General features: G+C 72.1%; 59 protein-coding genes and 1 tRNA gene (1 of these 60 running past the window's edge). 33 read left to right on the top strand and 27 right to left on the bottom strand.

Translation table 11 applies throughout. The annotated features are described in order from the left end of the window. The 4 genes in view from mreC to rodA are tightly spaced (at most 5 nt apart) and all read left to right on the top strand, a layout consistent with a single transcriptional unit that may run on beyond the window. A protein-coding gene (gene mreC / locus N542_RS0102080; protein WP_028642515.1) for a rod shape-determining protein MreC crosses the window boundary here: on the top strand, positions 1-441 show its 3' end. The gene continues 471 nt to the left of window position 1, outside the view; only the last 441 of its 912 coding nucleotides appear in the window; the start codon falls outside the window, past its left edge; it ends in the stop codon at positions 439-441. A 5-nt stretch (positions 442-446) separates the two neighbouring features. Further along, entirely contained in the window at positions 447-950 is a 504-nt protein-coding gene (mreD, locus tag N542_RS0102075; protein WP_231482379.1) for a rod shape-determining protein MreD, read from the top strand. Then, positions 950-3,082, top strand: coding sequence for a penicillin-binding protein 2 (gene mrdA / locus N542_RS0102070; protein ID WP_028642513.1), 2,133 nt, complete (start codon positions 950-952; stop codon positions 3,080-3,082). Before mreD ends, mrdA begins: the two co-directional genes overlap by 1 nt. A 1-nt stretch (position 3,083) precedes the next feature. Continuing rightward, the gene (rodA, locus tag N542_RS0102065) at positions 3,084-4,316 is read left to right on the top strand and encodes a rod shape-determining protein RodA (RefSeq protein ID WP_028642512.1); all 1,233 of its coding nucleotides are present in this window, start codon (positions 3,084-3,086) and stop codon (positions 4,314-4,316) included. On the opposite strand, the gene N542_RS0102060 is transcribed toward rodA, so the two are convergent. Next, positions 4,306-5,451, bottom strand: a complete 1,146-nt coding sequence (locus N542_RS0102060) for a calcium:proton antiporter (RefSeq protein WP_028642511.1) — start codon at positions 5,449-5,451, stop codon at positions 4,306-4,308. The genes rodA and N542_RS0102060 overlap by 11 nt on opposite strands. Positions 5,452-5,522: 71 nt before the next feature. Between N542_RS0102060 and N542_RS0102055 the strand changes: the two genes are divergently transcribed. After that, positions 5,523-6,971 carry an LLM class flavin-dependent oxidoreductase gene (locus N542_RS0102055; RefSeq protein WP_028642510.1) on the top strand — a complete coding sequence of 483 codons (1,449 nt, stop codon included), beginning with the start codon at positions 5,523-5,525 and terminating at the stop codon, positions 6,969-6,971. Here the strand turns inward: N542_RS0102055 and N542_RS0102050 are convergent. After that, entirely contained in the window at positions 6,948-7,751 is an 804-nt protein-coding gene (locus N542_RS0102050; protein WP_036505963.1) for a ceramidase domain-containing protein, read from the bottom strand. The genes N542_RS0102055 and N542_RS0102050 overlap by 24 nt on opposite strands. Positions 7,752-8,547: 796 nt before the next feature. Here N542_RS0102050 and N542_RS26280 point away from each other — a divergent pair. From N542_RS26280 to pdxR, 3 genes are read left to right on the top strand one after another with little or no spacing between them, the layout of a single operon-like run. Continuing rightward, complete coding sequence (locus N542_RS26280; RefSeq protein ID WP_231482376.1) at positions 8,548-9,699, top strand: HNH endonuclease signature motif containing protein; 1,152 nt, start codon at positions 8,548-8,550, stop codon at positions 9,697-9,699. A gap of 9 nt (positions 9,700-9,708) precedes the next feature. Then, positions 9,709-10,122 carry an ASCH domain-containing protein gene (locus N542_RS0102040; RefSeq protein ID WP_028642507.1) on the top strand — a complete coding sequence of 138 codons (414 nt, stop codon included), beginning with the start codon at positions 9,709-9,711 and terminating at the stop codon, positions 10,120-10,122. Between the two features lie 47 nt (positions 10,123-10,169). Then, on the top strand, positions 10,170-11,600 hold the full coding sequence (pdxR, locus tag N542_RS0102035; protein WP_028642506.1) for a MocR-like pyridoxine biosynthesis transcription factor PdxR: 1,431 nt from the start codon (positions 10,170-10,172) through the stop codon (positions 11,598-11,600). Here pdxR and N542_RS0102030 read toward each other — a convergent pair. Both N542_RS0102030 and N542_RS0102025 read right to left on the bottom strand, forming a co-directional pair. Next, the gene (locus N542_RS0102030) at positions 11,542-12,849 is read right to left on the bottom strand and encodes an APC family permease (protein ID WP_155992819.1); all 1,308 of its coding nucleotides are present in this window, start codon (positions 12,847-12,849) and stop codon (positions 11,542-11,544) included. The two genes, pdxR and N542_RS0102030, sit on opposite strands and share 59 nt — an antisense overlap. A 71-nt stretch (positions 12,850-12,920) precedes the next feature. After that, the gene (locus N542_RS0102025) at positions 12,921-13,319 is read right to left on the bottom strand and encodes an adenylyltransferase/cytidyltransferase family protein (protein WP_028642504.1); all 399 of its coding nucleotides are present in this window, start codon (positions 13,317-13,319) and stop codon (positions 12,921-12,923) included. Between the two features lie 45 nt (positions 13,320-13,364). Here N542_RS0102025 and N542_RS0102020 point away from each other — a divergent pair, with 45 nt between their 5' ends. Continuing rightward, positions 13,365-14,630 carry a DUF445 domain-containing protein gene (locus N542_RS0102020; protein WP_028642503.1) on the top strand — a complete coding sequence of 422 codons (1,266 nt, stop codon included), beginning with the start codon at positions 13,365-13,367 and terminating at the stop codon, positions 14,628-14,630. 60 nt (positions 14,631-14,690) lie between these two features. After that, entirely contained in the window at positions 14,691-14,936 is a 246-nt protein-coding gene (locus tag N542_RS0102015; RefSeq protein ID WP_036506100.1) for an RNA-binding S4 domain-containing protein, read from the top strand. 27 nt (positions 14,937-14,963) lie between these two features. On the opposite strand, the gene N542_RS0102010 is transcribed toward N542_RS0102015, so the two are convergent. Next, positions 14,964-15,332, bottom strand: coding sequence for an FKBP-type peptidyl-prolyl cis-trans isomerase (locus tag N542_RS0102010; RefSeq protein WP_028642501.1), 369 nt, complete (start codon positions 15,330-15,332; stop codon positions 14,964-14,966). A gap of 104 nt (positions 15,333-15,436) precedes the next feature. Here N542_RS0102010 and N542_RS0102005 point away from each other — a divergent pair, with 104 nt between their 5' ends. Then, positions 15,437-16,474 (top strand): PP2C family protein-serine/threonine phosphatase, encoded by a 1,038-nt coding sequence (locus N542_RS0102005; protein ID WP_155992818.1) that lies wholly within the window; start codon positions 15,437-15,439, stop codon positions 16,472-16,474. Between the two features lie 7 nt (positions 16,475-16,481). On the opposite strand, the gene N542_RS0102000 is transcribed toward N542_RS0102005, so the two are convergent. Both N542_RS0102000 and hisN read right to left on the bottom strand, forming a co-directional pair. Next, on the bottom strand, positions 16,482-16,913 hold the full coding sequence (locus N542_RS0102000; RefSeq protein ID WP_028642499.1) for a CBS domain-containing protein: 432 nt from the start codon (positions 16,911-16,913) through the stop codon (positions 16,482-16,484). Between the two features lie 40 nt (positions 16,914-16,953). Then, positions 16,954-17,829, bottom strand: coding sequence for a histidinol-phosphatase (hisN, locus tag N542_RS0101995; RefSeq protein ID WP_028642498.1), 876 nt, complete (start codon positions 17,827-17,829; stop codon positions 16,954-16,956). Between the two features lie 41 nt (positions 17,830-17,870). Between hisN and N542_RS0101990 the strand changes: the two genes are divergently transcribed. After that, positions 17,871-18,302 (top strand): DUF2231 domain-containing protein, encoded by a 432-nt coding sequence (locus N542_RS0101990; RefSeq protein ID WP_036505961.1) that lies wholly within the window; start codon positions 17,871-17,873, stop codon positions 18,300-18,302. Here N542_RS0101990 and rsgA read toward each other — a convergent pair. From rsgA to N542_RS22955, 4 genes are read right to left on the bottom strand one after another with little or no spacing between them, the layout of a single operon-like run. Next, positions 18,299-19,288, bottom strand: coding sequence for a ribosome small subunit-dependent GTPase A (gene rsgA / locus N542_RS0101985; RefSeq protein ID WP_036505959.1), 990 nt, complete (start codon positions 19,286-19,288; stop codon positions 18,299-18,301). The two genes, N542_RS0101990 and rsgA, sit on opposite strands and share 4 nt — an antisense overlap. Next, entirely contained in the window at positions 19,285-20,553 is a 1,269-nt protein-coding gene (aroA, locus tag N542_RS0101980) for a 3-phosphoshikimate 1-carboxyvinyltransferase (protein ID WP_036505957.1), read from the bottom strand. The genes rsgA and aroA overlap by 4 nt, the downstream gene beginning before the upstream one ends. A gap of 26 nt (positions 20,554-20,579) precedes the next feature. Continuing rightward, a complete protein-coding gene (locus tag N542_RS0101975; RefSeq protein WP_028642495.1) occupies positions 20,580-21,104 on the bottom strand; it encodes a DoxX family protein in 525 nt (174 codons plus the stop codon). Positions 21,105-21,113: 9 nt separating this feature from the next. Then, positions 21,114-22,502, bottom strand: coding sequence for a sigma-70 family RNA polymerase sigma factor (locus tag N542_RS22955; protein ID WP_051551290.1), 1,389 nt, complete (start codon positions 22,500-22,502; stop codon positions 21,114-21,116). A gap of 102 nt (positions 22,503-22,604) precedes the next feature. Between N542_RS22955 and N542_RS27335 the strand changes: the two genes are divergently transcribed. The 5 genes from N542_RS27335 (at position 22,605) to rsrA (ending at position 25,732) form a co-directional block, all read left to right on the top strand. Further along, positions 22,605-23,318, top strand: a complete 714-nt coding sequence (locus tag N542_RS27335) for a hypothetical protein (protein ID WP_231482374.1) — start codon at positions 22,605-22,607, stop codon at positions 23,316-23,318. 10 nt (positions 23,319-23,328) lie between these two features. Further along, positions 23,329-24,075, top strand: a complete 747-nt coding sequence (locus tag N542_RS0101960; protein ID WP_028642493.1) for an SOS response-associated peptidase — start codon at positions 23,329-23,331, stop codon at positions 24,073-24,075. Next, on the top strand, positions 24,072-24,725 hold the full coding sequence (locus tag N542_RS0101955) for an alpha/beta hydrolase family protein (protein WP_028642492.1): 654 nt from the start codon (positions 24,072-24,074) through the stop codon (positions 24,723-24,725). The genes N542_RS0101960 and N542_RS0101955 overlap by 4 nt, the downstream gene beginning before the upstream one ends. 72 nt (positions 24,726-24,797) lie before the next feature. Then, positions 24,798-25,445, top strand: coding sequence for a sigma-70 family RNA polymerase sigma factor (locus N542_RS0101950; RefSeq protein ID WP_028642491.1), 648 nt, complete (start codon positions 24,798-24,800; stop codon positions 25,443-25,445). Then, positions 25,442-25,732 carry a mycothiol system anti-sigma-R factor gene (gene rsrA, locus N542_RS0101945; RefSeq protein WP_028642490.1) on the top strand — a complete coding sequence of 97 codons (291 nt, stop codon included), beginning with the start codon at positions 25,442-25,444 and terminating at the stop codon, positions 25,730-25,732. The genes N542_RS0101950 and rsrA overlap by 4 nt, the downstream gene beginning before the upstream one ends. 71 nt (positions 25,733-25,803) lie before the next feature. Here rsrA and N542_RS28395 read toward each other — a convergent pair whose 3' ends face one another. From N542_RS28395 to N542_RS0101920, 5 genes are all read right to left on the bottom strand, one after another. Then, positions 25,804-25,878 carry a 50S ribosomal protein bL37 gene (locus tag N542_RS28395; RefSeq protein WP_371863162.1) on the bottom strand — a complete coding sequence of 25 codons (75 nt, stop codon included), beginning with the start codon at positions 25,876-25,878 and terminating at the stop codon, positions 25,804-25,806. 176 nt (positions 25,879-26,054) lie between these two features. Further along, positions 26,055-26,414: a thioesterase family protein gene (locus tag N542_RS0101935; protein WP_028642489.1), complete on the bottom strand. Its 360-nt coding sequence runs from the start codon at positions 26,412-26,414 to the stop codon at positions 26,055-26,057. After that, complete coding sequence (locus N542_RS0101930) at positions 26,414-26,902, bottom strand: GNAT family N-acetyltransferase (protein WP_028642488.1); 489 nt, start codon at positions 26,900-26,902, stop codon at positions 26,414-26,416. The genes N542_RS0101935 and N542_RS0101930 overlap by 1 nt, the downstream gene beginning before the upstream one ends. Then, positions 26,895-28,574 (bottom strand): acetolactate synthase, encoded by a 1,680-nt coding sequence (locus tag N542_RS0101925; RefSeq protein ID WP_028642487.1) that lies wholly within the window; start codon positions 28,572-28,574, stop codon positions 26,895-26,897. The genes N542_RS0101930 and N542_RS0101925 overlap by 8 nt, the downstream gene beginning before the upstream one ends. Before the next feature lie 9 nt (positions 28,575-28,583). Continuing rightward, positions 28,584-29,435 (bottom strand): DUF2785 domain-containing protein, encoded by an 852-nt coding sequence (locus tag N542_RS0101920; RefSeq protein WP_036505954.1) that lies wholly within the window; start codon positions 29,433-29,435, stop codon positions 28,584-28,586. Between the two features lie 68 nt (positions 29,436-29,503). On the opposite strand from N542_RS0101920, the gene N542_RS0101915 reads away from it, so the two are divergent. After that, on the top strand, positions 29,504-30,979 hold the full coding sequence (locus N542_RS0101915; protein ID WP_028642485.1) for a sensor histidine kinase: 1,476 nt from the start codon (positions 29,504-29,506) through the stop codon (positions 30,977-30,979). A 1-nt stretch (position 30,980) separates the two neighbouring features. Here the strand turns inward: N542_RS0101915 and N542_RS0101910 are convergent, their stop codons facing one another. After that, positions 30,981-31,232, bottom strand: a complete 252-nt coding sequence (locus N542_RS0101910; RefSeq protein ID WP_027863177.1) for a WhiB family transcriptional regulator — start codon at positions 31,230-31,232, stop codon at positions 30,981-30,983. A gap of 220 nt (positions 31,233-31,452) precedes the next feature. On the opposite strand from N542_RS0101910, the gene N542_RS22950 reads away from it, so the two are divergent. Continuing rightward, positions 31,453-31,842, top strand: coding sequence for a hypothetical protein (locus N542_RS22950; protein ID WP_051551289.1), 390 nt, complete (start codon positions 31,453-31,455; stop codon positions 31,840-31,842). Here the strand turns inward: N542_RS22950 and N542_RS0101900 are convergent. From N542_RS0101900 to sodN, 3 genes are all read right to left on the bottom strand, one after another. Further along, positions 31,839-32,645: an RNA polymerase sigma factor SigF gene (locus tag N542_RS0101900; protein ID WP_081794959.1), complete on the bottom strand. Its 807-nt coding sequence runs from the start codon at positions 32,643-32,645 to the stop codon at positions 31,839-31,841. The two genes, N542_RS22950 and N542_RS0101900, sit on opposite strands and share 4 nt — an antisense overlap. A gap of 1 nt (position 32,646) precedes the next feature. Then, positions 32,647-33,087, bottom strand: a complete 441-nt coding sequence (locus tag N542_RS0101895; protein ID WP_028642483.1) for an anti-sigma factor — start codon at positions 33,085-33,087, stop codon at positions 32,647-32,649. Between the two features lie 148 nt (positions 33,088-33,235). Further along, a complete protein-coding gene (gene sodN, locus N542_RS0101890; RefSeq protein ID WP_028642482.1) occupies positions 33,236-33,637 on the bottom strand; it encodes a superoxide dismutase, Ni in 402 nt (133 codons plus the stop codon). A 53-nt stretch (positions 33,638-33,690) separates the two neighbouring features. On the opposite strand from sodN, the gene N542_RS0101885 reads away from it, so the two are divergent. The 4 genes from N542_RS0101885 to N542_RS0101870 all read left to right on the top strand — a co-directional run bounded on the left by N542_RS0101885 (position 33,691) and on the right by N542_RS0101870 (position 37,037). Then, complete coding sequence (locus tag N542_RS0101885; RefSeq protein ID WP_331279568.1) at positions 33,691-34,047, top strand: S24/S26 family peptidase; 357 nt, start codon at positions 33,691-33,693, stop codon at positions 34,045-34,047. A gap of 138 nt (positions 34,048-34,185) precedes the next feature. After that, complete coding sequence (locus N542_RS0101880) at positions 34,186-35,361, top strand: NAD(P)-dependent malic enzyme (RefSeq protein WP_028642480.1); 1,176 nt, start codon at positions 34,186-34,188, stop codon at positions 35,359-35,361. A gap of 24 nt (positions 35,362-35,385) precedes the next feature. Next, complete coding sequence (locus N542_RS0101875) at positions 35,386-36,354, top strand: zinc-binding dehydrogenase (RefSeq protein ID WP_028642479.1); 969 nt, start codon at positions 35,386-35,388, stop codon at positions 36,352-36,354. Next, positions 36,351-37,037: an SDR family oxidoreductase gene (locus N542_RS0101870; RefSeq protein ID WP_231482372.1), complete on the top strand. Its 687-nt coding sequence runs from the start codon at positions 36,351-36,353 to the stop codon at positions 37,035-37,037. Before N542_RS0101875 ends, N542_RS0101870 begins: the two co-directional genes overlap by 4 nt. On the opposite strand, the gene N542_RS0101865 is transcribed toward N542_RS0101870, so the two are convergent. From N542_RS0101865 to N542_RS26275, 3 genes are read right to left on the bottom strand one after another with little or no spacing between them, the layout of a single operon-like run. Then, a complete protein-coding gene (locus tag N542_RS0101865) occupies positions 37,034-37,666 on the bottom strand; it encodes a TetR family transcriptional regulator (RefSeq protein ID WP_036505952.1) in 633 nt (210 codons plus the stop codon). The two genes, N542_RS0101870 and N542_RS0101865, sit on opposite strands and share 4 nt — an antisense overlap. Before the next feature lie 5 nt (positions 37,667-37,671). Then, positions 37,672-38,091 carry an MmcQ/YjbR family DNA-binding protein gene (locus N542_RS0101860; RefSeq protein ID WP_028642576.1) on the bottom strand — a complete coding sequence of 140 codons (420 nt, stop codon included), beginning with the start codon at positions 38,089-38,091 and terminating at the stop codon, positions 37,672-37,674. A 19-nt stretch (positions 38,092-38,110) separates the two neighbouring features. Next, positions 38,111-38,758, bottom strand: coding sequence for an acetoacetate decarboxylase family protein (locus N542_RS26275; protein WP_051551288.1), 648 nt, complete (start codon positions 38,756-38,758; stop codon positions 38,111-38,113). An 84-nt stretch (positions 38,759-38,842) separates the two neighbouring features. On the opposite strand from N542_RS26275, the gene N542_RS0101850 reads away from it, so the two are divergent. Beyond that, a complete protein-coding gene (locus N542_RS0101850; RefSeq protein WP_028642476.1) occupies positions 38,843-41,116 on the top strand; it encodes an arylsulfatase in 2,274 nt (757 codons plus the stop codon). After that, entirely contained in the window at positions 41,109-41,657 is a 549-nt protein-coding gene (locus N542_RS22940; protein ID WP_051551286.1) for a TetR family transcriptional regulator, read from the top strand. The genes N542_RS0101850 and N542_RS22940 overlap by 8 nt, the downstream gene beginning before the upstream one ends. An 11-nt stretch (positions 41,658-41,668) precedes the next feature. Here N542_RS22940 and N542_RS27735 read toward each other — a convergent pair whose 3' ends face one another. Then, a complete protein-coding gene (locus N542_RS27735; RefSeq protein ID WP_197025827.1) occupies positions 41,669-41,845 on the bottom strand; it encodes a DUF6104 family protein in 177 nt (58 codons plus the stop codon). Positions 41,846-41,858: 13 nt separating this feature from the next. Beyond that, the gene (locus N542_RS0101835) at positions 41,859-45,629 is read right to left on the bottom strand and encodes a multifunctional oxoglutarate decarboxylase/oxoglutarate dehydrogenase thiamine pyrophosphate-binding subunit/dihydrolipoyllysine-residue succinyltransferase subunit (protein WP_028642475.1); all 3,771 of its coding nucleotides are present in this window, start codon (positions 45,627-45,629) and stop codon (positions 41,859-41,861) included. A 209-nt stretch (positions 45,630-45,838) separates the two neighbouring features. On the opposite strand from N542_RS0101835, the gene N542_RS0101830 reads away from it, so the two are divergent. Further along, a complete protein-coding gene (locus N542_RS0101830; RefSeq protein ID WP_028642474.1) occupies positions 45,839-46,399 on the top strand; it encodes a hypothetical protein in 561 nt (186 codons plus the stop codon). After that, complete coding sequence (locus N542_RS0101825) at positions 46,396-47,364, top strand: LCP family protein (RefSeq protein ID WP_231482369.1); 969 nt, start codon at positions 46,396-46,398, stop codon at positions 47,362-47,364. Before N542_RS0101830 ends, N542_RS0101825 begins: the two co-directional genes overlap by 4 nt. Here N542_RS0101825 and N542_RS0101820 read toward each other — a convergent pair whose 3' ends face one another. Further along, a complete protein-coding gene (locus N542_RS0101820; protein WP_155992817.1) occupies positions 47,365-47,949 on the bottom strand; it encodes a hypothetical protein in 585 nt (194 codons plus the stop codon). A gap of 48 nt (positions 47,950-47,997) precedes the next feature. Continuing rightward, positions 47,998-48,070: transfer RNA gene (locus tag N542_RS0101815), tRNA-Arg, on the bottom strand. A 146-nt stretch (positions 48,071-48,216) separates the two neighbouring features. Here N542_RS0101815 and argS point away from each other — a divergent pair. The 6 genes from argS to N542_RS28390 form a co-directional block, all read left to right on the top strand. Continuing rightward, positions 48,217-49,893 (top strand): arginine--tRNA ligase, encoded by a 1,677-nt coding sequence (argS, locus tag N542_RS0101810; RefSeq protein WP_028642471.1) that lies wholly within the window; start codon positions 48,217-48,219, stop codon positions 49,891-49,893. A gap of 43 nt (positions 49,894-49,936) precedes the next feature. Continuing rightward, the gene (lysA, locus tag N542_RS0101805; protein ID WP_051551285.1) at positions 49,937-51,292 is read left to right on the top strand and encodes a diaminopimelate decarboxylase; all 1,356 of its coding nucleotides are present in this window, start codon (positions 49,937-49,939) and stop codon (positions 51,290-51,292) included. Next, complete coding sequence (locus N542_RS0101800; protein ID WP_028642469.1) at positions 51,292-52,620, top strand: homoserine dehydrogenase; 1,329 nt, start codon at positions 51,292-51,294, stop codon at positions 52,618-52,620. Before lysA ends, N542_RS0101800 begins: the two co-directional genes overlap by 1 nt. Next, on the top strand, positions 52,620-53,702 hold the full coding sequence (thrC, locus tag N542_RS0101795) for a threonine synthase (RefSeq protein WP_028642468.1): 1,083 nt from the start codon (positions 52,620-52,622) through the stop codon (positions 53,700-53,702). The genes N542_RS0101800 and thrC overlap by 1 nt, the downstream gene beginning before the upstream one ends. A gap of 8 nt (positions 53,703-53,710) precedes the next feature. Beyond that, positions 53,711-54,613, top strand: coding sequence for a homoserine kinase (gene thrB, locus N542_RS0101790; RefSeq protein WP_028642467.1), 903 nt, complete (start codon positions 53,711-53,713; stop codon positions 54,611-54,613). A 218-nt stretch (positions 54,614-54,831) separates the two neighbouring features. Beyond that, positions 54,832-55,397, top strand: a 566-nt coding sequence (locus N542_RS28390) for a Rho termination factor N-terminal domain-containing protein (protein WP_442937387.1), incomplete at its 3' end; no start/stop codon positions are given.

The raw sequence follows: 55,397 nt of genomic DNA, 5'->3' as shown, positions 1-55,397 counted from the left end.
GACCTGACGGTGGTCAACAACGACGGACTGGTCGGCCGCGTCCTGCGGGTCACCCGCTCCACGGCGACGGTGCTGCTCATCGTCGACGCCGACTCGGTCGTCGGCGGCCGGGTCGGGCGGAGCATGGAGGTCGGCTTCCTCCACGGCCGCGGCGTGCTCGGCCACGACGGCCGGCTCGACCTCGAGCTGGTGGACGACACGGCGGTGCCCGCCAAGCACGACACCGTGGTGACCTGGGGGAGCGAGGGCGGTGGACCGTACGTCGCCGGCGTGCCGGTCGGGCGGATCACCACGGTCTACAGCAGCCTGCGCGAGACCGCCCAGCGCGCGGTCATCGACCCGTACGTCGACTTCGGTGCCCTCGACCTGGTCGGCGTCGTCGTACCCACCGGCACCTCGAGCGACCGGTCCGTGATCGAGCCCGACGGAGGCCTGCGGTGAACGCCGTGCGTGCCCTCGTGGCCGCCGCGGCCGTCTGCGTCGCCCTGGTCCTGCAGGTGACGTTCTTCCCGCACCTGGCGTGGGACGGCATCGTGCCCAACGTGTGCCTGCTCGTCGTCGTCGGCGCCGCGCTCACCCGCGGACCGGAGTTCGCCGCCGTCCTGGGCTTCGTCGCGGGCCTCACCCTCGACCTCGCCCCACCCGCGGACCACGTCGCCGGCCGCTGGGCGCTGGCGCTGGTGGTCGTCGGGTACGTCGCCGGACGGGTCCGTCGCGACTCCCAGCCGGGCGCGGGCACGGTCCTCGCGACCGTCGCCGCGTCGTCCTTCATCGGCACCTCCGTCTTCGCGCTCTCCGGCCTGGTGCTGCGCGAGCCCGCGATCGGCTTCGGCGAGCTCCTCGAGGTGGTCCTGCTCGGCGTGGTCTGGGACGTGCTGCTCACGCCGCTCGTGCTGCCGCCGGTGATGGCCATGTTCCGTCGCCTCGAGCCGGACCGGTCCCTCGCCTGATGTCTGCCCCCCAGTCGGCGCAGCGCTCCGGACGCCTGCGGCTCCTTGTCATCCAGGCCCTGGTGTTCTCCCTCTTCGCCACCCTCTTCGTGCGTCTCTACTACCTCCAGGTCGTCGGCGGTGAGGAGTACCACGCGCAGGCCACCTCGCAGTCGGTGCGCGAGGTCGTCGTGCAGCCGCAGCGCGGGCTGATCGTCGACGACATGGGCCGGCCGCTGGTCGCCAACCGCACCTCGTGGGTCGTCTCGGTCGACCGCAGCGTGCTCGCCAAGCTCACCGACGACCAGCAGACCGTGCTCCTCAAGCGGGTCGCCCAGGTCGTGCACGTGCCGGCCGCGCGGATCCGCAAGACGCTCGTCACCTGCGGCGAGGCCGGCTCGGTGCCGGGCGTGTGCTGGAACGGGTCGCCGTACCAGCCGGTGCCGGTCGCGGGCGACGTCAAGAAGGCCGTGGCGCTGCGCATCCTGGAGCAGCCCGAGGACTTCCCGGGGATCGTCGCCGAGCAGCAGAGCGTGCGCGCCTACCCGCAGCCGTACGGCGTCAACCTCGCCCACGTGCTGGGCTACCTCAGCCCGATCACCGGTGACGAGTTCGACCAGGCGAGCACGGACGGCGACACGTCGGTCAACGCCGCCTCCTCGGTCGGCCGCGCCGGCATCGAGAAGGAGTACGACCGCTGGCTGCGCGGCATGCCCGGCTACAAGAGCGTCGCGGTCGACTCGATGGGCCGGGTGCTCGGCGACGACGGTGAGGTCGCCGGCCAGCCGGGGGACACCCTGGTCACCAGCATCGACGCCAAGGTCCAGGGCATGGTCGAGAAGCAGCTCGCGGACACCATCGCGCTGGCCCGCACGACGTACGACCCCGTCAGCCACAAGAACTACGTCGCCGACTCCGGGGCAGCCGTGGTGATGGAGGCCAAGACCGGCCGGATCGTCGCGATGGCCAGCCAGCCGACGTACGACCCCGAGACCTGGGTCGGTGGGATCAGCAAGAAGCAGCTCGCCCGGCTCTACTCGGTCAAGGCCGACAACCCGCTGCTCAGCCGCGCCACCCAGGGACAGTTCGCGCCCGGCTCGACGTGGAAGCCGATCATGACCGTCGGCGCGCTCAACAACGGCTTCTCCCCGGACACCCGCCTGGACTGCTCCTCCGGGCTCCAGGTCGGCAACCGCTGGTTCAAGAACTACGAGTCGGAGTCGTACGGCTCGATCGGCTTCGACCGGGCGCTGCAGCTGTCCTGCGACACGTTCTTCTACCGCGTCGGGCTGAAGTACTGGCAGCAGTACGGCTCGGACCCGACCAACGTCAAGGCGAAGGACCCCCTGGTCGCCCAGGCGAAGGACTTCGGCTTCGGCAAGGAGACCGGGATCGACCTGCCCGGTGAGGCCACGGGCCGGATCGCGGACCGGAAGTGGAAGCTGTCCTACTGGAAGTCCATGAAGTCCTACTACTGCAAGATCGACGACGACGGGTCGAGCAAGCGCGACTTCCTGCACCTCTTCGCCCACGAGTTCTGCCTCGAGGGCAGCAACTACCGGGCCGGCGACGCCGTCAACTACTCGATCGGCCAGGGCGACACGATCGTCACGCCGCTCCAGCTGGCCCGCGCGTACGCCGCGCTCTCCAACGGCGGCACGCTCTACGAGCCGCGGATCGCCAAGGCCGTGGTCAGCGCGGACGGCAAGCTGCTGCGCACGATCAAGCCCCACGTGCAGGGCAGGGTCGACGCCTCGGCCGCCAGCCTGCGCTACGTGGACCAGGCGCTCCAGGGCACCCCGAAGGTCGGCACGCTGGCCTGGAAGTTCACCGACTTCCCGCTCGACCGGGTCAAGATCCGCGGCAAGACCGGCTCGGCCGAGGTGCAGGGCAAGCAGTCGACCTCGTGGGTCGCGACGTACGACAAGAACTACGTGGTCATCATGATGGTGACCCAGGCCGGCACCGGCTCGGGCACGGTCGGTCCCGCCGTCCGCGCGGTGTGGGAGTCGCTCTACGGCATCGACGGCACGAAGGTGAACCCCGAGCACGCGGCGATCGACGGCACGACGCCGCCGGCCGGGCTGCCGACGTTCATGCGGGACGGCACGATCCTGCCCCCGACCGGCACCGCGAAGAAGAAGGGGGACTGACGTGCCCGTCGCCACCCGCACGGCCGTGAAGTCGCCGACCTCGGCACCGCCGCTGCGCCACGCCCCCCGGCTGGACTGGATCCTGATGGTCGCCGTGCTCGCGCTGGTGACGCTCGGGACGCTGCTCGTCTGGTCGGCCACCAGCCACCGCGAGGACCTGACCGCCGGCGACACCACGGCGTACCTCCGCAAGCAGCTCGTCAACGTCGTCATCGGGATCGTGCTGATGCTCGTCGTGCTCGTGACCGACCACCGCTGGGTCCGCATCATCGCGCCCGTGGTCTACCTGGGGTCGGTGGCCGGCCTGGTGCTCGTGCTGGCGATGGGCAGCACGATCAACGGCTCGCAGTCGTGGCTGCAGGTCGGCGGGATGTCGATCCAGCCCTCGGAGTTCGCCAAGCTCGCCGTCGTCATCGGGATGGCGCTGTGGGTCGCGGAGCGGGCCGACGTACGACGCAGCCGGGGTGCTGCCACCTCGGCCGGCACCGGTCTGGGCGACGTCCTCGGGATGCTCATGATCGCCGGGGTGCCGGCGGTGCTGATCCTCCTGCAGCCCGACCTCGGCACGATGCTCGTGCTGTCGGCGACCGTGCTCGGGGTGGTCGCCGTCTCGGGTGCCCCGCGCCGGTGGCTGGGACTGCTGATGGCGGGCGGCGTCACCGCCGCTGCGGCCGCGGTCGCGGCCGGCTTCCTCAAGCAGTACCAGCTCGACCGCTTCCTCGCCTTCACCAACACCGACCTGGACCCCCGCGGCGCCGGCTACAACACCGAGCAGGCCCGGATCGCGATCGGCAACGGCGGCGTCTTCGGCCAGGGCCTCTTCGACGGCTCCCAGACCCGGGCCGGCTTCGTGCCGGAGCAGCACACCGACTTCGTCTTCACGGTCGCCGGCGAGGAGCTCGGCCTGGTCGGCGCCGCGCTGCTGATCGCCCTGCTAGGCATCGTCATCTGGCGGGCGCTCGCGATCGCGGCCCGCACCGACGACGTCTTCGGCCGCCTCGCCGCGACCGGGATCGCCTGCTGGTTCGGCTTCCAGGCGTTCCAGAACATCGGGATGTGCCTGGGGATCATGCCGGTCACCGGCGTGCCGCTGCCCTTCGTGTCGTACGGCGGCAGCTCGATGTTCGCGGGCATGCTGGCGATCGGGCTGCTGCAGAACATCGACCTGCGCGCCCGGACGGCGCCGGCCGCCCGGCTGAGCCCGTCTCGCGGAGGCGTCGGCCTCAGGGGCTGATCGCCAGGAAGATGAAGGCCGCCATCAGGGACAGGTGGACGAAGCCCTGCAGGGACTTCGAGCGCCCCGGCACGACGGTCAGGACCGACACGATGACCGAGACCAGCAGCAGCACCATCTGCGTGGGCTCGAGGCCGAGCGTCAGCGGGCCGTCGAGCCAGATCGTGGCCACGGCGATCACCGGGATCGTCAGGCCGATGCTCGCCATCGCCGAGCCGTAGGCCAGGTTGAGGCTGATCTGCACCCGGTTGCGCGCGGCCGCGCGGCCCGCGGCGATGGACTCGGGCAGGAGCACGAGCAGGGCGATGACGACGCCCACGAAGGAGTGCGGGGCGCCGGCCGCCTCCACGGCGTCCTCGATCGGGTAGGACTCCACCTTGGCCAGGCCGACCACCGCCACCAGCCCGAGCAGCAGCAGCGCCAGGCTGGCGATGGCCGCTCGGTCGCTCGGCGGGTCCGCGTGCCCGTCGCCGTCGAGGTCGACCGGCCCGTCGATCGGACCGGACGCCGACGGCTCGCCGTTCGAGGACCCGGGCCCCGTGTCGACGGCCAGGAAGAAGTCGCGGTGCTTCACCGTCTGGGTGAAGACGAAGATGCCGTAGAGCCCGAGCGACGCCACCGCGGCGAAGGTCAGCTGGGAGGCCGTGAAGTCCGGCCCGGGGGTGGAGGTCGTGAAGCGCGGCAGCACCAGCGTCAGCGTCGCGAGCGCCACCACCGTCATCAGCGCCGACCCGGCACCCTCCGGGTTGAAGACCGCCATCCGGTACTTCACGGCCCCGATCAGCAGCGACAGCCCGACGATGCCGTTGAGCGTGATCATCACGGCCGCGAAGACGGTGTCGCGGGCGAGCGCCGAGGTGTCTCCCGTGCCCCCGGCCATCAGGGTGACGATCAGCGCCACCTCGATCACCGTCACGGCGACCGCGAGCAGCAGCGACCCGAAGGGCTCGCCGACCCGGTGCGCGACCACCTCGGCGTGGTGGACCGCCGACAGCACCGCTCCGATGAGGAAGATCCCGACGGCGACGGCGGCGACCGTCCCGGGGTGACGACCCCAGGCCAGGGCCAGGACCACCAGCGCCGCGACCGGCGCGAGCGTGGTCCAGCTGAGCCAGGGCGACTTCACGGTGCTCATGGCTGAACCCTACGGACCCGGGCGCGGCCGGGATCGGCGCCGTCCGCGGCCCGGGGCACCACAATGGGCGCATGCCCGACTACGGCCAGGAACTCCAGTTCGGCACCTTCCTCACCCCGGACGCGTCGCGGGCCGACCGGGTCGTCGAGCTCGCGCTGCTCACCGAGGCGGCCGGGCTCGACCTCGCGACCGTCCAGGACCACCCCTACCAGGGGCGCTTCCTCGACGTCTGGGCGCTGATCGCGACGATCCTGGCCCGGTCCTCGACGCTGCGGGTCACCACCAACGTCAGCAACCTGCCGCTGCGACCGCCGTACGTGCTCGCGAAGACCGTGGCCAGCCTCGACGTGCTCAGCCGCGGCCGGGTCGAGCTGGGCATCGGCGCGGGCGGCTTCTGGGATGCGATCGTCTCCGCCGGCGGAACTCGTCGTACGCCGGGGGAGGCGCTGTCCGCCCTCGCGGAGGGCATCGACACGATCCGTGGCGTGTGGGCGGACGTCGGTCCGGCGCCGCTGCACGAGGTGGAGGTCTGGATCGGCGCGATCGGCCCGAGGATGCTCGAGCTCACCGGACGGGTGGGTGACGGCTGGCTGCCCAGCCAGTCCTACGTCCCGCCGGACACGCTGGCCGAGCGCAACGCGCGGATCGACTCGGCTGCGGCCGGTGCCGGACGCGACCCGTCCGTGGTGCGGCGGCTCTACAACGTCAACCCTTCCGACGACCCGGCGTGGCCCGAGTGGCTGGCCGAGCTGACCCTGACCCACGGCACCAGCACCTTCATCGTGACCGGGGACGACCCGCGCACCATCCAGCGGTTCGGCACCGAGGTCGCGCCGGCGGTGCGCGAGCTGGTGGACGCGGCCCGAGCCGGGGCGCCGGCCTCGGTCCCGTCGCCGGTGGTGCCCGCGGTCGAGGTGAGCGGCGGCGACGCCGTACGTCCGACCCCCGACGACGGCGTACGCCGCAGCGCCGTGTCACCGTGGGACGAGTCGACGCGGCCGACGTACGCGTCAGCCCATGCTCCGCTGGCCTGGACGGCCCAGGAGCGCGCCGCCGGTCAGCACCTGGTCGACGTGCACGACCACCTGCGCTCGGAGCTGGCGCAGCTCTTCGACCTGATCGCCCAGGTGGAGGCGGGCACGCTGGAGGCGGGCGCGGCGCGGTCGCTGATCAACACGATGACGATGCGCCAGAACGACTGGGCGCTCGGCGCCTACTGCCAGTCCTACTGCCGGGTGGTGACGACCCACCACACCATCGAGGACACCTCGATGTTCCCGCACCTGCGCTCCAGCGACGCCGCCCTGGTGCCGGTCATCGATCGGCTCGAGGACGAGCACCACGTGATCGCGAGCGTGCTCGACGGGGTCGACCGGGCGCTGGTCGCCGTGGTCTCGTCGCCCGACGGGCTGGCGGCGCTGCGAGCAGCCGTCGACCTGCTCGCCGACACCATGGGCTCCCACCTGTCCTACGAGGAGACCCAACTGGTGGAGCCGCTAGCGCGCTACGGGTTCTACTGAGCGCTCGCTGGCCCACAGCCGGAAGAGCAGGTACGCCGAGGCGGCGTCGAGCAGGTGCCAGGCGGCGTGGCCCTGCAGCAAGGAGTGGGGGTCGCACCACCACGACTTGGTGACGTTCCAGATCGCGAACGCCACCAGGATCGCGGCCAGGGCGCCGGCGCCCCACCACAGGTCGGTGCGCGTGCGGTCGGCACGCCGCCACAGCCGCACCTCCACGATCACCGCGGTGAGCAGCAGCGCGGCGAAGGCGATGTTGCCGGCGAAGTCCACGACCGGCACCTGGCCGTCGTACAGCCCGGCGAGCTCGCAGGCCGCGACGAAGAGCAGGAACAGCTGCAGGAAGAGCACCCGGCCCTGGCGGTACCACCGCATCAGCGCGTAGGCGGCGGCGAACGCCGCGACCAGGTACATGCTGAGCAGGTCGAGGTCGCCACCGCGCTCGGACTGGGTCGCGTGCATCGCCGCGCTCGCCGGCCCCAGGAAGACCACGACGCAGCCGTACGCGGTCGCCAGCGGAGCGTGCGCCGGCAGCACGTCACCGAGCCGGTCGACCCGCCCGGCGTGCCAGCCGATCACCAGCCCGGCGACGACGAACCCGAGGTTGGAGAACGAGTTCGCCGGCTGCTTCACCCAGCCGTCGCGCGCCGCCTCGCAGAAGTTCGCTCCCCGCCCGACGTCCGGACCCAGCCACCCCGCCCTGATCGCGATCACCAGCAGCCCGATCGACACCACGGCCGTGAGCGCGGCACACGCCAACGGGCGCAACGACCTGGTCGGCATGTGCCGACCCTAGGGCCATCCACCCCTCCGGTGGGCGAGGTGCGGTACGTCGTCCGGTGGTTGAGGTGTGAGGGCCGCCAGGCCCGAGCCTCGAAACCCCGGAGGTGCGGTACGTCGTCCCGGTGGTTGAGGTGCGAGGGCCGCCAGGCCCGAGCCTCGAAACCCCCGCAGCGTAGGCAGGGCAATGAGCGCGGCTTGCAGGTCGGCTGGGCTCGTTCGCCGACAGGCCGACTACCTGGGTACGGCGAACAGTGGTTGCGGTCGCCGGCCGGGCTGAGGGTCCCGGTGGTTGAGGTGCGAGGCGCGCTAGCGCCGAGCCTCGAAACCCCCGCAGCGAAGAAGTGGCGATGAGCGCGGCTTGCAGGTCCGCTCGGGTCGTTCGCCGACAGGCTGGCTACGCGGGTACGGCGGCCCGTGGCTTGCGGTCGCTGGCCGGCCTACCGGTGGTTGAGGTACGAGAGGTACGGCGCGCCTCGGTCCACCGGTGGTTGAGGTGCGAGGGCCGCCAGGCCCGAGCCTCGAAACCACCCCTGGACGACACCCGGTTCCTGCGGTTCGAACGCTGATGGACACCCCTCCACAGGCCGTCAATGCAGGTGTGGATGAACTCCTCGGATCGTGACCTCTTCGTGACCCAGAACCCTGTGAAAACAGGGGTTCTGAGCCGCTCACTGTCGGTGGTCAGTGCTTGGCTAGAACCATGACCACGATGACCACACCCCACCACCAGGTGGCATTGGCGACCGCGCAAATGCGTGCTGTTGCCGACGCCCTGGTGAATGCGTCGGTGTGGTCGATGAGCGCTTCCGAAGCCGCCTCCACGCTGGTCGAGCTCACGCGCCTGGAGGCCCAGGTTGTGGAGCTCAAGACCCGCGTCGCCACGCACGCCGACGAGGTCCAGGTCGGCACCGACGTCGGAGCCACCAGCACGTCGAACTGGTATGCCCACCAGACCCGGGAGACCAGGTCAGCGGCATACCGGATCGTGCGCCGCGGCTACGACCTCGGCATCTACGACCGGGTCCGATCAGCCCTCGCTCGCGGGGACCTGCGGCCCGAGCAGGCCGACGTCATCATCCGTGCGATCAAGGCGCTCCCGGCCGGTCTGGACCCGGAGCTGCTGATCAAGGCCGAGGAGCACCTTGTCACCGCCGCGGAAGAGCACGACGCGAAGCGCCTCACCATCCTGGGGCGCCGGCTCCTCGAGGTCATCGCCCCTGACCTCGCCGACCAGCACGAGTCAGACCTCCTCGAACGAGAAGAGGCCAAGGCAGCACAAGCATGTCGGCTCACGATGAGCGACGACGGCCACGGCAAGGTCCACGGCCGGTTCACGTTGCCCGCGTTGCAGGCAGCCGAGCTGAAGAAGATGCTCCTCGCGCTCGCCGCGCCCAAGCACCTCGCCGCCACCCACGGCCCCGGCGTCGAACGCAGACCCGGACCCGAGCGGATGGGCCGAGCCTTCGCCGAGCTCATCGAAAGGATCAGCGCCAAGGAGCTCCCGCAGGTAGGTGGCAGGGACGCGACGATCGTGGTCACCATCGACCACGACACCCTCCTCGGCCGGCTGCACAAGGCCGGGATCCTCGACACCGGCGAACGCATCAGCCCAGCCGCAGCCCGCCGGTTGGCGTGCACCGCGAAGATCATCCCCGTCGTCCTCGGCGCCGACTCCGAGATCCTCGACGTCGGCAGGGCACGCAGGTTCTTCACCAAGGCCCAGCTCACCGCCATGTCCATACGCGACGGAGGCTGCGTCACTGAGGGCTGTGACTGGCCACCGTGGATGTGCCACGCCCACCACTGGACCAGATGGACCGACGGCGGACCTTCCGACCTCGACAACAGCGGACTGCTCTGCCCGAGACACCACGCCCGCGCCCACGACCCGACGTTCGAGATGGCAAAGCACCACAACGGCAAGGTCACCTTCACCCGACGCCAATAGGGTGCGGGGGTGTCACTTCCGGTCTTCGAGTTCTCGTTCCCCGGCCCGTTGCGCGACCGCCTCGTCGCCGCCGTGCTCGACGGGTCCAAGACGTCGACGACCGGGCTGTTGCGCGGCTACGAGGTCGAAGGCGCTCCGTTGCGGGAGGTCGGCTCGCGCGCGGCCGTCATCGACTCCGACGGCCGCCAGGTGGCGGTCATCGAGATCACGAGCGTGCGCGTCGTGCCCCTGGGCGACGTGGACCTCGCACACGTGCTCGACGAGGGGGAGGGGCTGACGACGGTGGCCGAGTGGCGGTCGGTGCACGAGGAGGGCTGGCACAGCGACGCCGAACGAGCTGAGCTCGGTGATCCGACCTTCACCGTCGATGACACCACGCCACTCGTGCTGCAGCGCTTCCGGCTCGGCGCCGACCTTCGCTGAGTCACCGGACGACCACCACTGTCGGTGCGGTGTGGGAGGTTGACGGCGTGGACCTGGCGGTGGACCTGAGTGCGCGCGGGGACCGCGCGACCGCGATCTACCGTGCGCTCCTCGGGGCGGTGCGCGGCGGTCGGCTGACGACCGGGGACCGGTTGCCGCCCACCCGGACGCTGGCGCAGGATCTGGGGGTCTCGCGCAACACCGTCGCGCTCGCCTACGAGCGGCTCGTGGCCGAGGGATTCCTCGAGTCACGGGTCGGGGCGGGCACCTTCGTGGCCGCGCTGGCGACACTGCCGGTGCGGGCGGAGCGGGGCGGAGTGCTGCGACCTCGGGCCGGCTGGACGTTCGTGCCGACGCAGGTGAGCGGGGAGAGCCCGCCGCCGCCGTACGACTTCCGGGTCGGCATCCCCGACGCCTCGCTCTTCCCGTACGACGCGTGGCGCCGGCTCCTCACCGCGGAGGTGCGAGCCGGGGCGCACCATCCGGGCACGTACGCCGCGCCCGGCGGGCACCCCGAGCTGCGCGCCGCGATCGCGCGCTGCATCGCGCTCAGCCGCGGCGTCTCCGCCGATGCCGATGACATCGTGGTCACCCACGGCACGCAGCAGGCCCTGGACCTGGTGGCCCGGGTGCTGGTCGAGCCGGGTGACGTCGTGGCGGTCGAGGACCCGGGCTACCCGCAGGCGCACGACGTCTTCGCCTCCCACGGCGCGCGCGTCGTGCCGGTGCGCGTCGACGACGAGGGGCTGGTTGTCGACGAGGTGCCGCCCGAGGCGCGGGTGGTCTACACGACGCCGTCGCACCAGTTCCCCTACGGCCCGCCGCTCTCGCGGCGCCGCCGCGAGGCGCTGCTCGACCTGGCCGACCGCCACGGCATCGCGATCGTCGAGGACGACTACGACAGCGAGTTCCGGTTCGTCGAGGGGCCGCTCGAGACCCTGCACGCGCTCGACCGCCACGGCCGGGTGCTCTACCTCGGCACCTACTCCAAGACGCTGGTCCCGGCGCTGCGCGCGGGGTACGTCGTCGTGCCCGAGTCGCTGCGCGCGGCGCTCCGAGCCGCGCGCCAGCTCGCCGACGGGTACGGCGACCCGGCCGTCGAGGTGGCGCTGGCCCGCTTCATCTCCGACGGCCTGTTCGCCGCCCACGTGAAGCGCGCGCGGACGGCGTACGCCGAGCGCCGTGACCTGCTGCGGCGCGAGCTCGACCACCGGCTGGGTGAGGTGATCACGGTGGTGCCCTCCGCGGCGGGGCTGCACGTCACCGCCGTGTTCGCCGATCCGGGCGTCGACGACGTGGCGCTCGCGAGGGCGTGCGCCGCGCACGGGGTCGCGGTCGACGCGCTGTCGGCGTACGCCGTGGGACCGGGGCGCCGGTCCGGCCTCGTGCTGGGCTACGGCGCGCTGCGCGTGGACTCGATCAGACCGGGGTCGGCGCTGCTGGCTCGGTGGGTCGAGGAGACCGTGCCATCCAGATGACCGCGGCGACCCCGACGACGAGCTGGGGCAGCAGGTGCTGGCCGACGAGCCCGAGCAGCAGCAGGGCGGAGGCGAAGGCGACCATCGCGCCGCGGCGCACCCAGGTGCCGCGTGGCAGCAGCCGGAGCGCGGCCGCGGTGCCGACGACGTACACGAGCGCGAACGCCCCGGTCACCAGGAGCATCGTGCGCTCGATCGCGACGCCGGTCAGGGCGACGGCGAGCAGGGTCGCGAAGGCCCCGGCGGTGACCACGGCCAGCGAGCGCCGCGGCACCTCGCCCGCCGACGACCCGCGCGCGAACCACACCGGCAGTGACCCGTCGCGCCCCAGGGCGGCGCCGAGGCGGGCGCTGCCGGCGAAGTAGGCGTTCATCGCGCCGAGGGAGAGCAGGACGGCGACCACGGTGGTCACGCCGCGGGCCGGCTCGCCGAACCCCAGGACGAGCAGGTCGGAGAGCGGCGCCTTGCTCGAGCTCTCACCGAGCACCGCGACGGTCGCGAAGGCGACGCCGAGGTACATCACGCCCATCACCACCAGGGCGATCGCGGTCGCGCGGGTGATGTCGTGGGCCGGGCGGCGGTACTCCGAGGACAGCGACGTCACGACCTCCCAGCCGGCGAACGCCCAGATCAGCAGCGCGGCCGCCGGGCCGATCGCGGACCAGCCGTGCGGCGCGAACGGGGTCAGGTTGGCGCTGCTGGCGTGGGGGAGCGAGACGGCCGTGGCGACGAGCAGCAGCACCGCGAGCGTGGCGGCGATGACGAGCTGGACCCGGCCGGAGACGCGGACGCCGTACCAGTTCATCACCGCGACCGTGCCGATCAGCAGGCCCGAGGTCAGCAGCTGCGTCTCGCGACCGCCGCCGAGGCTGTCGGCGACGTACGCGCCGGCGAACCCCGCCGCTGCCGGTGCACCGAGCGGGATCGCGAAGTAGAAGCACCAGCCCGTCACGGTGGCGACGCGGCTGCCGAAGGCGCGACGCGCGTACGTCGCGACGCCGCCGCCGTCGGGGTAGCGGGCGCCCAGCGCGGCGAAGGTGGTGGCCAGCGGCACCGACAGCAGCACCAGGACGAGCCACGCCACCAGCGAAGCCGGGCCGGCCTGCTGGGCGGCCAGGCCGGGCAGCGAGATCACGCCGGTGCCGAGCACGGCGCCCAGGGTCAGTGCGGCGCCCTGCCAGACGCCGAGGCCGCCCGTGGCCAGGGGGTCGTCGACCGGGATGGGATCGGGCGTCAGGGAGGTGGTCACGGCTCGACGCTAGGGCCGGCGGACGGGTCGGCGCTGGGCCAATCCGGGGTCGTCCACCTGGGCCAGCCGGCTCAGCTGCCGGCCGAGATCTTCTCGATCAGGGCCGTCGTCGAGATCGCGGGCGTGCGGGTCAGGTAGACGACCTCGCAGACGTCGCGGAACTCGTCGAACCGGCCCTGCCAGTCGTCGCCCATGACGAGCACGTCGGCGTCGTACTGGCGGATGTAGTCGCGCTTGAGCTCGAGGCTCTCCTCGGTGAACACCTCGTCGACCGGCTTGAGCGCGGCCACGATGGCGAGCCGCTCGGCCTGGCTGAAGACCGGTTCGCGACCCTTCTTGCGCATGTTGAGCGCATCGGCGGAAACCCCGACCACCAGACGGTCGCCGAGGGCGGCCGCCCGCTCGATCACCCGGAGGTGCCCCACGTGGAACACGTCGAACGTGCCGAAGGTGATGACGGTGCGAGACATGCCGCAGATTCTGGCACGCCCAGGAGTAGGGAAGGATGGCGGGAGATGACTGCCCCGCTGACCATGATCACCCCCGACCCGGACGCCGACGCGCGCCGGCGCCAGGGCCTGCGACGGATGCGCTCGCTCGCCGTCGGGCTGCTGGTGCTCGCGGCCGTGGTGTACGTCGCGACGCTGGGCCTGGACGGGTTCTGGGGCTTCGTCAACGCGGGGGCCGAGGCCTCGATGGTGGGTGCGATCGCGGACTGGTTCGCGGTCACCGCGCTCTTCAAGCACCCGCTGGGGCTGCCGATCCCGCACACCGCGCTGATCCCGAAGCGCAAGGATGAGCTGGGCCGGTCGCTGGAGGAGTTCGTCGGCGAGAACTTCCTCCAGGAGGAGATCATCCGCGACCGCGCCGCCGCGGCGACCATCTCGCTGCGGGTGGGCCGCTGGCTCGCCGTACCGGCGAACGCACGGCGGGCCGTCGACGAGGTGGCCGAGGTCGCCGGGGCCGCGCTGGGCCGGATCCAGGAGGAGCACGTCGAGGAGCTGGTGCGCGACGTGCTCGTGCCCCGCTTCCACGCCGAGCCGATCTCACCGCTCCTGGGCAGCCTGCTGGACGAGACGGTCCGCGACGACCTGCACCACGGGCTGATCGACCTCGCCCTCGACGAGCTGCACGGCTGGCTGGTGGCCAACCCCGACGCCGTCGCGGAGATCCTGGGGGAGCGGGCGCCGTGGTGGGCGCCGACCCGCGTCAACGAGGCGGTCATCTCGCGGCTGCACCGCGAGCTGGTCAACTGGGTCGAGGACATCCGGGAGGACCCGCGCCACCACGCCCGTCAGGCGCTCGACTCGATGCTGGCCAAGCTCGCCGACGACCTCCTGCACGACCCGGTGACCCAGGACCGCACGGAGCGGCTCAAGGCGCGGCTGCTCGACCAGCCCCAGGTGGTGGCGTCGGGGGTCTCGCTCTGGAACGCGCTGCGTCGCAGCGTCCAGGCCTCCCTCGCCGACGCGGACGGCCCGCTGCGCAGCCGGCTCGTGGCCGAGACGACGTCGTTCGCGGAGCGTGTGGTCGCCGACCCGGCCCTGCGAGCCCGCTTCGACGGACTGGTCGCCGACGCCGCCGTCTTCGCCGTCGACCGGTACGGCGCCGAGCTCACCGCCGTCATCACCCACACCGTCGACCGCTGGGATGGCAAGGAGGCCGCCCGCCGGATCGAGCTCCAGGTCGGTCGCGACCTCCAGTTCATCCGGATCAACGGCACCATCGTCGGTGGCCTGGTCGGCGTGCTCATCCACACCGTCTCGGTGCTGATCGGCTGAGCCCGCCCGTCGAGAGGGCCGTCGGTCGCCGCTCGACGGAGGCGGAGCACAATGGGTGCCATGTCAGAGCCCTACGACGTAGCCATCCGGGACCAGTCGATCCGGCTCGGCCAGTTCCTCAAGCTCGCCAACCTGGTCGACTCCGGGTCGGAGGCCAAGCCGGTGATCCAGGACGGCGCGGTGCTCGTCAACGGCGAGGTCGAGACCCGCCGCGGGCGTCAGCTGGTGCTGGGTGACGTCGTCACCCTCGGGCCCCAGTCGGCGCGGGTGGCCGACGAGAGCGCCGACGACGGGCTGCCCTGGTAGGCGACCCGCCGCCGGAGGAGCGAGAGCTCAGCTCACGCCGATCAGGTCGACGACGAAGATCAGCGTCTCGCCGGGCTTGATGACGGCGCCGGCGCCGCGGTCGCCGTACCCCAGGTGCGGCGGGATGACGAGCTGCCGGCGGCCGCCGATCTTCATGCCCTGCACACCCTGGTCCCAGCCGGCGATGACCTGGCCGACGCCGAGCTTGAACTGCAGCGGGGTGCCGCGGTTGTACGACGCGTCGAACTCCTCACCGGTGGAGTGCGCCACGCCGACGTAGTGGACGGACACGGTCGAGCCGGCGGTGGCCTCGTCGCCGTCGCCCTCGGTGATCTCCGTGACCACGAGGTCGGCGGGCGGTTCGAAGTCGGGGAAGTCGATCTCGGGCTTGTTCATGGCGTCCACCCTAACGAAGCGCGGCCTTCACCCGTAGGGGTGACCCGGCTCACCAGGGTGTGGATAACCCGTCGCGGTGGCGGTCCGACTGGCACACTTCGCGGGTGACCGCCCTTCCACATCCGGGACGACGCGTGGACCTCGGGCTCGTCAGCGGCTTCGCGGTGCTGGGCCTGCTCGCGTTCATCTCCATCACCTGGAGCATCCAGCTGACCACCGCCATGGTGGCCGCCCCGATCGTGGCGTCCTTCATGACCAACGCCTTCCGCACCGGCATCGTGGCCGTCGCGGCCGTCAGCCTCTCGGCCCTGGGTGGGCTCTGGCTGGACGTGCCGTACACCTTTGACTACTGGTTCCGGGTGGCGATCTGCTCGGTCCTGGCCGGGCTGGCCGCCCTGTCCGCACTGCTGCGCGACCGTCGCGAGGCCCGGCTCGAGCGGATGACGGTGATCGCCGAGACCGCCCAGCGCGCCGTGCTGCGCGCCATGCCGAGCGCCATCGGTGCCGTCGGCCTGGCCGCTCGCTACGTCTCCGCCACCGCCGAGGCCCTGGTCGGCGGTGACCTCTACGAGGTCGCGGCGACGCCGTACGGCGTGCGCGTCATCGTGGGTGACGTCCGCGGCAAGGGCCTGGAGGCGGTGCAGACCGCGGCCACCGTGCTCGGCGCCTTCCGGGCCGCGGCCTTCTCCGAGCCCGACCCGGCCGCGCTCGCCAAGCGCATCGACGAGACGCTCTCGCGGATGCTCGATGCGGAGGAGTTCGTGACCGCGATCGTCGGGGAGTTCCAGGGGGAGGTCGTGACGCTGGCCAACTGCGGCCACCACCCGCCGATCCTCGTCGGCGCCGACGGCGCGATCGAGATGGACACCGGTGAGCCCACCGTCCCGCTCGGCCTGGGCTCCGAGCCGGAGCTCAGCCGGCACGCGTGGCCGGCGGGTGCGCGGATGCTCTTCTTCACCGACGGCCTGGTGGAGGCACGCGACCGCACCGGCTCGTTCTTCCCGCTCGTCTCGTACGCCGACGAGCTCGGCGAGGGCACCGTCGAGGAGGCGCTCGACGGGCTGGTCGCCCACCTGCTGGCGTACGCCGGCCAGGAGATGAACGACGACATGGCGCTGGTCCTGGCGGAGCGCTCGTCCTAGCAGTCGCTCAGATCTGGTGCACGTAGCTGTCGAGCTGGTCGCGCTCGAACTCCAGCTGGTCGATGCGGTGCTTGACCACGTCGCCGATGCTGATGATCCCGACCAGCCGGCCGTCGTGGACGACGGGCACGTGCCGGATCCGACGCTGGGTCATGATCTTCATCAGCTCGTCGACGTGGGTGTCCTCGTCGCAGGTCTCGACCACCGCGGTCATGATCGCGGCGACGGTGTTGTTGACGACCGTGCCGTCGCTGTGGAGGTGGCGCACGACGTCCCGCTCGCTGACGATGCCCTCGAGGGTGCTGCCGTCGCTGCTGACGATCAGCGCGCCGACGTTGTGCTCCGCCAGCTTGGCGACCAGCTCGCGGACGCCCGCGTCGGGGCCGATCGTCACGACGTCGTGGCTGGGCTTGGCATGGAGCACGTCACCGATGCGCATGCCCCCGACCGTACTCGTGACCGGGGTCACACGTACAGGATCAGTCGCGGCGGTGCGAGCGCAGGTCGGAGACCGAGCCGGGGCCGGACCGCCGCGAGTCCGGGTCGTCGTCGTCGTCGGGCAGCGCGCCGAGGAACGACAGCGCCGCCTCGTGCAGGTGCCCGTTGGACGCGAGGGCGTTGCCCCCGAAGGGCCCGTCGGTGCCGTCGAGCGAGGTGAACCGGCCGCCGGCCTCCCGCACGATGATGTCCAGCGCCGCCATGTCGTAGACCTCGAGCTCCGGCTCGGCCGCGAGGTCGACGGCGCCCTCGGCGAGCAGCATGTAGGACCAGAAGTCGCCGTACGCCCGGGTCCGCCAGCAGCGCCGCATCAGCGACTCGAAGTCGTCGAGCCGGTCGCGCTCGTCCCAGCCGGAGAGCGAGGAGTACGACAGCGAGGCGTCCTCGAGCCGGCGTACGTCGGAGACCTGGCAGCGCACCGCCTTGAGCAGCGAGCGTCCCGTCCAGGCGCCGTTGCCCTTGGACGCCCACCAGCGGCGCTGCAGCAGCGGGGCGGAGACGACGCCCAGCACCACCTCGTCGTCGACGGCGAGCGAGATCAGCGTGGCCCAGACCGGCACCCCGCGGACGAAGTTCTTGGTGCCGTCGATGGGGTCGATGATCCAGCGCCGCTGGCTGTGGCCGGTGGAGCCCTGCTCCTCCCCGGTGATCGCGTCGCGGGAGCGGGCCCGCGACAGCGTCCGGCGGATGCTCTCCTCGACCGCCTGGTCTGCGTCCGTCACCGGCGTCAGGTCCGGCTTGCTCATCACGTGCAGGTCGAGCGCCTTGAAGCGGCTCTCGCTGATCGAGTCGGCGTCGTCGGCCAGGACGTGCGCAAGGCGCAGGTCGTCGGTGTAGTCCGTGGGATTCTTCGGCACGCCCTCACACTATTCTCATCAACCTGGTCCAACCTTCATCCATGGAGATCAACGGACTGCCGCTGCACCCGCTCGTGGTGCACGCCGCGGTCATCTTCGGCCCGATCGCTGCGCTCACGGCCCTGGCGTTCCTGGTGCCCCGCTGGCGGTTGCGGCTCCGGTGGCCGATGGTCGCCCTCGCGCTCCTCGCGACCGGGGCGATCGTCGCGGCCTACCTCACCGGCGACAACTTCCTCGAGCACAAGCCCGAGCTGCGCACCAGCCCGCAGGTGCAGATCCACGAGGAGCGCGCCGACCAGCTGCTCTGGGTGACGATCGCGTTCGGCGTCGTCGCCCTCGTGGCCGGGTGGTTCGCGACCCGCACCGGGGTGCTCCGGGTGGTGCTCGACGTGCTGCTCGCCGCCGCCGCCATCGCGACGCTCGTGCTGCTGTTCCTCACCGGCGAGGCCGGCGCGCGAGCGGTCTGGGGCTAGTAGAGCGGCTCGCTGCGAGCCGCGAGCAGACGGCGGAAGGACTCGACCCGCACCGGGTCCGCCGTGCCGGCCTGCACGGCGTCGTCCAGCCCGCACTCGGGCTCGTCGGTGCCGTGGGTGCAGCCGCGCGGGCAGTCCTCCGTCATCTCGTCGAGGTCGGGGAAGGCCTCGATCAGGTGCTCCGGCTGCACGTGCGCGAGCCCGAACGACCGGATGCCGGGGGTGTCGATGATCCAGCCCTCGTTGTCGGGCAGCGCCAGCATGAAGGCCGACGTGGAGGTGTGCCGGCCGCGGCCGGTCACCGCGTTGACGTGCCCGACGTCGCGGTAGGCGGTCGGCACCAGCGCGTTGACCAGCGTGGACTTGCCCACGCCGCTGGAGCCCACCATCACGCTGGTGCGCTCGTGCAGCTGGGCGCGCAGGTCGGTGAGGTCGCCGCCGCGCTGGGTGACGACCCAGGGCACGCCCAGGGACCGGTAGGTCACCAGCAGCGTCTCCGGGTCGGCGAGGTCGGCCTTGGTCAGGCACAGCAACGGCTGCATGCCGGCGTCGTACGCCGCCACCAGCGCCCGGTCGATCAGTCGCGGCTGCGGCTCGGGGTCGGCGAGCGCGGTGACGATCACGAGCTGGTCGGCGTTGGAGACGATCACCCGCTCGACCGGGTCGTCGTCGTCGGCCGTACGACGCAGCGTGGTGATCCGTTCGTGGACCTCGACGATGCGGGCCAGGGAGCCGTCGTCGCCGGTGGTGTCGCCGACGACCCGGACCCGGTCGCCGACCACGACGCCCTTGCGGCCCAGGGGCCGCGCCTTCATCGCCATCACCTTGTGACCGTCGAGCAGCAGCGTGTAGCGGCCGCGGTCCACGGTGACGACGACGCCGTCGACCGCGTCGTCGTAGGTGGGGCGGTCCTTGGTGCGCGGGCGCGTACGCCGACGGGGACGGTCGTAGTGCTCGATGTCCTGGTCGGTGTACCGGCTCGTCATGGCGCGACGAGCCCGGACCAGAAGCCGGCGAAGTCGGGGAACGTCTTGGCCGTGGTCGCGACGTCCTCCACCAGCACCCCGTCCACCGCCGCGGCGACGATCACGCCCGCGTGCGCCATCCGGTGGTCGGCGTAGGTGTGGAAGACGCCGCCGTGCAGGGCAGCGGGGCGCAGGCTGAGGCCGTCGTCGTGCTCCGTCACGTCGGCGCCGAGCGCGCCGAGCTCGGTGGCGAGGGCCGCGAGCCGGTCCGTCTCGTGACCACGGATGTGCCCGATGCCGCGCAGGTGCGAGGGCGATCCGGCCAGCGCGCACAGGGCGGCGACCGCGGGGGTGAGCTCTCCGACGTCGTGCAGGTCGACGTCGATGCCGTGCAGCACGCCCGAGCCGGTGACCCGCAGACCCTCGTCGACGAAGCGCACCTCACAGCCCATCTCGGTCAGGATCCCGCGCAGGGCGTCACCGGCTTGGTCGGTCGCGCGCGGCCAGTCGCGCACGGTCACGGAGCCGCCGGAGACGGCGGCGAGCGCGAGGAAGGGCGCGGCGTTGGAGAGGTCGGGCTCGATCACGTGGTCGACGGCCTTGACCGGGCCGGGCGCCACCGACCAGCGGTCGGCGTCGGCGTCGTCGACCTCGACCCCGTGCTCGCGCAGCATCGCGATCGTCATGTCGATGTGCGGCAGCGACGGGACGGGCCTGCCGACATGGCGGACGTCGACCCCCTCGTCGTACCGGGCGCCCGCCAGCAGCAGCGCGGAGACGAACTGCGAGGAGCCGCTCGCGTCGACCGTGACCACGCCGCCGCGCACCGAGCCGGAGCCGTGCACCGAGAAGGGCAGGGCGTCGCCCCGGATCGATACGCCGAGGTCGCGCAGCGCGGAGAGGACCTGGCCGATGGGGCGCTGGCGCATGTGCGCGTCGCCGTCGAAGGAGACGACCGAGGTGCTGAGCCCGGCGACGGGTGGCACGAAGCGCATCACGGTGCCGGCCAGCCCGCAGTCGACCTCGGCGTCCCGGTCGAAGGCACCGGGCGTCACGACCCAGTCGTCGCCCGAGGTGTCGACGCTCGTGCCGAGCGAGGTGAGGGCCGCGGCCATCAACGACGTGTCGCGCGAGCGCAGCGCACGTCGTACGACGGAGGGCCCGTCGGCGACGGCCGCCAGGATGAGCGCGCGGTTGGTCAGCGACTTGCTGCCGGGCAGTGCCACCACGGCGTCCACGGGGTGCAGCACCCGCGGCGCCGGCCACGGGTCAGGGAGGCTCGTCACCCGCGACAGCCTAGTGGGGCCAGGGCTCAGCTGATCCGCGCTCGGGCGAGCTTGGTCTCCCGGCGGGCGTCGTGCGCCAGGCGCTTCGCCTCACGTCGCGCGTCCTTGGCCACCCGTCGGGTGCGCCAGGCCACGCCCGGCTTCCCGTCGGTGTCGCCGGCCGCGATCACCAGGCCGCCGAGGACCGACACGTTCTTGAAGAAGTGCAGCTTCTGCTGGGTGCGCTGGGCCGGGTCGCCGACCTCCCAGAACCGGTGACCGGCGGCGGTCGTCGGGAGCAGCGAGAGGGCGAGCACGGCTGCGGACAGGCGCGGCGCCCGGCCGGTGGCGAGCCCGAGCCCGGCCGCGATCTGCACGGCGGCGTTGATCTTGACCAGGGTCTCGGTGTCCTCCGGGAGCGGGACGCCGGCCTTCTTGGCGATCGGCACGATCTTGTCGGCGACCGGCGCGGCCTTCGACGCGGACTGCGGGGCGTTCTTGAGGGCAGTGGCGGCGCCGACGATGAAGATCGAGGCGAGCATCGGACGGGCGATGAGTCTGCTGACGGTCATGTCCTGTGTTTACCCCACCGACGGCAACGGCACTCCCACCCGGCTGTCCGGCACGATCGCGACGCCCGCGAGGTCGAGGCCGAGCCCGACCTCGACGCCGTCAGGTCCTGCCGACACGTGCGCCGCGAGGTCGACGAGCGCGGGTGTGGGGGACTGACCCGCGGGCGGTGCGCTCGACGGCCGCGCCGGCGTGGCGGCAGGCGAGGCGGGCGCCGTGACCGGCGAGGAGGGCTGCGGGGAGGACGGCGCCGCAGCAGCGGTCGCCGGCGGTTGCGCACCGGCAGCCGGGGAGTCGGCCGCCGCCGGTGCGGGCGACCGGGTGGCGGCCGGCGCCGACCGCGCCGACGGCGGGGCCTCGGTCCGGCGTACCGGCCGGTCGCGGACGGCGTCGGCAGCAGCCGGCGCGCGGGACGTGCTCGACGGCGCCGGGCTGGCGGTGATCGCGGGGGAGCCTTCGGCGCCGGGGTCGCGGCCGGGACCCTGGTGCACGGTGAGGACGGCCCCGGCGACGACCGCGGCGCTGGCAACCCCGGCGATGGCGGCGGTCGACCCGTGGGTGAGCGCGAGGTCGCGGAGCCGCCCGAGCAGGGCCCCGAGGCCACCGACGGCCACGCCGCTCGAGGCGACGTACGCCGTCGCGGCCACGCCCAGCAGCAGCGGGGCCAGCACGGCCCGCAGGTTGCTGTTGACCTCGGTCAGCTCCAGGTAGAGCGCGGTGCACCGGCGGCACCGCTCGAGGTGCTCCTCGACCCGGGCAGCGTCGCGCCGCGACAGGCCGCCGCGCACGTAGGCGCCCAGCTCGGCGCGCGTGCGCTCGCACGCGCCGTCACCGGACGCGGCCCCGTGCATCGAGAGGTAGGCCTGGCGCAGTCCCTCCCGTGCGCGGTAGGCGAGCGCCGAGACGGCGTTCGGGCTCATCGCGAGCAGCGGCGCGACCTCGGCGGGCTTCTGGCCCTCGACCTCGGTGTGCCACAGCACCAGCTGCCAGCGCTCCGGCAGGGAGGCGAAGGCGCGCGCGGCCGCGGCGCTCTCGAAGCCCTCGACGGCGGTGTCGCGGAAGGGCACCCCGGGGTCGAACGGCGTGAGGTCGTCGGTGGTGTGGAGCCGCGCGGTGGCGCGGATCCGGTCGACGTGCACGCGGCGCACGGCGGTGAGCAGGTAGGCACGGAACGCGAGGTCGGGACCGCCGCCGCGCTGCAGCACGCTCAGCACCTTCGTGAACGACTCCGAGACGAGGTCGTCGACGTCGGGTCCGGGCACGAGCTGACGCCCGAGCCTGCGGGCGGCCTCCACGTGGCGGGCGAAGAGCTCGCCGTACGCCGCGACGTCACCCGCGCGGACGGCCGAGATCAGCTCGGCGTCGCTGCGCTCGTCCAGGGTCGTGACGGTGGGGCCCACACAGGCTCAACGCACGAGCGCGAAAAAGGCGACGCGGTCCGCGTCATGGCCGAGGTCGAGGGCCGTCCCATCCCCGGCAGACCGGATGTAGGGGGAGCCACCGTGGACTGGAGCGCGACGCGCAAGCGGAGCCTGCCCACGGTCGACCCCGGAGTAGGGCAGGAGCTGTCCTCGGAGGTGCGGGCGGCGATACCGCCCCGCTTCGAGGCGGTGGGGGAGTCCCTTGCTTCGGGGTCGGGCTCGGTCGCCGCCTGCGAGGTCCTGGGCGGGGTGCTCGCCCGCGACGGGGTCTCACTGGCCGAGGCGCTCGACGACCTGGCGACGACGTGGCGCCTGGTGCGCGACGCGGAGCCGGCCCACGCCGAGCTCCGCGCCCTCGCGGTGGCCTGGAGCGATGCCACCCTGGGCTACGTCCACGGGCTGTCGTGCCACGACCCGTTGACGGGGCTGAGCACCCTGGCCCATCTCCGCGCCTGCATCGGTGACGCCCACCGGGCCGGTCCGGTCGCCGACGCGGGGGTGCTGGTCGTCGTCGAGGTGGCTCCGTGCGGTGAGCTGCTCGCCCAGGCGATGGCGGACGCGCAGCTCGGTGAGATCGTCCGCGGTGTCTTCCCCGGGCGCGAGACGATCGGCCGCATCGCCCCGGGCCGCCTGGTGGTGCTCGCCGACCGCGACGACCGGCTGGTGCGCCGGGTCGACCTGCTGCAGCGGATGGTCGTGGGCGGTGCCGCCCCGCGCCCCCGCGTCTGGATCGAGGGCCTCCCGGACTCCGACGTCGCTGCCGTCGCGCTGCTCGACGAGCTCGCCCGCCTCTAGAGTTGTCCGCATGTGCGGCCGCTACGCGTCGAGCAGGCGCCCCGAGGACCTCCTCGACGAGTTCGACATCGTCGAGAGCCGGATCCAGGACGCGCTGGAGGCCGACTACAACGTCGCGCCGACCAAGGAGGTGTACGCCGTCGTCGAGCGGCCGCCCTCGAAGGAGAGCGCCGAGCCGCCGGAGCGTCAGCTCCGGGTGCTGACGTGGGGCCTGGTCCCGTCCTGGGCGAAGGAGCCCTCCATCGGCAACCGGATGATCAACGCCCGGATGGAGACGGTGGCCGAGAAGCCGGCGTACAAGCGGGCCTTCGCGAAGCGGCGCTGCCTGCTGCCGGCCGACGGCTACTTCGAGTGGTACCCGACCGAGGCGCTCACGGCGGCCGGGAAGCCGCGCAAGCAACCCTTCTTCATCCGCCCGCAGGACCACGGCGTGCTGGCGATGGCCGGGCTGTACGAGATCTGGCGCGACCCCGACCGGACCGAGGACGACCCGGACCGGTTCCGGTGGACCTGCACGATCATCACGACCCAGGCCGAGGACTCGGTCGGTCACATCCACGACCGGATGCCGCTGATGGTCGAGCGCGACCGCTGGGCGGCCTGGCTCGACCCCCGGGTCGGCGGTGACACCGACCTCCTGGTGCCGGCTGCGCCCGGTCGGCTCGAGGCGTTCCCGGTCTCGACGCTGGTCAGCAACGTGCGCAACAACGGGCCCGAACTGGTCGAGCCGCTGCCCCTGGAGGAGACGCCGTCGTGACCGCCGTCGAGCGCCGCTTCGAGACCCCGCACGGTGACGCCCGCATCGTCGTACGACAGGCGCGCGGCCCGGTGGCCACCCTGCTGCTCAGCCATGGCGCCGGTGGCGGCATCGACAGCCGCGATCTCGTGGCGCTCGCCGAGCACCTGCCCCGCAACGGCGTCACCGTGGTGCTGCTGGAGCAGCCGTGGAAGGTCGCCGGCCGCAAGATCGCGACGCCTCCCGCGACCCTGGACGTGGGCCTGGTCGCCGCCGCCAACCGCCTCAAGACGCGTACGCCGCTGGTCGTGGGTGGACGCTCGGCCGGCGCTCGCTCGGCGGCGCGGTGCGCGAAGCAGCTCGGTGCGTCGGGCTGTCTGGCGCTCGCGTTCCCGCTGCACCCGCCCGGCAAGCCGGAGAAGTCGCGGCTCGAGGAGCTGCGTGCGGCCCGGGTGCCGACCCTGGTGGTGCAGGGCGAGCGCGACGCCTTCGGCCGGCCGGACGAGTTCCCGAGCAACGTCGACCTCGCCGTCGTGCCCGCGGCCGACCACGGCTTCAAGGTGCCCGCCCGCGCCGAGGTCAGCGAGGCCGATGCGATGGGGATCATCGTCGAGTCCACCCTCGAGTGGATCCTGCGCGAGGTCACCGGCACCGGGAGCCAGCGGGAATGACCGACCGGTCCGTCGCGTTCCACCAGCATGCAAGCACTGCTTGAACGCCCGACCGGGCTACTCTGGGAAGCGATGACCGACCCTGCCGAGACGACCCCTGAGGTCGTCGAACCCCCTGTCGACGTAGCCACCGAGTCGGAGACCGACCGCACGGCCCGCTTCGAGCGGGACGCGCTGCCGTTCCTCGACCAGCTCTACAGCGCCGCGATGCGGATGACCCGCAACCCGGCCGATGCCGAGGACCTGGTGCAGGAGACGTTCGCCAAGGCGTACTCCTCCTTCCACCAGTTCCGCCCCGGCACCAACCTGAAGGCCTGGCTCTACCGGATCCTGACCAACACCTTCATCAACAACTACCGCAAGAAGCAGCGGCAGCCGCAGCAGTCGATGTCCGAGGACGTCGAGGACTGGCAGCTCCACCGCGCCGAGACGCACGCGTCGACGGGCCTGCGGTCCGCCGAGACCGAGGCGCTCGAGCACCTGCCCGACTCCGAGGTCAAGGACGCCCTGCAGCGTCTGCCCGAGGAGTTCCGGCTCGCGGTCTACCTCGCGGACGTCGAGGGATTCGCCTACAAGGAGATCGCCGAGATCATGGAGACCCCGATCGGCACCGTCATGTCCCGGCTGCACCGGGGCCGTCGCCAGCTGCGCGACCTGCTCTCGGACTACGTCCGCGACAACGACCTGCTCACGGTCGGCCGCGACGGAGGCAAGTCATGAGCCACGACCACGCCGCCGAGCGCCGTACCGACGAGCCGAGCGCCAGCGACTGCGCCGACTTCCTCGACCGGATCGTCTACTTCATCGACAACGAGCTCGCCGAGGCCGACTGCTCCGCGGTGCGGGTGCACCTCGACAGCTGCAACCCGTGCCTGGAGAAGTACGACCTGCAGCGCACCGTGAAGTCGGTCGTGGCCCGCTCGTGCGCCGAGGTGGCGCCCGACGAGCTGCGGCAGCGGGTGCTCTTCCGGATCCGTGAGGTCCAGGTGCAGATCCGCGAGGGCTAGCGCCGCGCGCACGCCGTACAGACGAAGAACCCCCGAACCGGAAGGTTCGGGGGTTCTGTCATGTGGTGCGCTCAGGCGTTGGGACGCTTGCCGTGGTTGGCAGCCTTCTTCTTGCGAGCGCGACGCTTGCGGCCGGTCTTGCCCATGATCTTCTCCTCCTGATCGAAACGAATCGGCCCGGAGGCCAACATCCATCCTCTCAAACGCACGGCGATGCGGGAAATCGGCCCACTTCTCAGGGCTTGCTGTCACTTCTCAGGCGTTGGAACGCCGGAGAAGTGCGGCAATCCCCGGTGAACCGGTGATTCCCGCAGACCACGACCTACAGCCGCGACAGGAACCGCTCGGCGTCGACGACCACCCGGGTCACCTCGCCGGTGGCGATGACCTTGCCGCCCACGTTGCGGGCGCCGACCGTGAAGCGGTGCAGCCGGCCGTCGACGTAGGTCGAGGACACGCTCACCTCGACCTGCTGGCCGACGACGCTCGGGGCCTGGTGGGCCAGCTCGACGCGGGTCCCGACGCTGGTGGACCCCGCCGCCAGGGTCGGGTCGATCGCGGCGCAGGTCGCTGCCTCGCACCAGGCCAGCAGCCGGGGCGTGCCGAGCACGGGCAGGCTGCCGGAGCCCAGCGCGACGGCGGTGTCCTCGTTGGTCACCGTGAACGTCAGGGTCGCCTCCACTAGAGCTCCTTCTCGAACGCGATGAGGTTGACGCCGGCCCGCGGAGACCAGTCCCGCTCCGGGACGCGGTGGTAGCCGAGCCGCCCGTAGATCCGGTGCGCGGCCGCCATGCTGTCCAGGCTGGACATCACGATGGTACGGAAGCCCAGGGACCGGAAGCGGTCGATGACCAGGCGCGCGAGCGCGTCGCCGACCCCCATCCGGCGAGCGGCAGGGGAGACGGCGAGCATCCGGAACTCGCCCTCGCCGTCGCGCCCGATCTCGCGCCAGGGCGAGCCGGGCAGCGCGATCGTCACGGCCCCGAGCACCGCGCCGTCCACCTCGGCGACCCACAACTCGGCCTCGCGGTCGCGGCGCGCGGCGTCGCGCAGCCGCGCGACGTAGTCGTCGTTGGGGCCCTCGGTGAACTCGGCGTACGCCGCCACCGTGAGCTCGCCGACCGCCTCGAGGTCCTCGGGGCGGGCGCGGCGGATGACCGGGTCAGACACCGAAGCTCGAGCGCGGATAGGCGGCCTCGACGTCGGTGACGACGTTGACCAGGTAGGGCACGCCCGACGCGAAGGCGCGGTCCAGAGCGGCGCCGATCTGCCGCGGGTCGGTGACGGTCTCGCCGCCGCCACCCAGCGCCCGCACGACCCCGTCGTACGACGTGCTGGGGGAGAGGTCGGCGATCACGTCGTACCCGTAGAGCATCTGCATCGGGCCCTTCTCCAGCCCCCACGCGGAGTTGTTGCCCATCACCATCACGACGGGCAGGTTGTGCCGCACCAGCGTGTCCACGTCCATCAGCGAGAAGCCGGCCGCGCCGTCGCCCAGGAGCAGCACCACCTGGGAGGACGGGCGGGCGATCCGGGCGGCGATGGCGGCCCCGAGCCCGGCGCCCAGGCAGCCGTAGGGGCCGGGATCGAGCCAGCCGCCGGGCCGCTTCGGCTCGACGAACTTGCCCGCGAAGCTGACGAAGTCGCCCCCGTCGCCGATCACGACCGCGTCGTCGGCCAGCCGCGGCAGCAGCTCGCCGTAGATCCGGGCCGGGTGGATCGGGTCGGCCTCCGCGCCGAGCAGCGCGGCGTCACGCGCCACCGCGGAGGCCACGGCCGCCTGCAGGTCCGCGACCCACGACGACCAGTCGGGACGCCGGGGGGCGTGCTCGAGCCCGGCCTGCAGCCCGTCGAAGACCGCGGTGAGGTCGCCGTACGCCGAGGCGGCGAGCTCGGCGTGCCCGGCCACCTGGCCGGCGGAGTCCGCGACGTGCACGACCTGCGCCGGGGTCGTGCTCTCCCCGGACTCCGAGACCTTGCCGCCGAAGACGCCGTACCCGAGCCGGAAGTCCAGGGGGGTGCCGACGACGACCACGAGGTCCGCCCCACCCAGGGCGGTGCTGCGCGCCTTGGTCACCAGCAGCGGGTGCCCGCCGGGCACGATGCCGCGCCCCATGCCGTTGGTGATCGTCGGGACGCCGACCGCCTCGACGAAGCGCAGCGCCGCCTCCTCGGCGCGGTCGGCCCAGACGTCGGTGCCGAGGATGAGCACGGGCCGGCTGGCGTTGGCCAGCAGCGTGGCGATCCGGCTGACGGCGTCGGGGTCCGGCTCGGCGCCGCGGAGCGGGCCGACGGCGGGGACCGCGCCGGTGGCACTGTTGAACAGCTCGTCCATCGGCACGTCGACGAAGACCGGCCCGCGGTGCGAGGACCCGGCGAGCACGAACGCCTCGTGCATCCCGTCGAGCACCTCGCCCGCGGTGGGGATGGTGCGCGCCAGCTTGGAGACCGGCGCGAAGATCGGCGGCTGGTCGAGCTCCTGGAGGGCGCCGGTGCCCCACCGCCCCTGCGGGGCCCGTCCGCCGACGACCACCATCGGCGACCCGGCGAACTGCGCCTGCGCGACGGCGCTCAGCCCGTTGGTGACCCCCGGACCCGCGGTGAGCACCGCGAGACCCGGCACCCGGGTCAGCTTGCCGGTGGCCTCGGCGGCGAAGGCCGCGGTCTGCTCGTGGCGCACGTCGAGCAGCGTGACCGGCTCCTCGGCCTTGACCGCCCCGTCGTACAGCGGGAAGACGTGCGCCCCGGAGAGCGTGAAGAGCGTGTCGACGCCGTGGGCGCGCGCGACCGCGATCGCCAGCTCGCCGGCGTGACCGGTCAGGTCGGTGCTGTTGTCGGGCATGCCCGCAGGTTACTCAGCCGTAGCCATCAGGTAGGCATGGTTTGTCTTCTTCAACGCGTCCACGACCACGAGCAGCAGGTCGGAGCGCACCTGCGGGGGCCGGGCGCCGAGCGAGAGCTGGAGGTAGAGCGCGCGGAGGAAGGCCTCCGCGTTGCCGCCCGCCAGGTAGGGGTCGCGGTCGTCGTACGTCGAGCGGGTGGCCGCCGCGGAGGCGATCCGCGCGATCCACGGCTCGAGGACCCGGAGGGGCACGACGTTGCGCCGCAGGATCGCGATCGTCGCGAACGCCAGCCGGTCACCCTCGCCGCTGCTGAAGAGCCGGTCGACCGGCAGCAGCAGCCGGTCGGCGATCACGTCGAGCAGGACCGTCAGCTCCGGGGTCGCGAGGTGCGGGGAGCGGGCCAGGATTGCGATCGTGTCGGCGCCGTGGGAGACGGCGTGCGCCCAGCCCTTGCCCGGCACGTAGCCCCGCAGGTCGCGCTCGCGCAGCAGCCAGGTGGTCAGCCGGTCGCCCCACTCCAGGATCTTGCCGCCGGGCAGTAGCGGCCGGGTGTTGTCGCGGGCGATGCACTCGCCGAGCACGAGCGCCGAGAAGCTGCGCCGGAAGACGGTGTCGGTGTCGGTGTCGCCGACGCCGATCAGCATGCCGGTGGCCATCCCGTCGCCGAGGCCGGCGAGCAGGTCGTCGTACACCCCCCGCTCGATCCAGGTCGTCAGCGCGGGGTACGCCGTGCCGTCGCGCAGCGCCGGGTCGGGGTCACCCAGCATCCGGGTGAGCTCGGCCGTCAGCTCATCCAGGGGGCGGTCGGACGGGACCGCGAGACCCTCGGCGTGCACGTTCCGCCAATATGACCCGGACATGGGGCCCATCCTGCCAAAGCCCGGGCGGTCGTCGGGTGGGGGACCCCGTGCGGCCTACCCTTCGGGGTGTGCCTTCCCTGACCGAGCTCGTGCGCAGCCACACCGACCTCGACGCCGACGACGTCGCGTGGCTCCAGCTGCTCCAGGCGGACTGGCAGATCATCGCCGACCTGTCCTTCGCCGACCTCGTGCTGTGGCTGCCCGACAGCGAGGGCAAGGGCTTCTGGGCGGCCGGGCAGATGCGCCCGACGACCGGCCCGACGGCGTACGTCGACGACGTGATCGGGACCTTCGTGCCGGCCGGTCGCCGGCCGATGATCGACGCGGCGTACGCCGAGGGCCGGCTGGTGCGCGAGGGTGACCCCGAGTGGCGCGACGACGTGCCGGTGCGGGTGGAGACCATCCCGGTGCGACGGGCCGGCCGGGTGATCGCGGTGGTCGCGCGCAACACCAACCTGCTCGGCGTACGCACCCCCAGCCGGCTCGAGCTGTCCTACCTGCAGTCCGCGGCCGACCTGACCCAGATGATCGCGCACGGCTACTTCCCGGCCGCGGTCCAGCGCAGCGACCACGCCGACACCCCTCGGGTGGGCGACGGCTTCCTGCGCGTCGACGCGACCGGGCGGGTCGTCTACGCCAGCCCCAACGGGCTCTCGGTCTTCCGCCGTCTCGGGCACTCGGGCGACCTCACCGGGCTGTCGCTGGCCGACACCACCCGCGAGCTGGTGCCGCCGCGGCGGCGCCCCGACGAGGAGACGCTGAGCGCGGTGCTCGGCGGTCGTGCCCACCGCGACACCGAGATCGGCACCGACGGGGTGGCGCTGATCGTGCGGTCCATCCCGCTGCGGCCGCAGGGCGACCACATCGGTGCGCTCGTGCTGGTGCGCGACGTGACCGACCTGCGCCGCCGCGACCGGGAGCTGGTCACCAAGGACGCCACGATCCGCGAGATCCACCACCGGGTGAAGAACAACCTGCAGACCGTCGCCGCACTGCTGCGCCTGCAGGCCCGCCGGATGGACAACGAGTCGGCGCGCCTGGCCCTCGAGGAGGCGGTACGCCGCGTCGGGTCGATCGCGATCGTCCACGAGATCCTCAGCCAGGCGGTCGAGGAGCAGGTGGACTTCGACGACATCATCGACCCGCTCGGCCGGATGGTGACCGAGGTCAGCGCAGTGGGCAGCCGGGTGCGGGTGCGGCGCACCGGCACCTTCGGGGTGCTGCCCTCCGAGTCGGCGACGGCGCTGGCGATGGTGCTCACCGAACTGCTGCAGAACGCCGTCGAGCACGGCTACGACCCCGGGACCGCCGAGCTGACCGGGCAGATCGTGCTCTCCGCCCAACGCCTGGTCGGTCGGCTGCACGTGACGGTCGACGACGACGGACGCGGGCTCCCGGACGGCTTCGACCTCGACGCGTCGACCAGCCTGGGGCTGTCGATCGTGCGCACGCTGGTGGAGTCGGAGCTGGGCGGCCAGCTCGAGCTGGGTCCGCGGCCCGACGGCGTCGGCACCCGGGCGGCGCTCGACCTGCCGGTCGAGTAGCTCAGGCGGTGCGCACGCGGGCGCGGGCGTTGCGACGCTTGAGCGCGCGGCGCTCGTCCTCGCTCAGGCCGCCCCACACGCCGTGGTCCTGCCCGGCCTCGAGCGCCCACGCGAGGCACTGCTCGCGCACGTCGCAGCGACGGCACACCTGCTTGGCCTCCTCGATCTGGAGGATGGCCGGACCGGTGTTGCCGATCGGGAAGAACAGTTCCGGGTCCTCGTCGAGACACGCGGAACGGTGGCGCCAATCCATGGCTCGGGGGCCTTCTCTCATTGATAGTCAGGGTGTGTCGACAGTGGGCGGCCCATGTCAGCACTGTGGGCATGACGAAACCGGCTCGTCGTCGAGCACTGGGTCAAGACTGGCAACCTTTGGACCGTTAAACAACCCCTGACATGGTCTTGTCCGTCACAGCAGTCACTCACGTGCGGCTGAGGTGGGGGCGGTTGCGGGTCTCTTCTAGGCTGCCTCCGTGAGCCTACGCCCGCCGACCAACCGTCCGGCCCCGCTCGTCGTGGCGGCCTCGATCGTCGCCCTCGAGGGGCTGCTGCTGCTGGCGTTCGCGGTGCTCGAGGCGGCGAGCCTCGACGCCGACCGGCTCACGATGGGCGCGACGACCAGCATCTTCTTCGCGGCGTACGGCGCCGGGCTGGTCTTCTGCGCGTGGACGCTGCTGCGGGGCGAGTCGTGGGTGCGGAGCCCCGTGGTCCTGACCCAGCTGATCGGGCTGGGGGTCGCCTGGAGCTTCCGCGGTGGGAACACCACCGCCGTCGCCCTGGGGATCGCCGTCGTCGCGCTCGTCGTGCTGGCCGGCCTCTTCCACCCGGCCAGCCTCGCCGCACTCTCGGACGAGGAGAGCTAGCCGCTCTCCTCCTCCAACGAGGTGCGCAGCTGCTCGAGGGTGCGGTTGAGCAGCCGGGACACGTGCATCTGGGAGACGCCGATCTCGTCGGCGATCTGCGACTGCGTCATGTTCTTGAAGAAGCGCAGCAGCAGGATCTTCTTCTCCCGCGGAGCCAGCCGGTCGAGCAGCGGCTTGATCGACTCGCGGATCTCGACGTGCTCGAGACCCTCGTCGTCGATGCCGATCGCGTCCAGCATCGAGGCGGGGCCGTCGTCGCTGTCGTCGCTCGCGTCCAGGGACAGCGTGGAGTAGGCGTTGCTGGACTCGATGCCCTCGACGATGTCCTCAACCGTGCACCCGATCGCCTCGGCGAGCTCGCGCGGCGTGGGGGAGCGGCCCAGGCTCTGGGTGAGCTCCGCGCTCGCCGTGCCGATCTGCATCCGCAGCTCCTGGAGCCGCCGAGGCACCCGGATCGCCCAGCCCTTGTCACGGAAGTAGCGCTTGATCTCGCCGATGATGGTGGGAGTCGCGTACGTCGAGAACTCCACGCCCCGCTCGGTGTCGAACCGGTCGACCGACTTGATCAGCCCGATCGTGCCGACCTGGACCAGGTCCTCGAGGGGCTCTCCGCGGTTGCGGAAGCGGCGGGCGCAGTGCTCCACGAGGGGCAGGTGCAGGTGCACGAGGTCCTCGCGGGCCCCGGCCCGGCTCGCCTCGGAGCCCTCCTCGTCGCGCAGGACCACGAAGAGGTCAGCGCTGCGTTTGCGGGTCAGCTCGATGCCCGTGAGGGCCTCGTCGACTCCGTCGTCCGAGATGGTCATGTCAGCGACCGGGCTCCTGGTGCGACGCCACCGAGGACGTCATCGACAGGGTGATCGTGAAATCGGTGTCCGTGGCCGCGGCGTCGGCGCTGGTGGCCAGGGTCGTGAGGACCTGCCAGCCGAAGCTGTCGTAGTCGGGCTCGATGCCACCGTCGACGGTGCCCGTCACGCTGACCGTCAGCTCGCCCGGCTGCTGGTAGAAGCTGCACACCAGGTCGGTGTCGCGCTCCGTCTCCTCGAGCACCATGGCGCACGCCTCGCCCACCGCGATGCGCAGGTCCTCGATGTCGTCGATCGGGAAGTCCAGGCGGGCCGCCAGGCCGGCCGTGGTCGTGCGCAGCACCGAGGCGTACGCCCGGTCCGCCGGCACTCGCAGCTCGACATCGGCGCGCCGTGACGCCGCCGTCGTGGTCGAGCCGGAGGTCGCGCCGATCGATGCCATGTGTCGTCCTTGCGCTGTCGGGGTCGGGAGGTCCGAGACCGGTCGGGAAACAGTAGCGGGACCGGTCTCCGGGTGTTGTCGTACCCGGAGACCGGTCCCGTTAAGCACCGGTCGGGAGCAGCGAGACGTCGCGCTCCGGTCGCCTTGCTCAGGCCTTCTTGGTCTCCCAGAAGATCTCGGCGATCTCGTCGATCTTCGCGAGCAGCTCGTCGGCCTTGCCGGCGTCGAGCTCACCCTTGGTGCCGCTGGCACCGGCGAGCTTGGTGGCCTGGTTGACCAGGGTGTGCAGCTGCGGGTACTTCTCGAAGTGCGGGGGCTTGAAGTAGTCGGTCCACAGCACCCACAGGTGGTGCTTGACCAGCTCGGAGCGCTGCTCCTTGATCAGGATGGCCCGGGTGCGGAAGTCGGGGTCGTCGTTGTCCGCGACCTTCGCGATGATGGCCTTGATCGACTCGGCCTCGATGCGGGCCTGTGCGGGGTCGTACACGCCGCAGGGGAGGTCGCAGTGGGCGGAGACCTCGAGGGTGGGGGCGAACAGTCGCGCGAACATGCGGGTCCTCTCGTTCTTCGGTTGTCCTTCGTTCGACTGCGACACTACTCCGCGTGGCGGGCGATGCACGAGGCGTGTCTTCTGGCGAGAAACGGGTACCCCGACTGGGTTTCGCGCGGGTCCGTGGGGTGTCGATGACGCCGACCCTCGCCGACGGCGACCGCCTCCTGGTCTCCTACCGCCGTGCCGTCACGGCGGGCGACCTCGTGGTCGCCAGGTTCGCGGACGGGACGGTCGCGGTGAAGCGCGCGAGCGAGCGGCGTACGACGCGCGCCGGCTCGCCCGCCTGGTGGCTGCTCAGCGACAATCCCGCCGAGGGCGTCGACTCCCGCCACCGCGGACCGGTCGCCGACGACGACGTGATCGCGGTCACCGTGGCGCGGGTCTGGCCCCGCCCACGACGACTCTGACCCTGTGACAGACTGCGGCAGCCGGGGAAGATCCCCCAAGGCCTGCGAGTTCCGCGCACCACCCCTGCGCGTCGAGCGAGGCCCGTCCGCGCCGCACGTCCCCTCTCGGTCGTCTCCTTCCGGAAAGTCAGAGCTGTCATGGCTGATGCACATCCCTTCGCCGGTGATCCGGTCTTCGACCTGCACGTGGGCGGCAAGATGGAGGTCCGCTCGACGGTCGCGCTCGCGGGCGCCGACGACCTGTCCCTCGCCTACACCCCGGGCGTCGCCCGGGTCTGCGAGGCGATCGCCGCGGACCCGTCGATGACCCAGCACTACACCTGGGTGCCCAACACCGTGGCCGTCGTCTCCGACGGCACGGCCGTGCTGGGTCTGGGCGACATCGGGCCGGCCGCCGCGATGCCGGTGATGGAGGGCAAGGCGGTGCTCTTCAAGCAGTTCGGCGGCGTCGACGCCGTCCCGATCTGCCTGGCGACCACCGACGTCGAGGAGATCATCGAGACCGTCGTGCGGCTGGCGCCGAGCTTCGGCGGCATCAACCTCGAGGACATCTCCGCCCCGCGCTGCTTCGAGATCGAGGACCGGCTCAAGGCGCTCCTCGACATCCCCGTCTTCCACGACGACCAGCACGGCACCGCCGTGGTCGCCCTGGCCGCGCTGAAGAACGCGCTCACGCTGACCGGTCGCAGCCCGGAGTCGACCCGCGTCGTCATCTCGGGCGCCGGTGCGGCCGGCGTCGCGATCGCGAAGATCCTGCTGGAGGCGGGCATCACCGACCTCGCGGTCACCGACCGCAAGGGCATCGTGCACTCGGGGCGCAGCGACCTGACCCCGGTCAAGCGCGAGCTCGCGGAGATGACGGCCGACAAGACCGGCCGCACCGGGACGCTCGCGGAGGCCCTCGACGGGGCCGACGTCTACCTCGGGGTGTCCGGCGGCACCGTGCCGGAGGAGGACGTCGCGCGGATGGCGGCCGACGCGATCATCTTCGCGATGGCCAACCCGATGCCGGAGGTGCACCCCGAGGTCGCGCACCGCCACGCCCGCGTCGTCGCGACCGGGCGCTCGGACTTCCCCAACCAGATCAACAACGTCCTGGCCTTCCCCGGCATCTTCCGAGGCGCGTTCGACGCGCACGCGACATCGATCACCGAGGGCATGAAGCTCGCCGCCGCCGAGGCCATCGCCGCCCTGGTCGGCGATGCGCTGTCGGAGGACTACGTCATCCCGTCGCCGTTCGACCCGCGCGTCGGACCCGCGGTCTCGGCAGCGGTCGCCGAGGCCGCCCGCCGGGACGGGGTCGCCCGGCGCTGACCCCGCCTGGGTAGGTTCGACACCATGTTCGCCGTCTACGCCGACCGCTTCTCGAAGGAAGACCCGCTCTCCGCGCTGCAGCTGGGGGAGCGTCCCGATCCGGAGGTCCCCGAGGGGTGGACGACGGTGACGGTCAAGGCCGCGTCGCTCAACCACCACGACCTCTTCTCCTTGCGTGGGGTCGGCCTGCGCGACGAGGCGCTGCCGATGATCCTCGGCTGCGACGCCGCGGGCCTCGACGAGGACGGCAACGAGGTCGTCGTGCACGCGGTGATCAGCGACCCCTCGTGGACCGGTGACGAGACGTTCGACCCGAAGCGGTCGCTGCTCTCCGAGCGCTACCAGGGCACGCTCGCGGACAAGGTCGCCGTGCCTCGTCGCAACGTGGTGCCGAAGCCGCCGTCGCTGTCGTTCGCGGAGGCCGCCTGCCTGCCGACCGCGTGGCTCACGGCGTACCGGATGCTCTTCACCCGCGGCGCGCTGCGCGCGGGCGAGACCGTGCTGGTCCAGGGTGCGGGCGGTGGCGTGGCGACCGCCGCGATCGTCCTCGGCCGTGCCGCCGGCCTGCGGGTGCTGGTCACCAGCCGGGACGAGGTGAAGCGGGCACGGGCCCTCGAGCTGGGCGCCCACGACGCGTTCGAGTCCGGCGCCCGGCTGCCGGTCAAGGTCGACGCCGTTATCGAGACCGTCGGTCGCGCGACCTGGTCGCACTCCATCCGGGCGCTGCGACCCGGAGGTCGGATCGTCACCTCCGGTACGACGTCGGGCCCGAACCTCGACGACGCCGAGCTGACCCGCATCTTCTTCCTGCAGCTCAGCGTCATCGGCTCGACGATGGGCACCCGCGACGAGCTCGCCGGGCTGGTCTCCATGCTGGACGCCACCGGCGCTCGGCCGCTGATCGACCGGACGCTCCCGATGGAGGACGCGCGCGACGGGTTCGCGGCGATGCTCGGCGGCGAGCAGTTCGGCAAGATCGTCTTCACCCGATGAGCCACCCCACGATGCGGCACCTCCTCACCGGCGCCGGGTCTGGCATCGGCGCGGTGCTCGCCCAGCGGCTGCTGGCCCGCGGCGACGAGGTCGTCGTGCTCGCCCGCTCACCCGAGCGCGCCGAGGAGATGGCCGCCGACCTGCCCGGCGTCGAGGTGCTGGTCGCCGACCTCGCGCGGCCCGAGTCGGTCGAGTCGCTGGCCGTCCCCGACGCGCTGGACTCGCTGGTGCACGCCGCAGGGGTGGTTGAGCTCGGCCCGGTCTCCGAGCTCGGCGTCGAGGCGTGGACCGCCCAGCTGCAGGTCAATCTGGTCGCGCCCGCCGCGCTGACACGGGTCGCCCTGCCGGCCCTGCGGCAGGCGGGCGGCACCGTCGTCTTCGTCAACTCCGGCGCCGGCCTCCACGCCCACCCGCAGTGGTCGGCGTACGCCGCCTCCAAGCACGGCCTGCGCGCCCTGGCCGACTCGCTGCGTGGTGAGGAGGCCGGCCACGGCGTCCGGGTCAGCACGGTCTACCCCGGCCGGACGGCGACGCCGATGCAGGAGAAGGTGCACGAGCAGGAGGGCAGGGCGTACGACGCCGCCGCGTGGATCCGTCCGGAGACGGTCGCCGACGCGATCCTTCACCTCGTCGACCTGCCTCACGACGCGACGATGTCCGACGTGACGGTGCGCCCGGCCTAGGTGCCGCTCGGGACCGAGCGCCAGTTGAGCGCACCCACCAGCACCATCCGCAGCTGGGTGCGCGCCCGCGCGACCAGCTCCCGCTCGGTCGCCGGGTCGGCGACGGTCAGGATCGACTCGGCGGTCGAGACCAGGGCGCTGACCATCAGGTTGGACACCACGCCGAGGTCCTCGGCCGACCAGAGCTCGGTGCCCGGCAGGCCGGCCAGGTCGATCGCCAGCTCCTGCTCGAAGAGCTCGATCTGCTGCCGGATCGCTCGCCGCACGGCGGTCGGGCCCGCCGCGCGCTCGCGGGCGATGAAGAGGAAGTGCGCCCGCTGGTGGTGCACGTGCTCGACCAGGATCGTGATCGACCGGTCCGCGATGTCGGCGTAGCTCGGGTCGCCGCGCCGGATCGCGCGCATCATGGTGCGCAGCGAGGCGAAGGACTCGTCGACCAGTGCCAGCCCGAGGGCCTCGATCGAGTCGAAGTGCCGGTAGAACGCGGTCGGGACGATTCCGACCTCCTTGGCGACCTGGCGCAGGGAGAGCGCCGCCAGGGTGCTCTGGGCGGAGAGGTCGAGCGCGGCGTCGAGGATCGCGCGACGGGTGAGCTCCTTGCGCTCGACCCGCGTCGTCGTCTCCGCCATGGGGCTCAGGCTAGTCCGCCCCGGCCGTCGAGCAGCCGGCCCAGCCGCTGCGGGGCGCACGCCCGGTAGGACTCGGTGACGAGCTCGCCGACCTCCGCCCAGTCGGTGTCGTCGCCGAGGACCATGCCGACGATCGTCGGCGACCACGGTGGCTTGTAGAACGGCAGCCCTGCGTGCGTGAGCGCGAGCAGCTCGTCACCGGCGGCCCGGAAGGTGAGAACCGTGCGGACCGACTCGTCGCCGGTGATGTCGCGGTACGCCGACTCGTAGCCGGGCTGGGCGACCATGACGTGGGCGAAGGTCCTCGTCCGGATGCGCCAGCGCACCCCGGTCCACGCCTCCTCCTCGAGGATCTCCGGGAGCGGCCGGGCGATCGCGGAGAGACGGCGTACGACGGCCGCGTCGGGCTCGATGCGGCGCGCCACGGGCTGTCTTCGTCCGGGCTCAGCCGAAGGACATCCGGAAGTCGGCCTGGCGGAACGACGCCAGCTGACGGGCGCCACGCATCCAGCCGAGCGGACCGTCGGGGGCGAAGTCCCAGCGACCGCGGGCGGGGAAGGCCTTCGCCGATCCGCGGAGCACGGCGGTGCGCTCCTCGCCGTCGGTGTCGTCGATGCCGGGCTGCCAGGTGGTGCCCGTGAACGGCACCCGCGGGATCGCCCTGGTCACGTCGGTGAACGAGGCGGTGGCGATCGGGCGTCGCCCGAGCGAGGCCGACCAGGTGGTCGAGGACAGCGGGCCGCGATGGCTGGTGTCGAGCTGGAAGTCGCAGAGCCCCTTGGGGATCGCCCACAGCTCGCGACCGCCCGCGACCGAGGCGGGGGAGTCGACCCAGATGTCGGTGATCGACACGCACCGGCCGTGGTGCTCGGTCGGCACCAGACGTGCGACGAGCAGCTCGGAGTAGGTCAGGGGACTGCCGGGCTCGTAGGACACGAAGGCGGCGCCGTACGTGCCGGCCGGCCGGAGCTCGTCGACGCCCTCCCGCAGCCGGAAGATCGACAGCCAGAGCTGCCCGACCATGGCCCACGGTGCGGCCGGGTACGCGATCGGCGGGGTCGTGCCGGCGGGGTCGGTCGGGTGCTCGGACATGGGTGCATCCTGCCGTACGACCCGCACCCGAGAAAAGTGTCAGTCGAGTGACAGGCCGGGTGGGATGCGGCTAGCGTGCCGGCGGTGAGCACCCAGCGGATCACCACCCGAGTCGAGACCTCCGAGCCGCGCTTCGTGCCCTACCCGAAGCCCGGACCCGGCGCGCCCAACGTGCTGATGGTCGTCCTCGACGACGTCGGCTTCGGTCAGCTCGGCTGCTTCGGCTCCGGCATCGCGACGCCGCACATCGACCGGCTGGCGGCCGAGGGCGTGCGCTACAACCGCTTCCACGTGACCTCCGTCTGCTCGGCGACCCGGGCGGCGCTGCTCACCGGGCGCAACCACCACGCCGTGGGGATGGGCGTCACCCAGGAGGCGGCGCTCGGCTTCCCGGGCTACACCGGCCGGATCCCGAGGTCGGCCGCCACCCTCGCGCGGGTGCTGCGCGACAACGGCTACAACACGCTCGCGGTCGGCAAGTGGCACCTGGCACCCAAGAACGAGTACTCCGCCGCCGGTCCCTTCGACCGCTGGCCGCTCGGCCAGGGCTTCGAGCGCTACTACGGCTTCCTCGGTGCCGAGACCAGCCAGTGGGCGCCCGAGCTGGTGCGCGACAACACCCACATCGACCCGCCGGCCACGCCGGCGGAGGGCTACCACCTCACCGAGGACCTGGTCGACCAGGCGATCCGCATGGTCCAGGACCAGCAGCAGGCCGAGTCCCGCAAGCCGTTCTTCCTCTACTTCGCGCCCGGTGCCGCGCACGCGCCGCACCAGGTCGGCGAGGAGTGGGTGACGCCGTACGTCGGCCAGTTCGACGACGGCTGGGAGGCGTGGCGCCAGCGGGCCTACGACCGCCAGGTGGCCGGGGGCATCATCCCGGCCGACACCGTGCTGCCCGAGCGGCCGCCCTGGATCCCCGACTGGGAGACGCTGCCGGCCGACCAACGGCGGCTGTTCGCGCGCTACATGGAGGTCTTCGCGGGTTTCGTGACCCACACCGACCACCACCTGGGCCGGCTCCTCGCCGACCTGGACGAGCGCGGCATCGCCGAGGACACGATCGTGATGCTGCTCTCCGACAACGGTGCCAGCGCCGAGGGCGGCACCACCGGCACCCTCAACGAGGCGGCCGGCTGGCTGGGGCTGGGCGAGGACGTCGAGGAGTCGATCTCCCGCATCGACGAGATCGGCGGCCAGGAGGCCTACAACCACTACCCCTACGGCTGGGCGTGGGCCGGCAACGCCCCGCTGCGGCTGTGGAAGCGCTACGCCTGGCTCGGCGGCGTCCGTACGCCGCTCGTGGTGCGCTGGGGCGACCGGCTGGCCGACCGCGGTGGCGTACGCCCGCAGTTCGTGCACGCCGTCGACCTCTACGCGACCATCCTGGACGCGGCCGGGATCGAGGCACCGGAGACCGTCGACGGCGTCACCCAGCAACCGGTCGAGGGCGCGTCGCTGCTGCCGAGCTTCGCGGAGCCGGCGGCCGAGGAGCACCGGCTGGTGCAGTACTTCGAGATGTTCGGCTCCCGGGCGATCTACCACGACGGGTGGATGGCTGTCACCGACCACGTCGCCAACCAGTTCGACGAGCGGGCACACCTCCTCGGCAGCCACGACCATGACACCGACCGGTGGTCGCTCTTCCACATCGCCGAGGACTTCTCCGAGTCGCGCGACCTCGCCGACGAGCTGCCCGACCGGGTCCGGCGGCTGGAGGAGCTGTGGTGGGCCGAGGCCGGACGCAACCAGGTGCTCCCGCTCTTCGAGTTCCCGGGGTCGATGGCCCACCTGCACCCCGGCGAGTTCCCACCGCCCACGTCGGGGCGCTACGCGCCCGGTGGTGGACCGGTCCAGGAGAGCCAGCTGCCCGCGCTGATGGGCGGCTTCGAGCTCACGGCGCGCGTCGTCGTGCCGGAGGGCGGCGCCGAGGGCGTCATCGCGGCGACCGGTGACCGGCACGGTGGCTGGGCGACGTACCTCCTCGACGGGCGGCTGGTCGCCACCGTCGCGATGCTGGACCGGACCGTCCGCGTCGCGGCCGCCGAGCCGGTGCCGCGCGGCGAGCACGTGCTGAGCGTGCGCTACGAGCCCGGGCGGGATCCCCGGCTGGTCCTCGCCGTCGACGGCGTCGACCTGTCGGCGGCGCCGCTGCCCGGGCTCCTCTTCTTCCCCAACCTCGGCTCGTCGGGGGCCGGCATGCACGTCGGGCGGGACCGGGGCATCTCGGTGAGCCGGGACTACGCGCCGCCCTTCACCTTCACCGGCACCCTGTCGCGGGTCGAGCTGCACAGCGGCCGCCCCGGCGCGCGCCCGGCGGCCGGCGCCGAGCTGCGGGTGGCGCTCGCAGGTGACTGACGGACGCCGCGAGACCCACAAGCGCAGCACCCGCGAGGCGCTCGAGGAGGCGGCGCTGCGCGGGTTCGCCGGGCACGGGTACGACGCGACGTCGGTCGAGTCCATCGCGGCGGAGGCGGGCGTCTCGGCGCGCACGTTCTTCCGCTACTTCGCCACCAAGGACGAGGTCCTCGACATGGGCCGGGAGGAGCGTCAGGCCGAGCTGCGCTCCCGGATGCGGGAGCTGGTCGCGGCCGACCTCGGCGACCTGGACGTCGTCCGGGAGGCGCTCGTGGAGCTCGCGCGGGGCTTCGAGAGCGACCGGGAGCGGGTGCAGCTGCGCCAGCGCGCCGCCGCGACCTCGCCGGTGCTCCGCGGTCGGCTCTACGACACGTTCGCGTCGTGGGAGCACGTGGTCGCGCGCGAGCTCGGCGGGGACGCCGGCGCGCGCACCCTGGCCGCGGTGGGGTTCGCGGTCTTCCGCGCCTCAACCGCGACCTGGCTCACCGACGGCGGCTCGCTGCCCGACCTCGTCCGGGCCGGGTTCGACGCGCTGCGGTAGCGACTCCGCCGCTAGTCGTCGGGGTCGTCGAGCCGCGCCAGCCAGGTCGCGAACCGCTCGACGGCGGTCTCGAACTCCGGGTGCGAGTCGACGAAGCCCTGCAGCTGCTCGGCCAGCCAGGCCAGCGTGACCTCCTCGTCACCCCGACGCTTCTCGAGCTCCTCGATGCCGCGGTCGGTGAAGTACATCTGACGCCCCGGCTCAGGCGAAGGCCCGGGCGACCAGGTCCTTCTGCTCCTCGGTGTGCCGCTTGACCGTGCCGACGGCCGGCGAGGACCCCTCCGGGCGAGAGATGATCTCGACGTCGGCGTCGACGTGCGGCCACACGTTGAGCTGGTAGTGCGGGCCCGGCCCCATGTTCTGCGGCTCGTCCTGCACCCAGCGCACCGCCTTGAGGCGCGGGAAGCGCGCGATCTCGGCGCGGATCTCGGCCTCGGGGCGCGGGTAGAGCTGCTCGATCCGCGCGATCGCGAACCGCTGCCCGTCCTCGCGCTTGGCGCGCTCCACCATCAGGTCCCAGGTGACGCGGCCCGAGCAGAGCAGCAGCGTGTCGACCTGCTCGGGGTCGGCGGCGGCGTCGGAGATGAAGGGCTCGAAGGTGCCGGTCGTGAAGTCCTGCGGCTGCGAGGCGGCTTCCTTGCGCTTGAGCATCGACTTCGGCGTGAAGACGATCATCGGCTTGTGCTTCTCGCCGAGGGAGTGCTGCCGCAGCAGGTGGAAGTACGACGCGGGGGTGCTCGGCTGCGCGACCACGAACGCCTCGTCGGCGGCCATCGTCATGAAGCGCTCGATGCGCGCCGACGAGTGGTCGGCGCCCTGGCCCTCGTAGCCGTGGGGGAGCAGCAGCACGACACCGGACTGCTGGTTCCACTTGCTCTCGCCCGCGCTGATGAACTCGTCGATGACGATCTGCGCGCCGTTGACGAAGTCGCCGAACTGCGCCTCCCACAGCACCAGGGCCTCGGGGCGGGCGACCGAGTAGCCGTACTCGAAGCCGAGCGCGGCGTACTCCGAGAGCAGCGAGTCGTAGACGTAGAACTTGGCCTGGTCCTCGGTCAGGTTGGCCAGCGGCGTCCACTCGTCGGCGTTGCGCCGGTCGATGATGGTCGCGAAGCGCGACACGAACGTGCCGCGGCGCGAGTCCTGGCCCGCCAGGCGGACCGGCCGGCCCTCCATCAGCAGCGAGCCGAAGGCGAGGATCTCGCCGGTGCCCCAGTCGATCGGGCCGTCGGCGATGGCCGCGGAGCGACGCTGCAGCTGTGGCATCACCTTGGGGTGGACGGTGAAGCCGTCAGGCGGGGTGACGTACGCGTCGGCGATCCGCTTCATGACCTCGTCCGAGACCGCCGTGCGGGTCTCGCCGGTCGGCTTGTCGGGGTAGTCCGGCACGGTCGTCCACTCGGACGGCTGGGTGCTGGCCTCGCGGACCTCGGTGAAGACGCGCTCCAGCTGCAGCTGGTAGTCGCGCAGGACCTGCTCGGCCTCCTCGATCGTGATGTCGCCTCGACCGATCAGGGACTCGGTGTAGAGCTTGCGCACGGAGCGCTTCTGCTCGATCAGGTCGTACATCAGGGGCTGGGTGTACGACGGGTCGTCGCCCTCGTTGTGACCGCGACGGCGGTAGCAGACCAGGTCGATGACGACGTCCTTGTTGAACGCCTGGCGGTACTCGAAGGCCAGCTGGGCGACCCGGATGCAGGCCTCGGGGTCGTCGCCGTTCACGTGGAAGATCGGCGCCTGGACCATCCGGGCCACGTCGGTGCAGTAGAGCGAGGAGCGTGAGGAGCCGGGGGAGGTGGTGAAGCCGACCTGGTTGTTGACGACCAGGTGGATGGTGCCGCCGGTCCGGTAGCCACGCAGCTGCGAGAGGTTGAGCGTCTCGGCGACCACGCCCTGGCCGGCGAACGCCGCGTCACCGTGGACGAGCAGCGGCAGCACGGGGTAGTCGGCGCCGCGGTTGAGCACGTCCTGCTTGGCGCGGGCGATGCCCTCGAGCACCGGGTCGACCGCCTCGAGGTGCGACGGGTTCGCGGCGACCGACACCTTGATCTCGGCACCCGAGCCGGCAACGAACTCGCCCTCGGCGCCGAGGTGGTACTTCACGTCACCGGAGCCCTGGACCGTGCGCGGGTCGATGTTGCCCTCGAACTCGCGGAAGATCTGGGAGTACTTCTTGCCGACGATGTTGGCCAGCACGTTGAGCCGGCCGCGGTGCGCCATGCCGATCGCGACCTCGTCGAGGCCGGCGCCGGCGGCTGCCTCGCAGATCTCGTCGAGCACGGGGACCGTGGTCTCGCCGCCCTCGAGGGAGAAGCGCTTCTGCCCGACGAACTTGGTCTGGAGGAAGGTCTCGAAGGCCTCGGCCTGGTTGAGCTTGAGCAGGATCCGCAGCTGCTCCTCGCGGGGCGGCTTGGTGTGCGGCTGCTCGACGCGCTCCTGGAGCCAGCGGCGCTGCTCGGGATCCATGATGTGCATGTACTCGATGCCGGTGGTGCGGCAGTAGGAGTCGCGCAGGATCTTGAGGATGTCGCGCAGCTTCATGAAGCGGCGGCCCTCGCCACCGAACGAGCCGGTCGCGAACTCGCGGTCGAGGTCCCACAGGGTCAGCCCGTGCGACTCGATCTCGAGGTCGGGGTGGCTGCGCTGGCGGTACTCGAGCGGGTCGGTGTCGGCCATCATGTGCCCGCGAACCCGGTAGGCGTGGATCAGCTCGAGGATGCGCGCCTGCTTGCTGATCTCGTCGTCGTGCGACGTCGAGATGTCGGCGTTCCAGCGGATCGGCTGGTAGGGGATCCGCAGCGAGCGGAAGATCTCGTCGTAGAAGCCGTTCTGGCCGAGCAGCAGCTGGTGCACGACCTTGAGGAACTCACCCGACTGGGCGCCCTGGATGACGCGGTGGTCGTATGTCGAGGTCAGCGTCATGACCTTGCTGATCCCGTTGCGCGAGATCGCCTCGGCCGAGGCGCCCTGCCACTCCGGGGGGTACTCCATCGCGCCGACGCCGATGATGGCGCCCTGGCCCTTCATCAGGCGGGGGACCGAGTGGCTGGTGCCGATGCCGCCGGGGTTGGTCAGCGAGATGGTGGTGCCCTGGAAGTCCGTGACGCCGAGCTTGTTGTCGCGCGCCTTGCGGACGATGTCCTCGTACGCGGTCCAGAACGCCGCGAAGTCCATCGACTCCGCTGCCTTGATGCTGGGCACCAGGAGGGTGCGCGAGCCGTCCGGCTTGGGGACGTCGATCGCGAGGCCCAGGTTGATGTGGGCGGGCGTGATCAGGTTGGGCTTGCCGTCGACGACGTCGAAGCCGACGTTCATCGACGGCATCGAGCGCAGCGCCTTGACGAGCGCGTAGCCGATGATGTGCGTGAAGGACACCTTGCCGCCGCGGGCGCGGGCGAGGTGGCTGTTGATGACGATCCGGTTGTCCCAGAGCAGCTTGACCGGCACCGAGCGCACCGAGGTCGCGGTCGGGACGGTCAGGGAGACGTCCATGTTCTGGACCGTGCGGGCGGGAGCACCGCGCAGCACCGTGTACGTCGGCTCGTCGCTCGCCGGCGACGGAGCGGCCGGGCGCGACTCCTTCGGCACCGGGCTGCTGGTGCCCTTGGCGGGCTCCGCGGCCTTGGTCTCGGGGCGCGGCTTGGCGACGGGCGCCGGCGTCGGGGTGGGGTCGGGGGCGTGCTCCTGGGCGGGGGCCGGCTTCGCGGCGGGCGTGGTCACCGTCGCGCTGGCGGCCGCGGGGCTCGCCGAGCCGTTGCTGGCACCGGCCTTGTCGGCACTGGCCTTGTCGGCACTGCCGTTGGCGCCGTTGCCGCCGTCGAGGTGGCCGTTGGTCTTGAAGTAGGTCGCCCAGGTCGGGTCGACGCTGCCCGGGTCCCGCTGGTACTGGTCGTACATCTCCTCGACCAACCACTCATTCGCGCCGAAGTCGGCGGACGTGAGGTCGGACTGGCTACCTGGGGACTGCGGCACGGCTTGATTCGCCTCTTCCGGTACGTGCACGGGGAGTGTCAGGTGTCAAGGCTAGACCCCCGCACCAGCAATTGCAGACGACGGGGCGGGTTTGCGGCGTGGTGTGCCGGGAGCCACAACCCCGTCTTGCAGACTTCACTCCGATCGGCACCTGTGAAGGAGAGTTTCGGAGAATGCGACAACGGTCCAGACGTGCGTCTCGGGTCACGGTGACGCTGGCCGTGATCGGCCTCGCGACCGCCGGCTGCACCGGCAGCGACGATGCCGAGCCCGACGCGTCGCCCACGTCGCCGTCGGCCGCCTCGTCGTCGGCGGCGCCGGCCGTCACGACCCGGGTGTCGTGGGGCAAGGGGGCAGGGGCGCTGCCCCGGACCCTGCGGCCACGGCTGGTCGAGGACGTGCAGGCGGTCGTCGACGGGTGGTTCGACGCCGCCTACCTCTCCGGTGACTACCCCCGCTCCAGCTTCGTCGGCTCCTGGAAGGGCTTCACCCCGGGCGCGCAGGCCCAGGCTCGGCGCGACGGAGACCTGATGAGCAACCGCGACATCGGCGCCGACATCACCGGGGTGACGCCGGTGAGCCGCGCCGTCACGCTCGACGTGCTGAGCGTGAGGAAGCGGCCCGTCGGAGTGACGGCGCGCGTCGACCTCCGGTTCGCGACCACCGGCACGACGGCGCAGCGGGTGCACGTCGCCGGCCAGCTCTACCTGACCAACGGCAAGCAGGGGTGGCAGGTCTTCGGCTACGACGTCAGGAAGGCGGCCCAGTGAGCGGCCCGGTGAACGGTCCGGTGAACGGTCCCGGGGCCGGTACGGCGAGGCGCCGCTCCTCCCGGCTGCTGCGGATGGCCACGGTGGGAGCCGTGCTGGCGGTGGCGGCGCTGGTGGTCCCGGACTCCGCGGTGAAGAGCACCGAGGTCGAGCTGGTCAGGATCGACCGGGCCGACGCGGTTGACATCAGCCCCGACGTCGTGTGGATCCTCGCCGTGGGCTCCGACGCCCGCCAGGGCGAGGAGATGACCCACACCCGCGGTGACGCGCTGCAGCTGATCGGCATGAACACCAGGACCGGCGCCGCGACCGCGATCGGCATCCCGCGCGACTCGTGGGTGCCCATCCCGGGTCACGGGTCGGACAAGATCAACGCGGCCCTCTACTTCGGCGGTCCCCAGCTCCTGGGTGAGACGGTCGGGGACCTCGTGGGCATCCAGCCCGACTACGTGTTCGTGACCCGCTTCCGCTACTTCGAGTCGATGATCGACGACATCGGCGGCATCGTCCTGGACAACCCGGTCGCCTTCGACGACCAGTACATCAAGCCCAAGCGCTACCACGACGGCTTCCCCGAGGGTCGGCTGCGCCTCGAGGGCACGTCCGCCCTCGCGTACTCCCGGATCCGGCACAACCTGCTCCGAGGCGACTTCGACCGGTCGGCCAACCAGCAGCGCGTGCTGCGTGGCATCCAGGCCAAGGTGCACAACCGGGCCGCGAACCCCGGCTTCATCGAGCGCGGCGTCCTCACCGCGATCCAGCACCTGCACACGGGTCTCTCGCCGGCCGAGCTCTTCCGTCTCGGGCAGGCGGTCGCGCACGTCGACTCGACCAAGGTCTCGACCTGCGTGGTGCAGGGCAGCATCGGCACCATCGGCGGTGCGAGCGTCGTGCTGCCGTTCGTCGACCAGGCCCGCCGGCTCGGCGACGACGCGCGCAGGGACGCCGTGATCAAGGACTGCTGATCAGCAGCCCCAGAAGACGGTCTTCTTGCGGGCGACGATCAGCAGCTCGACCTTGGTGCCACCCTTGGGCCGGGCGCCGTACGGGAACTGGAAGTTCAGGGTCCCGCCGCCCTTCTTGAGGGAGACGATCCAGAGGTCCTTCTTGTCGCGGCCCGGCTGGTTGTCGAGCGCGCTCGACTGGGTGAGGGAGGAGACGCCCGGGTAGAGCTTGCGCACCTGACGCAGCGTGGTGCCGACTCCGGCTCCCTTGGGCGTCCGGTCCTTGGTCCCTCTGACCACGATCATCCCGACCTTGTACGGCTTGGGTCGGCGGTCGGCCCACACGACGAAGCCGCGCTTCCGGTACGCCTTCGCCATCTGGTAGCCGGGCGCACAGCGGTCGGGGGTGTGGGAGACCATCTTCGTCCGCCAGGCCTGCCGGTGCGTCATGCCCAGCCGGAGCGGTCCCCACGCGGTGGTCGTCACCGCTCTCGCGGGTGCCGCCCGGTGCGGGTCCGGGGCAGGAGCGGCATCGGCGGAGCCGGTGGTGGCGGACAGTGACAGCAGAAAGAGGAGAGCGACGCCCCCCGAGATGATTCGGCGCATGAGCGGAACCTAGAGCACGGCCGGCCGTCGTGTCCGCGTTTTGGTGTGTGCCCCCGGCAGGATTCGAACCTGCGGCACCCGGTACCGGAAACCGGTGCTCTATCCCCTGAGCTACGGAGGCATGCTGCCGCGACGTACCCGATCGATCGCACCGCGGTGGCTGCGCAGAACCCTACAGCCGAGTCTGGGACGCGGTGCAATCGGCCTGCTCGTCCCACGGCGGATATCGATGCGAGGGCCGGGACGCGGCGCCGATATCCTTGCGCGGTGACCCCCGAGCAGCTCTCCACCGCGATCGTCGACGTCCTGACGACGCTGTCCACCGAGGGTGCGATCACCCTCCCGGACGGTGTCCCCACGAACGTGACGGTGGAGCGACCCCGGCAGAAGGGGCACGGCGACTACGCCACCAACATCGCACTGCAGCTGGCCAAGAAGGCGGGGACCAATCCCCGCGCCCTCGCCGAGGTGGTCCAGGCGCGCCTGGAGCAGGTCGACGGCGTGGCCGGCGTCGAGATCGCCGGTCCGGGCTTCCTGAACATCACGGTCGCGGCGGGCGCCCAGGGCGCCGTCGCCGCGCAGATCGTCGCCGCGGGAGCGTCGTACGGCGGCAGCGACGCGTTCGCCGGCGAGAAGATCAACCTCGAGTTCGTCTCCGCCAACCCGACGGGGCCGATCCACATCGGCGGCGTCCGGTGGGCGGCGGTCGGCGACGCGCTCGGCCGGATCTTCGAGGCGACCGGCGCGCAGGTCACCCGGGAGTACTACTTCAACGACCACGGTGCCCAGATCGACCGGTTCAGCCGGTCGCTGCTGGCGAGCGCGAAGGGGGAGCCGGCGCCGGAGGACGGGTACGGCGGCGCCTACATCCACGAGATCGCGGCCACGGTCGTGGCGAGGACCCCGCAGGTCAAGGAGCTCACCGACGACGAGGCGCAGGAGGTCTTCCGCGCCGAGGGCGTCGAGATGATGTTCGAGGAGATCAAGCAGAGCCTCCACGACTTCGGGGTCGACTTCGACGTCTACTTCCACGAGAACAACCTGCACCGGAGCGGTGCCGTCGACCGGGCCATCGCCCGGCTCACCGAGATGGGCAACACCTACGAGCAGGACGGCGCCGTCTGGCTGCGCACCGAGAAGTTCGGTGACGACAAGGACCGGGTGATCATCAAGTCCGACGGGGAGGGCGCCTACATCTCCGGCGACCTCGCCTACTACCTCGACAAGCGTGAGCGGGGCTTCGACCGCTGCCTGATCATGCTCGGCGCCGACCACCACGGGTACGTCGCGCGGATGATGGCGATGTGCGCCGCCTTCGGCGACGAGCCGGGCAGGAACCTCGAGATCCTGATCGGCCAGATGGTCAACCTGCTCCGGGACGGCCAGCCGCTGCGGATGTCCAAGCGCGCCGGCACCGTCGTCACCATCGACGACCTGGTCGAGGCGATCGGCGTCGACGCGGCGCGCTACGCCCTGACCCGCTACAGCTCGGACTCCAACATCGACCTCGACCTGGACTTGTGGGCGAGCCAGTCCAACGACAACCCGGTCTACTACGTCCAGTACGGCCATGCCCGCACCTGCCGGATGATGGCCAACGCGGCCGACCTGGGGATGTCGCTGTCCGACGCCTCGACCCGGTTCGACCCGTCGCTGCTCTCGCACGAGAAGGAGCGTGACCTGCTGCGGGCGCTGGCCGAGTTCCCGCGGGTGGTCGCCAGCGCCGGCGAGCTGCGTGAGCCGCACCGGGTGGCCCGCTACCTCGAGGACACCACCGCGATCTTCAACCGGTGGTACGACACCCGCGAGTGCCGGATGCTCCCGCAGGGCGACGAGCCGGTGGCCCCGGTCAACGAGGCGCGCCTGGTCCTGGTGGCCGCCGCCCGCACCGTCTTCGCCAACGGCCTGGGCCTGCTCGGCGTCTCGGCGCCCGAGCGGATGTGACGTCGTGAGCCACGAAGCAGGGTGGGCGCACGCGCCCGGAGCGATGCGCGGGCCCGCCTGGCTGACCGCGCCCGAGGACCCCGACGCCCTCGTCCCGCACCTGTGGTCGCAGACCGCGCGCAAGGTCGACGGCGAGCTCCACGTCGGTGGGCTCGCGCTCCCCGAGCTGGTCGCCGAGGTCAACACCCCGGCGTACGTCCTGGACGAGGAGGACTTCCGCGCCCGGGCCTGCGCCTTCCGTGAGGCGTTCTCGTCGTACGACGTCTTCTACGCCGGCAAGGCCTTCCTCTCGATCGCCGTCGCGAGGTGGGTCGCCGAGGAGGGCCTCTCGCTCGACGTCTGCTCCAACAGCGAGCTGACGGTCGCGCTGCGCGCCGGCTTCGAGCCCGCCCGGATCGGCTACCACGGCAACAACAAGACGCTGATCGAGCTGCGGCGGGCGGTCGAGGCCGGGGTCGGCCGGATCGTCGTCGACTCCTTCGACGAGATCGAGCGCCTGGAGTCGATCGCGGCCGCCGGGCTGACCGCCCGGGTGATGATCCGGGTCACCGCCGGCGTGGAGGCGCACACCCACGAATACATCGCGACCGCCCACGAGGACCAGAAGTTCGGCTTCTCGATCACCAGCGGCGACGCCTTCGAGGCGGTGCGTCGGGTCCTCGCCGCGCCGGGCCTCGAACTGCTCGGCCTGCACTCCCACATCGGCAGCCAGATCTTCGACTCCTCCGGCTTCGAGGTCGCGGCCCGCCGGGTGCTTGCGCTGCAGGCGCGGATCAGCGAGGAGCTCGCGGTGACGCTGCCGGAGATGGACCTCGGCGGCGGCTTCGGGATCGCCTACACCACTCAGGACGACCCGGCCGACCCCGCGCAGCTCGCGACCGAGATGAGCAAGATCGTCGAGCACGAGTGCCGCGCCCTGGGCATCCCCGAGCCGCGGCTCTCGATCGAGCCGGGGCGCGCGATCGTCGGACCCGCGATGTGCACGGTCTACACGGTCGGCACCGTCAAGCGGGTCCAGCTCGACGGCGGCGCCGTGCGCACCTACGTCTCCGTCGACGGCGGGATGAGCGACAACATCCGCACCGCGCTGTACGACGCCGACTACTCCTGCACGCTCGCCTCGCGCGGCTCGGACGCGGCCCCCGTGCTGGCGCGCGTGGTCGGCAAGCACTGCGAGGCCGGCGACATCGTGGTCAAGGACGAGTTCCTCCCCGGTGACGTGCGGCCGGGCGACCTGCTGGCCGTGCCCGGGACCGGCGCCTACTGCCGGTCGATGGCCTCCAACTACAACCACGCCCTGCGCCCCCCGGTGGTCGCGGTGCGGGACGGGGTCGCGCGGGTCGTCGTACGCCGCGAGACTGAGGACGACCTGTTGGCAACGGACATGGGTGATCAGTGATGGCGTCTCGACAGGCTCGACCCCCGGAGGCGCCGCTGAAGGTGGCCGTGCTGGGCTGCGGCTCGGTGGGCTCGCAGGTGGTGCGGCTCCTCGGTGAGCAGGCCGGCGACCTCGCGGCCCGGGTGGGCGCGCCGGTGGAGCTCGTCGGGGTCGCCGTACGCCGTCTCGACGCGCCCCGTGACATCGACGTGCCCGACGGGCTGCTGACCACCGACGCGATCGGCCTGGTCTCGCGTGACGACGTCGACCTGGTGATCGAGGTGATCGGCGGCATCGAGCCCGCCCGGTCCCTGATCCTCGCGGCGCTCGAGGCCGGCAAGTCGGTCGTGACCGCCAACAAGGCGCTGCTGGCCGAGGACGGGCCGACGCTCTTCGAGGCCGCCGAGAAGGCCGGCCGCGACCTCTACTACGAGGCCGCCGTGGCCGGTGCGATCCCGATCCTGCGCCCGCTGCGCGAGTCGCTCGCCGGTGACCGGGTCACCCGGGTGCTGGGCATCGTCAACGGCACGACCAACTTCATCCTCGACAAGATGGACACCTCCGGCGCCGGCTTCGCCGAGGCGCTCGAGGAGGCCCAGGAGCTCGGGTACGCCGAGGCGGACCCGACCGCGGACGTCGAGGGCTTCGACGCCGCCGCCAAGGCAGCGATCCTGGCCTCGCTCGCCTTCCACTCCCGGGTCACGGCCGCCGACGTGCACCGCGAGGGCATCGCCGAGGTCACCGCGGCCGACGTCGCCTCCGCGCGGGCGATGCACAGCGTCGTCAAGCTGCTCGCCATCTGCGAGCTGCGCGAGACCGACGACGGGCAGAGCGCCGTCGCGGTCCGCGTGCACCCGGCGATGATCCCGACCTCGCACCCGCTCGCGTCGGTGCGCGGGGCCTTCAACGCGGTCTTCGTCGAGTCCGAGGCCGCCGGGCAGCTGATGTTCTACGGCCCCGGCGCCGGTGGCGCACCCACCGCGTCCGCCGTCCTCGGCGACCTGGTCACGGTCGCCCGCAACCGGCTGGGCGGCACCCGCGGACCCGGCGAGTCGGCGTACGCCGACCGCGCGGTGCTGCCGATGGGGGAGACCGTCACCCGCTACCACGTCGCCATCGACGTCGCGGACCGCGCGGGCGTGCTCGCCGCGGTCGCGACGGCGTTCGCGGAGCACGGGGTGTCGATCCAGACGGTCCGCCAGGAGGGCCGTGACGCCGACGCCCAGCTGGTGGTCGTCTCCCACGAGGCGACCGACGCCCAGCTGGCCGCCACGGTCGAGTCGCTGCGGGGCATGGACATCGTCCGCGAGGTCACCTCGGTGATGCGCGTCGAAGGAGTGGCGGAGTGATGGCACGGACGCACCAGTGGCGCGGCGTGATCGAGGAGTACCGGCCGCTGCTCGACATCCCCGAGGGCACCGCGGCGGTGACCCTGCGCGAGGGCGGCACACCGCTGGTGTTCTCGGAGTGGCTGTCCGGCCTCACCGGGGCCGAGGTCTGGCTCAAGGTCGAGGGCAACAACCCGACCGGCTCCTTCAAGGACCGGGGGATGACGGCCGCGATCTCGGTGGCCAAGCACGACGGCGCCGAGGCCGTGGTCTGCGCGTCGACCGGCAACACCTCCGCGTCGATGGCGGCGTACGCCGCGAAGGCCGGCCTCAAGCCGCTGGTGCTCGTGCCGGAGGGCAAGATCGCGGCTGGCAAGATGGCGCAGGCCCTGCTGCACGGCGCCCAGGTGATCATGGTGCGGGGCAACTTCGACGACTGCCTGGGCCTGGCCAAGGGGCTGGCCTGGGACTACCCCGTCGCCCTGGTCAACTCGGTCAACCCGGTGCGCCTGGAGGGTCAGAAGACCGCGGCCTTCGAGATCGTCGACTTCCTCGGGGACGCCCCCGACTACCACCTCCTCCCGGTCGGCAACGCGGGCAACATCTCGGCGTACTGGCTCGGCTACACGCAGTACGCCGACGCCGGCATGGCCACCAAGAAGCCCGTCATGCGCGGCTTCCAGGCCGAGGGCGCGGCGCCGCTGGTCACCGGTGAGCCGTTCCCGGACCCCGAGACCCGGGCGACCGCGATCCGGATCGGCAACCCGGCGTCGTGGAAGCTCGCCGAGGCCGCCCGTGACGAGTCCGGCGGCGCCTTCGCCTCGGTCAGCGACAACCAGATCCTCGCCGCGCAGCGCGAGCTCGCCGAGCGCGACGGCGTGTTCGTCGAGCCGGCCTCCGCGGCCGGCATCGCCGGGCTGCTGCAGGAGCTCGCCGGCGGCACGTCGTACCGCGGCAGCACCGTGGCGATCACCGTCACCGGCCACGGCCTCAAGGACACCGTCACCGCGCTGGAGGGGCTCGCCGAGAGCGGCCGCCCGATCGTCGACACGGTCATCGACGCCGACGTCGCCGCCGCCGCGGCGGCCGCCGGTCTCGACTGAGGTCGCCGATGACCACGTACGTCGAGGGGCCGGTCCACGTCTCCGTCCCGGCGACCTCGGCCAACCTGGGCCCGGGCTTCGACTCGCTCGGGCTGGCCCTGTCGATGCGGGACCAGCTCACCGCCGAGGTAATTGCCGGCGGCCTGGAGGTCGAGGTCAACGGCTCCGGTGCGGACGACGTACCCCTCGACGAGTCGCACCTCGTGGTCCGCTCGATGCGGGCGGCCTTCACGCTCATGGGGAGCCAGCCGCCGGGGCTGCGGCTCTCGTGCACCAACGTCATCCCGCACGCCCGGGGTCTGGGCTCGTCGTCCGCCGCGATCGTCGCCGGGGTGGTGCTGGCCCGCGGGCTGGTGGCCGGCGGAGCGCTGCTCGCCTCCGACGACGTGCTCTTCCGGCTGGCCGCGAGGCTCGAGGGGCACCCCGACAACGTGGCGCCCGCCTTCTTCGGCGGCTTCACCGTCTCCGGGCAGGACGAGGACGGCGAGTTCTTCGCGGTCGGCTCGCCCGTGGACCCGCGGATCGAGGTCGTGGTGCTCGTGCCGCCGACCCCGGTGTCGACCGAGGTCGCGCGCGGCCTGCTGCCGGCCCAGGTGCCGCACGCCGACGCGGCCGCCGACGCGGGACGCAGCGCGCTGCTCGTCGCCGCCCTGGCCGGTCAGCCCGAGCACCTGCTGCGCGCGACCCGCGACTACCTGCACCAGGAGTACCGCCGCCCGGCCATGCCCGACTCGCTGGCCCTGGTCGACCGGCTCCGCGCGGACGGCGTACCGGCGCTGGTCTCCGGTGCCGGTCCGACGGTCCTCGCCTTCACCGACGCGACCGGCGCCGCGGCTCTCCTCGGACGCTGCCCGGACGGGTGGGCCGGGCACCGCCTGGACGTCGAGACCTCCGGAGCGCGGCTGTCCTGAGCGCGGTGGTATCTTGGCCGCGCGCCGAGTTCTTCGGCGTGGCACCGTCGGCCGTCAAGGCGACACCGTGCACCCTCTTCCTCGCGACGCGGCGGGTCTCCCGCCGGTCATCAGCCCGACCGCCTCGGACCACCGAGCGCCACGGCGGGCGGGGAAGCACTGACCAGTACGCCGCCGGCCCGAGGCCGGATCGGCACTGAACGTGGGAAGGACCTCACGTGACGGAATCCATCGAAGCCACCAGCGCGTCCGCCGGCTCCGGCTCGGACGCCGCGGGCGACAAGCCCGCCAAGAAGCGCGGCGGTGGCCTCAACTCCCTCCTGCTCGCCGACCTGAAGTCGATGGCCGCAGGCCTCGGCGTCCCGGGCGCGGGCTCGATGAAGAAGGCCCAGCTCGTCGACGCGATCAAGGCGCAGCAGAGCGGTGGCTCGCGCCCCGAGAAGGCAGCGCCCGAGAAGGTAGCGCCCGAGAAGGCAGCGACGGAGAGGTCGGCGCCCGAGTCGGCATCGACCCGTCAGGCTCGGGAAGCGTCCGCGGCGAGCGCCGCCGACCAGGCGCCCGTCCAGGAGCGCCGTCAGCAGCGCGACCGCCAGCAGGAGCGTGCCCAGCAGGACAAGCAGCAGGACAGGCAGCAGGACAAGCAGGACCAGCAGGACCGCCCCCGGCAGGACCGCCAGCAGGGGAGGCAGGACCAGCCCAAGCAGGACCAGCCCAAGCAGGACCGCGGCCAGCAGGACCAGCCCAAGCAGGACCGGGGCCAGCAGGACCAGCCCAAGCAGGACCG

This window comes from Nocardioides sp. URHA0020, from assembly GCF_000620705.1.
Classification (GTDB): domain Bacteria; phylum Actinomycetota; class Actinomycetes; order Propionibacteriales; family Nocardioidaceae; genus Nocardioides.
The sequence above is the reverse complement of the archived record's forward strand: the minus strand, read 5'-3'. Positions and strand labels throughout refer to the sequence as shown.

Coding starts and splice junctions, on each gene's coding strand:
- N542_RS0102050 (WP_036505963.1), bottom strand. CDS start 7,751: ATGCCGACCAGGTCGTTGCGCCCGTTGGCGTGTGCCGCGCTCACGGCC.
- N542_RS0102020 (WP_028642503.1), top strand. CDS start 13,365: ATGACTGCCCCGCTGACCATGATCACCCCCGACCCGGACGCCGACGCG.
- lysA (WP_051551285.1), top strand. CDS start 49,937: ATGCGCGGGCCCGCCTGGCTGACCGCGCCCGAGGACCCCGACGCCCTC.
- N542_RS0101975 (WP_028642495.1), bottom strand. CDS start 21,104: ATGACCGTCAGCAGACTCATCGCCCGTCCGATGCTCGCCTCGATCTTC.
- N542_RS0101875 (WP_028642479.1), top strand. CDS start 35,386: ATGTTCGCCGTCTACGCCGACCGCTTCTCGAAGGAAGACCCGCTCTCC.
- N542_RS0101950 (WP_028642491.1), top strand. CDS start 24,798: ATGACCGACCCTGCCGAGACGACCCCTGAGGTCGTCGAACCCCCTGTC.
- thrC (WP_028642468.1), top strand. CDS start 52,620: ATGGCACGGACGCACCAGTGGCGCGGCGTGATCGAGGAGTACCGGCCG.
- N542_RS0102025 (WP_028642504.1), bottom strand. CDS start 13,319: ATGTCTCGCACCGTCATCACCTTCGGCACGTTCGACGTGTTCCACGTG.
- rsrA (WP_028642490.1), top strand. CDS start 25,442: ATGAGCCACGACCACGCCGCCGAGCGCCGTACCGACGAGCCGAGCGCC.
- N542_RS26280 (WP_231482376.1), top strand. CDS start 8,548: ATGAGCGCTTCCGAAGCCGCCTCCACGCTGGTCGAGCTCACGCGCCTG.
- mrdA (WP_028642513.1), top strand. CDS start 950: ATGTCTGCCCCCCAGTCGGCGCAGCGCTCCGGACGCCTGCGGCTCCTT.
- N542_RS0102060 (WP_028642511.1), bottom strand. CDS start 5,451: ATGAGCACCGTGAAGTCGCCCTGGCTCAGCTGGACCACGCTCGCGCCG.
- N542_RS0101960 (WP_028642493.1), top strand. CDS start 23,329: ATGTGCGGCCGCTACGCGTCGAGCAGGCGCCCCGAGGACCTCCTCGAC.
- N542_RS0101820 (WP_155992817.1), bottom strand. CDS start 47,949: ATGCGCCGAATCATCTCGGGGGGCGTCGCTCTCCTCTTTCTGCTGTCA.
- N542_RS26275 (WP_051551288.1), bottom strand. CDS start 38,758: ATGTCCGAGCACCCGACCGACCCCGCCGGCACGACCCCGCCGATCGCG.
- rsgA (WP_036505959.1), bottom strand. CDS start 19,288: ATGACGAGCCGGTACACCGACCAGGACATCGAGCACTACGACCGTCCC.
- sodN (WP_028642482.1), bottom strand. CDS start 33,637: ATGTTCGCGCGACTGTTCGCCCCCACCCTCGAGGTCTCCGCCCACTGC.
- N542_RS0101865 (WP_036505952.1), bottom strand. CDS start 37,666: ATGGCGGAGACGACGACGCGGGTCGAGCGCAAGGAGCTCACCCGTCGC.
- N542_RS0102000 (WP_028642499.1), bottom strand. CDS start 16,913: ATGCGCATCGGTGACGTGCTCCATGCCAAGCCCAGCCACGACGTCGTG.
- N542_RS0101990 (WP_036505961.1), top strand. CDS start 17,871: ATGGAGATCAACGGACTGCCGCTGCACCCGCTCGTGGTGCACGCCGCG.
- N542_RS27735 (WP_197025827.1), bottom strand. CDS start 41,845: ATGTACTTCACCGACCGCGGCATCGAGGAGCTCGAGAAGCGTCGGGGT.
- N542_RS0102055 (WP_028642510.1), top strand. CDS start 5,523: ATGCCCGACTACGGCCAGGAACTCCAGTTCGGCACCTTCCTCACCCCG.
- N542_RS0101895 (WP_028642483.1), bottom strand. CDS start 33,087: ATGGCATCGATCGGCGCGACCTCCGGCTCGACCACGACGGCGGCGTCA.
- N542_RS0101880 (WP_028642480.1), top strand. CDS start 34,186: ATGGCTGATGCACATCCCTTCGCCGGTGATCCGGTCTTCGACCTGCAC.
- N542_RS0101800 (WP_028642469.1), top strand. CDS start 51,292: ATGGCGTCTCGACAGGCTCGACCCCCGGAGGCGCCGCTGAAGGTGGCC.
- N542_RS0101870 (WP_231482372.1), top strand. CDS start 36,351: ATGAGCCACCCCACGATGCGGCACCTCCTCACCGGCGCCGGGTCTGGC.
- N542_RS0102010 (WP_028642501.1), bottom strand. CDS start 15,332: ATGAACAAGCCCGAGATCGACTTCCCCGACTTCGAACCGCCCGCCGAC.
- N542_RS0101925 (WP_028642487.1), bottom strand. CDS start 28,574: ATGCCCGACAACAGCACCGACCTGACCGGTCACGCCGGCGAGCTGGCG.
- N542_RS0101910 (WP_027863177.1), bottom strand. CDS start 31,232: ATGGATTGGCGCCACCGTTCCGCGTGTCTCGACGAGGACCCGGAACTG.
- thrB (WP_028642467.1), top strand. CDS start 53,711: ATGACCACGTACGTCGAGGGGCCGGTCCACGTCTCCGTCCCGGCGACC.
- N542_RS0101900 (WP_081794959.1), bottom strand. CDS start 32,645: ATGACCATCTCGGACGACGGAGTCGACGAGGCCCTCACGGGCATCGAG.
- N542_RS0101920 (WP_036505954.1), bottom strand. CDS start 29,435: ATGTCCGGGTCATATTGGCGGAACGTGCACGCCGAGGGTCTCGCGGTC.
- N542_RS0102015 (WP_036506100.1), top strand. CDS start 14,691: ATGTCAGAGCCCTACGACGTAGCCATCCGGGACCAGTCGATCCGGCTC.